Source organism: Micromonospora alfalfae (assembly GCF_022230925.1).
Lineage (GTDB): Bacteria > Actinomycetota > Actinomycetes > Mycobacteriales > Micromonosporaceae > Micromonospora > Micromonospora alfalfae.
The window spans coordinates 1-57,031 of sequence record NZ_JAKKFH010000032.1 but is presented as its reverse complement, the minus strand read 5'-3'; the positions used below and the strand labels follow the sequence as shown (position 1 = coordinate 57,031).

General features: G+C 69.8%; 49 protein-coding genes, 4 tRNA genes and 1 pseudogene (1 of these 54 cut by a window edge). 29 read left to right on the top strand and 25 right to left on the bottom strand.

Annotation, left to right across the window (positions count from 1 at the left end):
• A protein-coding gene (locus tag MED01_RS24810) for a glycoside hydrolase family 15 protein (RefSeq protein WP_238671079.1) crosses the window boundary here: on the bottom strand, window positions 1–1,645 show its 5' portion. 185 nt of this gene lie to the left of the window's left edge; the window shows 1,645 of its 1,830 coding nt (coding positions 1–1,645); the start codon lies at window positions 1,643–1,645; its stop codon lies beyond the left edge, outside the window.
• A 168-nt stretch (window positions 1,646–1,813) separates the two neighbouring features.
• On the opposite strand from MED01_RS24810, the gene MED01_RS24805 reads away from it, so the two are divergent.
• Window positions 1,814–2,239 carry a VOC family protein gene (locus tag MED01_RS24805; RefSeq protein WP_238670952.1) on the top strand — a complete coding sequence of 142 codons (426 nt, stop codon included), beginning with the start codon at window positions 1,814–1,816 and terminating at the stop codon, window positions 2,237–2,239.
• 42 nt (window positions 2,240–2,281) lie between these two features.
• On the opposite strand, the gene MED01_RS24800 is transcribed toward MED01_RS24805, so the two are convergent.
• Both MED01_RS24800 and MED01_RS24795 read right to left on the bottom strand, forming a co-directional pair.
• Entirely contained in the window at window positions 2,282–3,496 is a 1,215-nt protein-coding gene (locus MED01_RS24800) for an FUSC family protein (protein ID WP_238670951.1), read from the bottom strand.
• A 65-nt stretch (window positions 3,497–3,561) separates the two neighbouring features.
• Window positions 3,562–3,858, bottom strand: a complete 297-nt coding sequence (locus MED01_RS24795; RefSeq protein ID WP_238670950.1) for a DUF6582 domain-containing protein — start codon at window positions 3,856–3,858, stop codon at window positions 3,562–3,564.
• 144 nt (window positions 3,859–4,002) lie between these two features.
• Here MED01_RS24795 and MED01_RS24790 point away from each other — a divergent pair, with 144 nt between their 5' ends.
• Window positions 4,003–4,314: an amphi-Trp domain-containing protein gene (locus tag MED01_RS24790; protein WP_238670949.1), complete on the top strand. Its 312-nt coding sequence runs from the start codon at window positions 4,003–4,005 to the stop codon at window positions 4,312–4,314.
• Window positions 4,315–4,482: 168 nt separating this feature from the next.
• Here MED01_RS24790 and MED01_RS24785 read toward each other — a convergent pair whose 3' ends face one another.
• Window positions 4,483–7,185 (bottom strand): RICIN domain-containing protein, encoded by a 2,703-nt coding sequence (locus MED01_RS24785; protein WP_238670948.1) that lies wholly within the window; start codon window positions 7,183–7,185, stop codon window positions 4,483–4,485.
• A 996-nt stretch (window positions 7,186–8,181) separates the two neighbouring features.
• On the opposite strand from MED01_RS24785, the gene MED01_RS24780 reads away from it, so the two are divergent.
• The 3 genes from MED01_RS24780 to MED01_RS35860 are packed head-to-tail and all read left to right on the top strand — an operon-like array spanning window position 8,182 to window position 11,644.
• On the top strand, window positions 8,182–8,784 hold the full coding sequence (locus tag MED01_RS24780; RefSeq protein ID WP_238670947.1) for a DUF4956 domain-containing protein: 603 nt from the start codon (window positions 8,182–8,184) through the stop codon (window positions 8,782–8,784).
• On the top strand, window positions 8,781–9,602 hold the full coding sequence (locus MED01_RS24775) for a polyphosphate polymerase domain-containing protein (protein ID WP_238670946.1): 822 nt from the start codon (window positions 8,781–8,783) through the stop codon (window positions 9,600–9,602). Before MED01_RS24780 ends, MED01_RS24775 begins: the two co-directional genes overlap by 4 nt.
• Window positions 9,599–11,644: a CotH kinase family protein gene (locus MED01_RS35860; protein ID WP_372493717.1), complete on the top strand. Its 2,046-nt coding sequence runs from the start codon at window positions 9,599–9,601 to the stop codon at window positions 11,642–11,644. The genes MED01_RS24775 and MED01_RS35860 overlap by 4 nt, the downstream gene beginning before the upstream one ends.
• Before the next feature lie 51 nt (window positions 11,645–11,695).
• Here the strand turns inward: MED01_RS35860 and MED01_RS24760 are convergent, their stop codons facing one another.
• Window positions 11,696–14,680, bottom strand: coding sequence for a glycoside hydrolase family 3 protein (locus MED01_RS24760; protein WP_238670945.1), 2,985 nt, complete (start codon window positions 14,678–14,680; stop codon window positions 11,696–11,698).
• A gap of 195 nt (window positions 14,681–14,875) precedes the next feature.
• Window positions 14,876–15,130, bottom strand: a complete 255-nt coding sequence (locus tag MED01_RS24755; protein WP_238670944.1) for a S24/S26 family peptidase — start codon at window positions 15,128–15,130, stop codon at window positions 14,876–14,878.
• Between the two features lie 110 nt (window positions 15,131–15,240).
• Here MED01_RS24755 and MED01_RS24750 point away from each other — a divergent pair, with 110 nt between their 5' ends.
• Together MED01_RS24750 and MED01_RS24745 are read left to right on the top strand one after the other, a co-directional pair.
• Complete coding sequence (locus tag MED01_RS24750) at window positions 15,241–18,093, top strand: ABC transporter permease (protein ID WP_238670943.1); 2,853 nt, start codon at window positions 15,241–15,243, stop codon at window positions 18,091–18,093.
• A gap of 20 nt (window positions 18,094–18,113) precedes the next feature.
• Window positions 18,114–18,830, top strand: coding sequence for an ABC transporter ATP-binding protein (locus tag MED01_RS24745; RefSeq protein ID WP_238670942.1), 717 nt, complete (start codon window positions 18,114–18,116; stop codon window positions 18,828–18,830).
• A gap of 205 nt (window positions 18,831–19,035) precedes the next feature.
• On the opposite strand, the gene MED01_RS24740 is transcribed toward MED01_RS24745, so the two are convergent.
• A complete protein-coding gene (locus tag MED01_RS24740; protein WP_238670941.1) occupies window positions 19,036–19,974 on the bottom strand; it encodes an oxidoreductase in 939 nt (312 codons plus the stop codon).
• A gap of 95 nt (window positions 19,975–20,069) precedes the next feature.
• Between MED01_RS24740 and MED01_RS24735 the strand changes: the two genes are divergently transcribed.
• The 7 genes from MED01_RS24735 to MED01_RS24705 all read left to right on the top strand — a co-directional run bounded on the left by MED01_RS24735 (window position 20,070) and on the right by MED01_RS24705 (window position 27,369).
• Window positions 20,070–20,705: a TetR family transcriptional regulator gene (locus MED01_RS24735; protein ID WP_238670940.1), complete on the top strand. Its 636-nt coding sequence runs from the start codon at window positions 20,070–20,072 to the stop codon at window positions 20,703–20,705.
• Between the two features lie 65 nt (window positions 20,706–20,770).
• Window positions 20,771–23,893: a hypothetical protein gene (locus tag MED01_RS24730; protein ID WP_238670939.1), complete on the top strand. Its 3,123-nt coding sequence runs from the start codon at window positions 20,771–20,773 to the stop codon at window positions 23,891–23,893.
• Window positions 23,894–24,156: 263 nt separating this feature from the next.
• Window positions 24,157–25,656 (top strand): SulP family inorganic anion transporter, encoded by a 1,500-nt coding sequence (locus MED01_RS24725; protein ID WP_238670938.1) that lies wholly within the window; start codon window positions 24,157–24,159, stop codon window positions 25,654–25,656.
• The gene (locus MED01_RS24720; RefSeq protein WP_372493711.1) at window positions 25,656–26,108 is read left to right on the top strand and encodes a MerR family transcriptional regulator; all 453 of its coding nucleotides are present in this window, start codon (window positions 25,656–25,658) and stop codon (window positions 26,106–26,108) included. Before MED01_RS24725 ends, MED01_RS24720 begins: the two co-directional genes overlap by 1 nt.
• A gap of 103 nt (window positions 26,109–26,211) precedes the next feature.
• Window positions 26,212–26,544, top strand: coding sequence for a hypothetical protein (locus tag MED01_RS24715; protein WP_238670937.1), 333 nt, complete (start codon window positions 26,212–26,214; stop codon window positions 26,542–26,544).
• On the top strand, window positions 26,541–26,990 hold the full coding sequence (locus tag MED01_RS24710) for a MerR family transcriptional regulator (protein ID WP_238670936.1): 450 nt from the start codon (window positions 26,541–26,543) through the stop codon (window positions 26,988–26,990). Before MED01_RS24715 ends, MED01_RS24710 begins: the two co-directional genes overlap by 4 nt.
• A gap of 34 nt (window positions 26,991–27,024) precedes the next feature.
• A complete protein-coding gene (locus tag MED01_RS24705; protein ID WP_238670935.1) occupies window positions 27,025–27,369 on the top strand; it encodes a YnfA family protein in 345 nt (114 codons plus the stop codon).
• A gap of 3 nt (window positions 27,370–27,372) precedes the next feature.
• Here MED01_RS24705 and MED01_RS24700 read toward each other — a convergent pair.
• The 3 genes and pseudogenes from MED01_RS24700 to MED01_RS24690 form a co-directional block, all read right to left on the bottom strand.
• A pseudogene (locus tag MED01_RS24700) lies at window positions 27,373–27,528 on the bottom strand (kinase); the annotation flags it as partial.
• Window positions 27,529–27,543: 15 nt separating this feature from the next.
• Complete coding sequence (locus tag MED01_RS24695) at window positions 27,544–28,002, bottom strand: pentapeptide repeat-containing protein (RefSeq protein WP_308193550.1); 459 nt, start codon at window positions 28,000–28,002, stop codon at window positions 27,544–27,546.
• Between the two features lie 20 nt (window positions 28,003–28,022).
• Window positions 28,023–28,098: transfer RNA gene (locus MED01_RS24690), tRNA-Lys, on the bottom strand.
• A 315-nt stretch (window positions 28,099–28,413) separates the two neighbouring features.
• Here MED01_RS24690 and MED01_RS24685 point away from each other — a divergent pair.
• On the top strand, window positions 28,414–30,120 hold the full coding sequence (locus tag MED01_RS24685) for a Na+/H+ antiporter (protein ID WP_238670933.1): 1,707 nt from the start codon (window positions 28,414–28,416) through the stop codon (window positions 30,118–30,120).
• Window positions 30,121–30,186: 66 nt separating this feature from the next.
• Here the strand turns inward: MED01_RS24685 and MED01_RS24680 are convergent, their stop codons facing one another.
• The gene (locus MED01_RS24680) at window positions 30,187–32,847 is read right to left on the bottom strand and encodes a DUF4132 domain-containing protein (RefSeq protein WP_238670932.1); all 2,661 of its coding nucleotides are present in this window, start codon (window positions 32,845–32,847) and stop codon (window positions 30,187–30,189) included.
• Complete coding sequence (locus tag MED01_RS24675) at window positions 32,847–33,155, bottom strand: hypothetical protein (protein ID WP_238670931.1); 309 nt, start codon at window positions 33,153–33,155, stop codon at window positions 32,847–32,849. Before MED01_RS24675 ends, MED01_RS24680 begins: the two co-directional genes overlap by 1 nt.
• A 109-nt stretch (window positions 33,156–33,264) precedes the next feature.
• On the opposite strand from MED01_RS24675, the gene MED01_RS24670 reads away from it, so the two are divergent.
• Entirely contained in the window at window positions 33,265–33,735 is a 471-nt protein-coding gene (locus MED01_RS24670) for a TspO/MBR family protein (RefSeq protein WP_238670930.1), read from the top strand.
• Window positions 33,736–33,846: 111 nt separating this feature from the next.
• On the opposite strand, the gene MED01_RS24665 is transcribed toward MED01_RS24670, so the two are convergent.
• Window positions 33,847–33,922: transfer RNA gene (locus MED01_RS24665), tRNA-Lys, on the bottom strand.
• Window positions 33,923–34,109: 187 nt separating this feature from the next.
• Between MED01_RS24665 and MED01_RS24660 the strand changes: the two genes are divergently transcribed.
• Together MED01_RS24660 and MED01_RS24655 are read left to right on the top strand one after the other, a co-directional pair.
• Entirely contained in the window at window positions 34,110–35,372 is a 1,263-nt protein-coding gene (locus tag MED01_RS24660) for a L,D-transpeptidase (protein WP_238670929.1), read from the top strand.
• Between the two features lie 249 nt (window positions 35,373–35,621).
• The gene (locus MED01_RS24655) at window positions 35,622–36,914 is read left to right on the top strand and encodes a L,D-transpeptidase (RefSeq protein ID WP_238670928.1); all 1,293 of its coding nucleotides are present in this window, start codon (window positions 35,622–35,624) and stop codon (window positions 36,912–36,914) included.
• Between the two features lie 112 nt (window positions 36,915–37,026).
• Here the strand turns inward: MED01_RS24655 and MED01_RS24650 are convergent.
• Window positions 37,027–37,099: transfer RNA gene (locus MED01_RS24650), tRNA-His, on the bottom strand.
• A 104-nt stretch (window positions 37,100–37,203) separates the two neighbouring features.
• Window positions 37,204–37,794, bottom strand: coding sequence for an oligoribonuclease (gene orn, locus MED01_RS24645; protein WP_308193549.1), 591 nt, complete (start codon window positions 37,792–37,794; stop codon window positions 37,204–37,206).
• Between the two features lie 72 nt (window positions 37,795–37,866).
• On the opposite strand from orn, the gene MED01_RS24640 reads away from it, so the two are divergent.
• Entirely contained in the window at window positions 37,867–39,150 is a 1,284-nt protein-coding gene (locus MED01_RS24640) for a glycosyltransferase 87 family protein (RefSeq protein WP_238670927.1), read from the top strand.
• 120 nt (window positions 39,151–39,270) lie between these two features.
• Here MED01_RS24640 and MED01_RS36365 read toward each other — a convergent pair whose 3' ends face one another.
• The 3 genes from MED01_RS36365 to MED01_RS24625 form a co-directional block, all read right to left on the bottom strand.
• Window positions 39,271–40,290 (bottom strand): hypothetical protein, encoded by a 1,020-nt coding sequence (locus tag MED01_RS36365; protein ID WP_372493716.1) that lies wholly within the window; start codon window positions 40,288–40,290, stop codon window positions 39,271–39,273.
• A 149-nt stretch (window positions 40,291–40,439) separates the two neighbouring features.
• Window positions 40,440–41,174: a YcnI family copper-binding membrane protein gene (locus MED01_RS24630; RefSeq protein ID WP_238670926.1), complete on the bottom strand. Its 735-nt coding sequence runs from the start codon at window positions 41,172–41,174 to the stop codon at window positions 40,440–40,442.
• A gap of 17 nt (window positions 41,175–41,191) precedes the next feature.
• Entirely contained in the window at window positions 41,192–42,859 is a 1,668-nt protein-coding gene (locus MED01_RS24625; RefSeq protein ID WP_238671076.1) for a copper resistance CopC/CopD family protein, read from the bottom strand.
• 172 nt (window positions 42,860–43,031) lie between these two features.
• On the opposite strand from MED01_RS24625, the gene MED01_RS24620 reads away from it, so the two are divergent.
• Genes MED01_RS24620 through MED01_RS24605 form a run of 4 tightly spaced genes read left to right on the top strand, consistent with a single transcriptional unit; the run spans window position 43,032 to window position 45,976 of the window.
• The gene (locus MED01_RS24620) at window positions 43,032–43,622 is read left to right on the top strand and encodes a sigma-70 family RNA polymerase sigma factor (protein WP_238670925.1); all 591 of its coding nucleotides are present in this window, start codon (window positions 43,032–43,034) and stop codon (window positions 43,620–43,622) included.
• A gap of 32 nt (window positions 43,623–43,654) precedes the next feature.
• Entirely contained in the window at window positions 43,655–44,179 is a 525-nt protein-coding gene (locus tag MED01_RS24615; RefSeq protein WP_238670924.1) for a MauE/DoxX family redox-associated membrane protein, read from the top strand.
• A complete protein-coding gene (locus MED01_RS24610; RefSeq protein WP_238670923.1) occupies window positions 44,172–44,888 on the top strand; it encodes a DsbA family protein in 717 nt (238 codons plus the stop codon). The genes MED01_RS24615 and MED01_RS24610 overlap by 8 nt, the downstream gene beginning before the upstream one ends.
• Window positions 44,885–45,976, top strand: a complete 1,092-nt coding sequence (locus MED01_RS24605; RefSeq protein ID WP_238670922.1) for a hypothetical protein — start codon at window positions 44,885–44,887, stop codon at window positions 45,974–45,976. Before MED01_RS24610 ends, MED01_RS24605 begins: the two co-directional genes overlap by 4 nt.
• Window positions 45,977–46,227: 251 nt before the next feature.
• Here MED01_RS24605 and MED01_RS24600 read toward each other — a convergent pair whose 3' ends face one another.
• The 4 genes from MED01_RS24600 to MED01_RS24585 are packed head-to-tail and all read right to left on the bottom strand — an operon-like array spanning window position 46,228 to window position 48,907.
• Window positions 46,228–46,986, bottom strand: coding sequence for an energy-coupling factor ABC transporter ATP-binding protein (locus tag MED01_RS24600; protein ID WP_238670921.1), 759 nt, complete (start codon window positions 46,984–46,986; stop codon window positions 46,228–46,230).
• Window positions 46,983–47,753 (bottom strand): cobalt ECF transporter T component CbiQ, encoded by a 771-nt coding sequence (cbiQ, locus tag MED01_RS24595; protein WP_238670920.1) that lies wholly within the window; start codon window positions 47,751–47,753, stop codon window positions 46,983–46,985. The genes MED01_RS24600 and cbiQ overlap by 4 nt, the downstream gene beginning before the upstream one ends.
• A gap of 15 nt (window positions 47,754–47,768) precedes the next feature.
• Window positions 47,769–48,194, bottom strand: a complete 426-nt coding sequence (locus MED01_RS24590) for a PDGLE domain-containing protein (RefSeq protein WP_238670919.1) — start codon at window positions 48,192–48,194, stop codon at window positions 47,769–47,771.
• A complete protein-coding gene (locus MED01_RS24585; protein ID WP_112582195.1) occupies window positions 48,191–48,907 on the bottom strand; it encodes an energy-coupling factor ABC transporter permease in 717 nt (238 codons plus the stop codon). Before MED01_RS24585 ends, MED01_RS24590 begins: the two co-directional genes overlap by 4 nt.
• Window positions 48,908–49,081: 174 nt before the next feature.
• On the opposite strand from MED01_RS24585, the gene bcp reads away from it, so the two are divergent.
• From bcp to MED01_RS24565, 4 genes are all read left to right on the top strand, one after another.
• Entirely contained in the window at window positions 49,082–49,558 is a 477-nt protein-coding gene (gene bcp, locus MED01_RS24580) for a thioredoxin-dependent thiol peroxidase (protein ID WP_124855233.1), read from the top strand.
• 30 nt (window positions 49,559–49,588) lie between these two features.
• The gene (locus MED01_RS24575) at window positions 49,589–50,509 is read left to right on the top strand and encodes an HNH endonuclease signature motif containing protein (protein ID WP_238670918.1); all 921 of its coding nucleotides are present in this window, start codon (window positions 49,589–49,591) and stop codon (window positions 50,507–50,509) included.
• Window positions 50,495–50,577: transfer RNA gene (locus MED01_RS24570), tRNA-Leu, on the top strand. The genes MED01_RS24575 and MED01_RS24570 overlap by 15 nt, the downstream gene beginning before the upstream one ends.
• A 90-nt stretch (window positions 50,578–50,667) precedes the next feature.
• Window positions 50,668–51,195, top strand: coding sequence for a GNAT family N-acetyltransferase (locus tag MED01_RS24565; RefSeq protein WP_238670917.1), 528 nt, complete (start codon window positions 50,668–50,670; stop codon window positions 51,193–51,195).
• Between the two features lie 4 nt (window positions 51,196–51,199).
• Here the strand turns inward: MED01_RS24565 and MED01_RS24560 are convergent, their stop codons facing one another.
• The 3 genes from MED01_RS24560 to MED01_RS24550 form a co-directional block, all read right to left on the bottom strand.
• Window positions 51,200–52,189 (bottom strand): expansin EXLX1 family cellulose-binding protein, encoded by a 990-nt coding sequence (locus MED01_RS24560; protein WP_238670916.1) that lies wholly within the window; start codon window positions 52,187–52,189, stop codon window positions 51,200–51,202.
• 110 nt (window positions 52,190–52,299) lie between these two features.
• Window positions 52,300–53,118, bottom strand: coding sequence for an MOSC domain-containing protein (locus MED01_RS24555; protein ID WP_238670915.1), 819 nt, complete (start codon window positions 53,116–53,118; stop codon window positions 52,300–52,302).
• Between the two features lie 4 nt (window positions 53,119–53,122).
• Entirely contained in the window at window positions 53,123–53,956 is an 834-nt protein-coding gene (locus MED01_RS24550) for an O-methyltransferase (RefSeq protein WP_238670914.1), read from the bottom strand.
• 238 nt (window positions 53,957–54,194) lie between these two features.
• Between MED01_RS24550 and MED01_RS24545 the strand changes: the two genes are divergently transcribed.
• Window positions 54,195–55,268: an LCP family protein gene (locus tag MED01_RS24545; protein WP_372493710.1), complete on the top strand. Its 1,074-nt coding sequence runs from the start codon at window positions 54,195–54,197 to the stop codon at window positions 55,266–55,268.
• A gap of 87 nt (window positions 55,269–55,355) precedes the next feature.
• Window positions 55,356–57,031: sugar transferase (locus tag MED01_RS24540; RefSeq protein WP_238670913.1), on the top strand; the 1,676-nt coding region annotated here is incomplete at its 3' end.

Here is a 57,031-nt window from a genome sequence, read left to right as displayed (position 1 = left end):
CGGCCAGGGCGAGCGCCTGCACGTACCAGAAGGTGCACATGTTGAAGGTGCCCTCGGTGCCGGCGAGACCGTCCGGCGAGGCGTTCGGGTCGTAGCGGTAGACCAGGCTGTCGGAGACCAGGCCGGTGTCCATCGCCCGCAGTGTCGACTCCCACATCGGGTCGGTCGGCGAGATGAAGTTCAGCCCCGGCATCGCCAGCAGCGACGCGTCCAGGATGTCGGACCCGTAGTGCTGCACGAACGCGCGACGTTCCTGGTTGAACCCACGAGTCATCACCTGCTCGTAGATGGCGTCACGTTCGGCGGACCAGCGGGCGATGTCGCCGGGCCGGCCCCGGCGTCGCGCGATGCGGATGGCCCGGTCCAGCGCGACCCAGGACAACACCCGACCGTAGGTGAAGTCCTGCCGGCCGGAACGGGTCTCCCAGATGCCGTCCTCGGGCTGGTCCCAGTGCGCACAGAGCCAGTCCATCAGCCCAGCCGTCTTGCGCCACCCCTCGTACGGCGCGACCAGCCCGTTGCGGTCCGCGAGCTCCAAGGAGACGAGCGCCTCGCCGTAGATGTCGAGCTGGAGTTGGCCCGCGGCACCGTTGCCGATCCGCACCGGCGCGGAGCCGCGGTAACCCTCCAGGTGACCCAGCACCTCCTCGGGAAGGTCCGGTGAGCCGTCGATGCGGTACATGATCTGCAAGGGGAGGTTGCCGTCCCGTGCCTCGCGGATGCGCGCGTCGAGCCAGAGCAGATACTTCTGGGCCTCGTCGGTGAAGCCCAGGCGCAGCAGAGCGTGCACGGAGAAGGACGCGTCCCGGATCCAGGTGTAGCGGTAGTCCCAGTTCCGCTGCCCGCCGATCTGCTCGGGCAGCCCCGCGGTGGGCGCGGCGACCAGGGCACCGGTCGGTGCGTACGTCATCAGCTTGAGGGTCATCGCCGACCGCTCGACCACCTCCCGCCAGCGGCCCTTGTACCGGGAACCGCCCACCCACCGCCGCCAGTAGTCGCGGGTCTCGGCGAGCAGTTCGCACGCCTCGTCGGTGCTGAGTGCTCGGGGCGCGTGCGGGCAGGCCGTCTCCAGGACCACTCCGCCGATGTCGCCGGCGTGCAGGGTGAACGACGCGGACACGCCGTTGGCGTCGCGGCGGACGTCCCTCGTGCCGAACTGGCGCAGCGAGTTCTTGAAGGCGGCGAGGGTGAGGGTCATCGTCTGGCTGCGGAAGACGTCGCCTTCGGGGTGCACCTCCAGTTCGTACGGATCGCGTCCGTAGTTGAACCGTGGGTGGCAGTGGAAGCGGAACTGCATGCTTCCCCGGACCATCCGGACCAGCCGGATCAACCGGTGCCGGTCGGTGGCCTCCGCACCGGTGACGGGCATGAAGTCCAACAGCTCACCGACACCGTCGGCGCTGTGGAAGCGGGTGATCAGGATCGGTGTGCCGGGCAGGTAGAGCTGCTTGCTCGTGTAGTCGACGCCGTCGGGCGAGAGCTGGAAGTGGCCGCCGTTGCGGCGGTCCAGCAGCGCGCCGAAGAAGCTCGGCGAGTCGAAGCGGGGCGCGCAGAACCAGTCGACAGTACCGTCCGTGCTGATCAGTGCCGCGGTCTGTAGATCACCGATCAGACCGTGGTTCTCGACTGCCGGGTAGCTGTCCACGCTGTCCCCCGCCACTCTCGTACTGGCAATGGCGGCGACTACCCGGGAGCCGACGAAAGATGCGGTCCGCGGCTCGACACGGTCGAGGCCCACCGCTCATTGCGGAAGCAAAGCTTCCGCAATCGTCGATAGCGTCGACACCAACGACATCGACGAGGGGACAACCTGATGAGCCTGCGAGGATTTGCCACACTCAACATCTGGGCGGACGACGTGGCAGCGGCCACCGCCTGGTACGCGGACTTTCTCGGCGTCGAGGCGTACTTCATGCGCCCCGGCCCCGACGGACGCCCGGCATACACCGAGTTCCGCATAGGGGACTACCAGGCCGAACTCGGCATCATCGACAGCAGGTACGCACCGGGCGGCGCGACGACCGGGCCCGGCGGCGTGGTCATGCACTGGTGCGTCGACGACCTCGACGCGACGGTCGAGCGGCTGCTGGCGATGGGTGCCACGGAGTACCAGCCGAAAACTCCACACGGGGACGAGGGCTTCATCACCGCGGCGGTGGTCGATCCGTTCGGCAACGTGTTGGGAGTCATGAAGAACCCGCACTACCTGGACGTGCTCGCCTCGCTGAAGGCGACCTGACGTGCGTGCTGGTTCGGCAGGGTGCGGGCGGGAGAGCCCGGATCAGTCCCACTCGTCCCCGTCCACCGTCCGACGCACCAGCGTCACCGCTGTGTCCATGTCCAACCCGCTGGCAACCAGGAGGTCGTGCGCGACAGTGCGGAACTCACCAGCGGCGATCATGCCGGAGTAGCCCAACCGGTGGGTGTACGGGCGGGTGGGGTCCGCCGCGGTCTCCCCCTGCGCCCTGTCAACCAGGTCGACGGCGGTCAGGATCTGCCGCCGCGCTTCGTCCGGCTCGGCCCGCGTGCGGATCGCGCACCGCAAGGTCTGCACGCTGGAGGCCAGCAGGTCGATGGCCGCCGGAAACTCCTCCGGAATCGGCTCGTCGTCCCGCAGTGCCTTGGCGAGCCGCCTGGCGACGGACCGGCAGCCGTGCAGGGCGCGCTCCTGGTTTCGGACGGCGTTGGTGTAGAAGGCCAGGGACCCGCGGTCATGCCAACGTAGTGGCGCCAGTCGCACCACTTCCTGGGCGGCGTCGAGCCCGTCGTGAAGCGCGGCCAAGCCCGGCCCCAGTTCCCGCAGTGTGCGCAGACACCGCTGGACCGCAGCAGAGTCTCGACGGCAGAGCGCCGCGGCCAGAGCGTGGAGGGAGTCGACAGCCGGGTCGAGGACGGGTTCGGCCAGACGCCGCACCGTCCGCTGCGGATGGATCGGCACCAGCAACAGGCCGACCGCCAGCCCGGCCAGCCCGCCGACCGCTGCGTCGACGAAACGGGGCACGGACAGGTCACGCACTGGTGGTTCCAGGGTGGCGATGAGCACCGCGGTGCCGCCGGCCTGGGTGAGCAGCGCACCACCGCCCTTGAGCAGCACCGCGACGATGATCGCCAGTACGACGACCACGCCGGTCTGCCAGGCGCCAATGCCGAACAGCGGCATGAGCGTGTCACCGACGGCGAGCCCGAGAACGACCCCGACCAGCAGTTCGATGGTGCGCCGCAGGCGTGAACCCATCGAGGCGGCCACGATGCCGACCGCTGTCGTGGGCGCGAGCACCGGCGCGGGATTGTCCAGGAACTGGTACCCGACGAACCAGGCGAGCGACGCCGCAACGCCAGCCTGCACGATGAGCAGCCCGTAGAGACGCAACCGCCAGGCGCGGGCGCGCAACCCCTGCCGCACCCGCTCGGGCAGGCCGGCCCAGGCCCGGTCGACCCGTGACACCCGGCGCGGGGGCGGGTCGTGGTCAGCTGCCGGCTCCTGCTTGGCGGGCATCCGCGCCGCTTACCCGGCGGAGGCGAACCTATCCGGCGAGCGAGCCGGAGCCCGAGGGTGTCCGGTCAGTGGGCGGGGTTCGGCGTGTGCGGAAGTTTGCCGAGCTGGCGCCAGTTCGTCTCGGCGACGTCGACACCGTAGTGCTTGGCGGCGGCGAGGATGTTCTGGAAGGCCAGGTCCCGGTCCTTGTCGGTGACGCCCTGCACCTGATCGAAGCGGGCGATGGCGTTGCGGACGTGGCTGGCATCGGTCATCGGTTCCTTGCGTTTGCCGGGGAACGCGAAGACGCTCTCCGGCAGCTCGCGCTTGTCCTTGTCCGACAGGCCACCGTGCTTCTCGTGGGGCTTCCAGGTTGATGTCATCGTCCGGCATTACCCGCACGCTGTCCGGCAGCACCTCCGAAGCCGACTTTTTCCGAACCACCGCGGACCGCAAGATCCATATCATGCCGACACGGCGGGGTGGAGCCGAAGCCCTGCACACCCCGTCCTTTGTGGAGTGCGAGCATGGCCGACATGGATATCTATGAGGACTCCCGTACGGTGTCACGCTCCGACCTGGCCGCCTGGCTGCGCCAACTGGCGAACCAGTTGGAGGCTGACGGGCGACTCTTCTACGGCGCGGCGGGTGCGGTGACGGTCGCCGACACGGTGCGGTGCGAGCTGGAGATCGAACGGGAGAGCGAGACGGAGGTGTCCGTCGAGATCGAGTTCTCGTGGACCGAGCCCGCGCGCGTCAAGGAGGCGGACGGGGAGGAGCCCTCGAAGGACGACGAGGCCACCGAACCGACCGACGCCGCGCCGCCCGCCGCCTCCTAGCGAGGTCGGGAAGCCGGTCGAGAGCACCGGATTCGGTCTACCACCGCTCGCTCGCCAAGAGCTCGAACGGCCGGATGCCGATGCCAACGGCCTACGCATGATCTCCGGCGACGCCCAGAAACAGCCGGGGCCAGGCCCGTGTCGGCCTGGCCCCGGGGTCTGCTCGGGTCAGCTACGCAACGTCCACTGCTGGTTCGTGCCGCCGTTGCAGGACCAGAGGATGAGCTTTGTGCCGTTGGCGGTGGCGGCGCCATTGGCGTCGAGACAGAGCCCGGACTGGGCGTTCGTCACGGTGCCGTTGGCATTGATGTTCCACTGTTGGTTGAGCCCGCCGTGGCAGTCCCAGATGATGACCGCGGTGCCGTTGGCAGTGCCGGCCCCGGACGCGTCCAGGCACTTGTTGCCGTAGACGGTCAACTGCTTGCTGGCGGTCTGGGTCCACCGCTGGTTGGTGCCGCTGGAGCAGTCCCAGAGCTGGGTCTGGGTGCCGTTCGTGGTCGAGGAGTTGGGCACCTCGGCACAGCGACCGGACTGGGCACCCACGAGTTGTCCGTTACCCGTACCGCTGCCACCGCCCTGCTGCTGCCTGACGATCGAGGTCGACTCGGCCGACCGGTTGCCCTGTGCGTCGACGACGTAGAGCCGGTACTCGCCCTGGGTGGCCGGCACGGCGATGGAGAGGGCGGTGCCGGTCGCCCTGGTCATCGTCGCCCCGGCGGTGAAGGTGGTGGTGCCGTACGGCGCCAACCAGACCGACTTGGTGGCGTCGCCGATGCTCCGGATCGGGATCGACGCCGTGGCACTGGTGACGAAGGTGCTGGCCGACAGTGCATAGTTCGGCGCGGAGAAACTGCTCGCCGGAATGATGTCGCGGTACGCGTCCTCAAGGCCGGAATTCGCGGCGATGCCGTACGCCGTCGCCGGCCAGACATAGTCGGAGGAGACAAGGATGTCGGCGACAGTGCTGTTCGGCAGGTTCTTGTTGGAGACCTTGTTGATCGGGCCGTAGATCTGCGTGATGCTCAGATCGTGCTTCCGCCCGAAGTCGTCGGAGTTGATCATCCAGGTGACGTTCTTGTCGATACTCAGAACGTTGTCGCGGAAGGTGATGAACGCCGAGCCCTCGTCCGGGTGCAGTCCGTACTTGTGGCCCGACGGGACGCCCTGGAGATAGTTGTTGGTGATCGTGGTGCCGGGCTGACTGCCGAGCGTGTAGATCGGAGCCGTGTCGCTGAGGCGCTGCACCGTGTCGATGATGTGGTTGTAGCTGATGGTGTTGTTTCTCGCCGTCGTGGTCGGGCGGTTGGGCACGATCGAGCCCGACGATCCGTCGAAGTTCCACCAGCCCCAGCCGAGCGTGATGCCCGACCACGGGGTCTTCTCGATCCGGTTGCGCTGGATGGTGAGGGTGTCGGCGAAGTACGCGGAGATGGGGCTGTGCCCGTTGAACAGGACCGCGCTGTCGTAGAGGTAGTTGTTCTTGATGTCGATGTTCTTCGGTAGACCCTCGACCGACGCGGAGTACTTCTCGCGGTTGGTCGACGTGCCGTCCCCGATGTAGACGTGCTGGGGATGACCGACGGTGATGGCGGACCCGGCGATGTCGTTCGTGTGGTTTCCGATCAACTGGGTGCTCTGCACATCATTGATCATGTTGATTCCGTCGGCGCCGGTGTGCTGGATCCGGTTACGTTGCAGGAGGACCCCGTCGGCGTTCTGGATCTGAATGATGCCGGGCGTCACGTCCACATTCCGGTAGTAGTAGACGTGGAAGTTGCCCTTCGCGTACACCTGGGCGCCGAGGTTGCCCTGCTGCGCCTGCTTGAAGGACGAGCCGGCGACGTTGAACAGGTTCCAGTCGGAGTGCTGGACCGTCAGTCCGGAGAACGTGATGTTGCGCGCGTGGCTGCTGGTCGAGGTGCCGGCCACCCGGAGCAACGTGGTGACGTTGTTCGGCGCGTAGACCGTCGCGGTCGACATGTTCTCGGCGCTGGCCTTGTAGTAGTAGACCGTCTTGGTGCCCTTGTCGAAATAGAACTCACCGGGCGCGTCCAGGAACTCGTACGCGTTCATGAGTTTGTGGGTGCCGCCGACCTGGGCGTTGCCGTTGAACGCGCCCTGCGCGATGGCCGCGCCCGGTTGCTGGAAGAGGGCGACCCGGTTCGCGCCGTCGGAACTCGTGGTCACCTGGCGGACTCCCACGATGGCAGTGGTCCAGGTCGTACCCGTCTCGATCTCGATGTCGTCCTGGTTGCGCGGAACGGCGGGGAAGTCGTTCAGGCTGTATTTCGCACCGTCACACTGCGACCCCGACTCCCAGGCCCACGAGGCCTGGTTGGCAGTGATGTTGTACGTGCCGTAGCAGCCGGCCGAGCTGATCGTCTTCGACGCCATGTACGCGCGCTTGTCGTTGACGTACAGCGCCCGCAACTTGTTGGCGCGGTCCAGCGGCGCCTTCCAGATGTTGCCGCTGTGCTGGCTCCATCCGGTCACCTGGACGCCACCGTCAAGGACCGGCTTCTCATTGGGGTAGGCCGCGTAACTGACCCGGAATCCGTTGGTGCCGGAGTCGCTCGTCCCGAATTCGATAGTGCTGCTCACCGGGTAGGTTCCACCGCGGAGAAAGACGTTGACGTCGCCGGTCATGTTCGTGGTTACCGTACGAACGATGTCCCGGGCACGTTGCAGAGTCCGGAATGGCGACTGCAGGGTGCCCGGATTGGCGTCGTTACCGTCCGGGGCGACATAGTAGGTCGCCTGGACCGCGGCCGAGGCCGGTAGTTGGTTTGTCAGCACTGCCGGCAGTGTGGCGGCGACAAGCGCCGCCACCGCCAGCACTGACATTCGAGCGGTGGATATGGCTGACTTCACGTCTGTTCCTCTCACTGGTCGTCGATGTGGTGCCCAAAGTGCGTATCGAGCGACGAGTACGGAACAGCGACGCCACTAAAGGCCGGCGGGGACTTTCCGTCGCCCCGACCGCACTCTTTGTTAACCGCCCCGAAATTCTTACTGGGAGCGTAGGTCACACGTCTGACCAATGCAACCGGCAATTGGAGGGCGTCTATGCAGAAATGCCATCGGATCGGGCAGATCAGCCATGCCGCCCGCACCCCCCTGCTTGCGTCGTCCGACGAATCCGCAGCGACGACACGGGGCTCGTCGTCGCTGCCCGCGACCACTCGCACGCACCTCGACGCGCCAGGGCACGCCGGCGGTCCGGCCGCCCTTTGGAGCTGAATCGTCTACGACATCACCGACAGCCGGCCCTCGAACCGTCCCGCGACATGCCCCCACGCGGGCCCCCGCGCCACCACCGCCAGGCAGTTCGCCCACGCGACACCGCGCCACCACCGCCAGGCAGTTCGCCCACGCGATACCGCACCACCACCGCCAGGCAGTTCGTCCGCGCGGTTCGTCGCGGCGCCACCGCCACAGACCCCTGCCTGATTCGTTTGCGGCATCAGCTCCATAGGCACCGAAGCAGCCATCGAACCCCGCCCACAACTGGCGGTCGCGAGAGGCTCAGCGGCCACCCCAGGGCCGGACCGACGACCGTCCCACCCAGGAGCGGACGCCGTGAAGCCCGAAAGACTCCGAAAGTTTCGGCGGCTCAGCGAGCCGAGGTCGCGTCCCGGGCATGCCCACGTCAGGCGCACCGCACACCCGCCAGCCGGCCCAGGAGCCCGCACGTGTGCACAGATCACACATTGACTTGCGTTGATGTTCTGCTTACAGTCACCACCGATATACCGAAAGTTTACCGAAAAGTAGCCCGGGGGTCCGGCCACCTTCCGCAGGTCGCCACGCAGCGACGGCGGCCTGGCGTCGGTCCGCTCCGGCGGTGAACCAGGAGGAACCCCAGCGATGTCGCAGCTCGTCCTGTTCGCGATCGACATCTGCGCGGTGGCGCTGCTCGTCTTCGGGCTCTACTTCCCCCGGCACCGCCGACGCGACCTGGTCGTCGCCTACCTGGGGGTCAACGTGGGCGTCCTCGCGGTGGCGAGCGCGCTGAGCGCCAGCGACGTGGGCGCCGGACTCGGGCTGGGCCTGGCGCTGTTCGGAGTGCTCTCCATCATCCGACTCCGCTCGACGGAGCTCGACCAGCACGAGGTCGCGTACTACTTCTCCGCTCTCGCGCTGGGGATTCTCGGCGCACTCAGCACCACGTCGGTCTGGCTCAGCGGAGGCCTGATGGCACTCATCGTCGCTGTGATGTTCGTCGGCGATCACCGACGGCTGCTCCGGCACTACCGGCACCAGATCATGGTGCTCGACTCCGCGGTCACCGATCACGTCGCTCTCGTCGCCCAGCTGGAGCAACTGCTCAACGCCCGGGTGCACAACGCCATCGTCCAGCGGCTCGACATGGTCAACGAGACCACAGTCGTCGACGTCCGATACTCGGTCGCCCGGCGCAGCACGGCGGCCGGCACCAGCAGGTCGGCACGGGCCGGGGCGCTCCGATGAGCGCGCCACAGCTGGCGACGCTGACGCCGATCGCACTCGCCGAGGTGATCGACCGGGCGGCGCTGCAGTGCAGGGTGGACCGCAAGTACGTCATCGCGGTGGACGAGTTGCCGCACCTGCTGGACCACCTCACCCCGTACGCCCGGGTGCTGGACATCGATGGTGAACGCAGTTTTCGGTATGAGTCCGTGTACTTCGACACGCCCTGCCTGGCCAGCTACCACTGCGCCGCGTACCGGCGGCGCAGGCGCTTCAAGGTACGGACCCGGACCTACCTCGACTCCGCCCAGTGCTGGCTGGAAGTGAAGATCAGCGGAGCACGCGGACAGGTCACCAAACACCGACTGCCGTATCTCGCCGAGGACCGCCGCACCGTCCGGTCCGGTCGCGGGTTCGTGAACGAGGTGCTGGACCGGGAGTCGATCCTGTCCAATCTCACCGGCAGTCCGCTCGAACCGGTGCTGGTCACCAGCTACCGTCGCTCCACTCTGCTGCTGCCCGCAACCGCGAGCCGGGTCACCATCGACACCGGGCTCACCTGGCAGGACGGTGACCGCACACTGCGACTGCCCGGCATCGCCGTGGTCGAGACCAAGACCAGCTCGGCCCCCTCGCTGGTCGACCGCGCGCTGTGGCAACGCGGGACCCGACCCGTACGCATCTCGAAGTACGCCACCGGCCTCGCGGCTCTCCGCCTGGACCTTCCAGACGTGCCGTGGCGACGGACGCTACGCCGCCACTTCCGCGCCGACCCGTCCTCGGCACTCCTGGAGTTGACAGTTCCCACCCGATCAGAACAGGAGGCATCGTGCTCATGACCACCCGCACCACAGGTCTTCCGGTGGCGGCCCTTCGTGCCGCCGGGATCGCCGCCACCGCCGTGTTCGTCGCAGGCCTGCTCGTGGTGTCTTCGCCGCCGGCCGGCGCCGAACTCCTCGCCGGCACCCCGGCCACCGATGCCGCCGCGGCGGACGACCTGGTCGGGGACATCATCTTCTCGGTGCCCAGCGGCACCTTCCAAGGCGAGGTGGCGGTGACGCTGAGCAGCACGGTCAGCGGCGCCCAGATCCGCTACACCACAAACGGGCAACCGCCCACCGCCCAGTCGTCGCTCTATTCGGGCTCGGCGCTGCGCTTCACCCGCACCACCCAGTTGCGGGCACAGGCGTTCGTCGGCCAGACACCGACGGGTGCGCCCGGCACCGCCATGTACGCCGCCCAGAACGTCACCACCGCCCACGACCTGCCGGTGGTGCTGATCGACTCCTACGGCGCCGGCCGGCCCGACCGTGAGTACTTCGACGCCACCACAATGATCTTCGAACCGACGGGCGGCGGCACCACATCGTTGGCGGCCGCCCCGACGCTCAGCACCCGAGCGGGATTCCGGCTGCGCGGCAACTCGTCGGCGACATTCGAGAAGACGCCGTTCCGAGTCGAGTTCTGGGACAACGAGGACGACGACGCCGACCACCCGGTGCTGGGTATGCCCGCCGACTCCGACTGGGTGTTGCGCGGCCCGTTCCCCGACAAGGCGCTGATCCGCGAGGCGCTCGTCTACGACCTCGGACGCGAGATGGGGCTGCCGGCTCCGCGCTACCGGTTCGCCGAGTTCTACCTCAACACGGACGCCGGCCCGGTGGGCGCCAGCGACTACATGGGCGTCTACATGTTCATGGAGACGATCAAGAACTCCAAGGATCGTCTCGACCTCAAGCAGTTGGACTCCGACGATGTGACACTGCCGAAGATCCAGGGCGGGTACATCTGGAAGTTCGAGTGGATGGCGGCCGAGGAGCCAACGTTGCCGTGCACCGGGCCGGCGGCCACCTGTTGGAACTACCTTGAGGTCGCCGACCCGTCGCCCCTGCAACCGCAGCAACGGGACTGGTTGCGCGGTCACCTCCAGGAGTTCAACGACGTGCTGCACTCGTCGAACTTCGCCGACCCGACCACCGGATACCGCAAGTACATCGACGTCGACTCGTTCATCGACCTCATGATCGTCAACGAGCTGAGCCGGGAGATGGACGCCTACGTCCGCAGCTCGCACTTCTACAAGGACCGGGACAGCAAGATCTTCGCGGGTCCGCTGTGGGACTTCGACCTCAGCTTCGGCGTCGGTGGGTTCTTCGGCAACGACCAGGTGTCGGGCTGGCAGCACCAGCAGACCCGGCAACCGTTGCCCAACGACTGGTTCGCCCAGTTGCTGCGCGACCCCGCGTTCGTCAACCAGGCCCGAGCGCGCTGGCAGACGCTGCGACGGGGCCTGCTCTCCGACGTCGCGCTCCAGACCCGGATCAACGCTCTCGCGACCCCGCTGACCAACGCGGCCCAGCGCAACTTCCAACGCTGGCCCAACCTGACGTCGCCGACCGTCAGCTTCTTCCGCACCCCGACCTCGCCCACCTGGCAGGGGCAGGTCCAGGTCATGCGGGACTGGATGCTGCGGCGCGCCGCCTGGTTGGATTCCACCGCCGGCTGGGGCGGGTCCGTCACCACGCCGCCTCCCACGACCCCACCACCCACCACGCCACCGACCACCACCCCGCCGCCGGCGGCCGGCTGCACCGCGACGTACGCGGTGACCAGCCAGTGGACCGGCGGCTTCCAGGGCGAGGTACGGGTCACCGCGGGAACCTCGGCGATCAGCAACTGGACCGTGACGTGGACCTTCGCCGGTGGCCAGAGCATCGCCCAGGCCTGGAACGCGACAGTCACCAGCCAGGGCTCGACGGTCACCGCCCGCAACGTCGCCTACAACGGGGCACTCGGTGCCGGCGCCAGCACCGCGTTCGGGTTCCTCGGCTCGTCCACAGGCACGCCCAGCACACCGACGTTGACCTGCACGGCGAGTTGACCAGCCACAGGCCCGGGGCCGGGTCGACGATCGACCCGGCCCCGGCCTCGGTCACCTGATGGAAAACTCGGCCAGCCGCAGCGGGGAGTCGAACACCAGGTACACGTCGTGGGTGCCGACGGCCCGGGTCAACTCGGTGCTGGTGCTGACGTAGCGGTAGTCGTCGCCGGTGCTGGGCACCGTGGCCGTGCCGAGCAGCCGGCCGGTGGGCGACCCCGTCCGGATCTGGATCGTGCCGGCACCCGCACCGGCCTTGGCGACCTTCGCGCTGAAGGTGCCCGCGCCGGCACGCAGCGCGGAACCGTCGAAGGAGATCCACTGACCGGCGGCGGTGGCACCGACCGCCGTACCGCTGGGTTTCGTCTCGTCGACGAGCCGGACCCCCGCGTACCTGTCGAAGTTCTCTGCCCTGGTGGGCCGGGACAGGTCGCGGGCCGGGATGGTCTCACCGCGGACCCGGACGGCGGCGCGGGCCCGGATGTCCTCGACGGACGCCCCGACCATCAGGTCGTGGACCGACGACTCGACCACCCACCTGCTGCGGGTGACGTCCCAGTGCGCCAGGTCCGCGGCGGGCAGGCGCAGGGTCACCGTACGGGTCTGCCCGGGCGCGAGTTTCACCTGTTGGAACGCCTTGAGCTGGCGGATCGGGGTGGTGTCCCGCGAGGTGCGCTGGTGGGTGTAGAGCTGGACGACCTCGGTCCCGGCCCGGCTGCCGACGTTCGTCACGTCGACACTGGCCGTGATGGTGCCGTCGGCGGCTACCGACTGCGCACCGGTACGCAGTTGGCCGTACCGGAAGCGGGTGTACGACAGCCCGTGGCCGAACGGGTAGAGCGGCTTCGCGCGGCTGTACAGGTAGGTCTGCCCGGACGAGATGATGTCGTACTCCAGCAGGTCCGGCGGTAGTTGCGAGTCCGAGCGGTACCAGGTCTGGGTGAGCCGGCCGGACGGGTTGCGGTCGCCGAAGAGGACGTCGGCGACGGCGTGACCGGTCTCCGCTCCCGCGTGGGTGGTCCAGACGATGGCGGGTACGTGCTCCTGCTCCCATCGGATGGTGACCGGGTAGCTGGTCTGGAGCACGAGCACGGTCCGCGGGTTGGCAGCGGCGACGGCCTTGACCAGCGCCTCCTGGCCGGCACTCAGCGCCGTCGAGGTCCGGTCGTGCGCCTCGCGGCCGTTGATGAACGGGTTGCTGCCGACCACCAGCACGGCGGTGTCGGCAGCCTTGGCCGCCGCAACTGCCCTGTCGATTCCGCTGCTGATCAACTCACGACTGAAGTGGGTCGCGGCGGCCGGGGTCGATGCGCCGAGCTTGAGGGCACCGTCGTCACCGATCGTCACGTACGTGTCGGCACCGAACCAGCTCTCCTTGGTCTCGTAGCCGACGTAGCGCAGCACCACAGTTCCGTCGGCCTGCGGCTCCAGCTTGAACTGCTGCTGGACGTACCAGCCGTTCGGTTGTTCGTCACGGGTGACGAACGGCCCCCAGTTGTAGCCGAGGTAGCGGCCGTTGGCGGCGTTGCGCAGCGTCACCACGTCCTGTCCCCAGTCGACAACGTCGAACTGGGCGACGAGCGCCGGGGTCGCGCCGGTCCCGAGGACCGGGTTGGCGTCGGTGGTGCCGGTGGCCGAGACGTACCGGCCGGTCGCCGTGTCCTTCAGGGCGATCCGGTCCGCCCCGTCGAGCCCGTTCACACTGGCCGAGCTGCCCAGCCGTTCGCGGATGCCGTCCAGCGCCGTCACCTGGTAGGGCAGGTCTGCGCCGTACCAGTCGGAGTAGAGGGTGTCGGCCAGCGGGCCGAGCACCGCCACCTTGCGGGTCCGGGCCGGGTTCAGCGGTAGCGCCTGCCGCTCGTTCTTCAGCAGCACCATCGCCTCACCGGCGGCCTGCCGGGCCAGTCGCTGGTGTTGGGGGCTGTTGATGACGTCAGGGGTGATGCCGCCGTACCGGCCGCCGCCCGGGTCGAACTCACCCAGCCGGAACCGGATGCTCAGGATGTCCCGGATCCGGGCGTCGATGTCCGCCTCGGTGAGCAGGCCGGTGGCGAGGGCCTGCTTGATGGCGGTGATGGTGGGCTGGGCGTTCGTGTCGTCGGTGATGAAGCTGCTGAGTCCGGCCTTGATGATCGCCGCGTTCGCCTCGGCCTGGGTGGGGTAGTACTGCTGCGAGTTCACCAGGTTGTTCGGCGCCCAGGCGTCGGTGACGTTCATCAGGGTCTGGTCGGTCCAGCCGCGGACAACAGTGTCCAGGTCCGGGTCGACTGTGGCCGGACGACCGTTCACCAGGTTGTACGCGGCCATCATCCCGGTCGCCGCGTCGGCGGCGATGGCCGGTTTGAAGGCGGCGCGGTCGTACTCGTTGAGCACCCGAGGCGGCACGTTCGAGGAGGTCACGTCCCGACGGACCTCGTTGTTGTAGGCCAGGTAGTGCTTGAGCGTCGGCGCGCTCTTCAGGTGGTTCGGGTCACCGCCGGTCATTCCCGACCCGTAGGCGGTGGAGATGGCCCCGGTGAGCAGCGGATCCTCGGAGTAGCCCTCCTCGTTGCGGCCCCACCGGGGGTCGCGCAGCAGGTTGACCACCGGCGCCCAGAGGTTGAGCCCCCAGACCCGGGGGTTCTGCGCGTGGTAGCCGCGCGCCTCGTCGCCGACGGCCGAACCGACCTGCCGGATCAGCTCGGTGTTCCAGGTGCTGGCCATGCCCACCGGCTGGGGGAAGGTTGTGCCGCGGGCCTTGACCACAGCGCCGTTGTTGTCGATGTCGGTGGACCAGGCCACCCCGTGCAGCGCCTCGGTGCCGGTCTTGAACAGGCCGATGCCCAACCGGGGAACGGCCGGCTGGTACTGGTGCAGCCAGGAGATCTTCTCGTCCAGGGTGAGGCGGCCGAGCAGGTCGTCGACCCGGGCCTGCACGGGTAGGTCGGGATCTCGGAACGGGTAGGTGGGCTCGGCGAGCGCGGTGCCGGGGACGGCCGGTAGGGCGAGCAGGGCGAGCGCGAGCGCGGTGATTCCGCGCCGAAGGCGCCAGTTCCGCATGCGGTTCTCCTCATGTCGTACGGCAGACGCCCAGCGGGCGCCGAGCGACAGACGCCCAGCGGGCGCCCAGACCGACGTGACCAGGCCCGACACCCGGCTGACGGGCCTGTACGACGAATCGTCGAAGCGCTTCGACGACCCCGCCGCGTCACCACGGCCATGATTGTTGTGATCCGCGCAACTATAGATGCGCACCTATGGCTCGGCAATACCGGCCGGCACCCGCCGCACCCCACCGCCGACGGCCGGGGCGACCGCCCCCGGAATACCGTCGCCCGGCAGCGCGGCGAGACGCTTGACGAGCCAGGCGGACGCACCAGAGCCAGCGGCGGTCCGGCGCCCACCCTCCTGATGGTGCGCGACGACGATGCCGCCGGTCCGGAATCGCCACGTTCGGCGGACCAGGACGCGGTCGCCGTGCGCGAGGCTGGGCACCATACTGTGCCCCACAACCGTAGGCTGCTGCTGATCATCGTCGATTCGCCGCCGCCGAGCGGGCCTCACCGTCCGGTCGGCGGCAGCATGCTGGAAGGCCACACGATGGGGGGCATGGTGCGTCGATGCTGGGGATAGCCGCGTCGCAATGGCGCGTACGGCTGCGCCGGTCGCTGGCCCTGCTCTCGATGATCGCCGTCGCGGTAGCCGGGTTCACCCTGCTCACCGGGGCCGCGGTGACGTCCCGGCTGGATGCGGTGGGCGCGGTCAGCGCCAACTACCGCCCGGTCTACGACCTTCTGGTCCGCCCGAAGGACGCGGTGCTACCGCTGGAGCAGGAACGCAATCTGGTCCAGTCGGGCCAGTTGGCGGGTATGCGTGGCGGCATCACCCACGATCAGTGGCGCGAGATCCAGGCGGTGCGTGGGGTGTCGGTGGCGGCACCGGTCGCGATGGTCGGGTACGTGATGCGCACGGTGCCCGTGACCGTCGACCTGTCGGACCACCTTGACCCGACCGCCGAGCGTCAGGTGTTGCGGGTCCAGCCGACCTGGGTGACGGACGCCGGGCTGAGCCAGATCCCGGACGGGCCGGCGTTTCTCTACGCGACGCGCAACCGGCTCGACGTGGTGCCCAACAGCGAGCTAAAGAGCGGCGGGGGCCTGCCACCACCGGAGGAGGTCGACGCCGACGGCCAGCGGGTCAAGATCTGCCCAGCGTCGGCGGCCATCGCCACGGACGACTGGCTCGCACCAACGGACCTGCGCGCCCGATCGTCGTTGACGTGCGTCGGTGGCATGGGTTCAACGGATCGCGAGGGAAAGGCGACGCGGCCGACCGTCACGTTGGCGTGGACGGTGCCGCTCCTGATGGCCGCGGTCGACCCTGAGTCGGAGGCCGCGCTGGCCGGACTGGACCAGGCCGTCACCTCGGGCCGATACTTCACCTCAGCCGAAGCGCCGACGTCGCGGCGACTGGACGGAATGCCGTACCCCTACTCGGTGCTCCCGATCCTCATCGCGGACCGACCTCAGGTCGACAGGACGCTCGACGTCACCGTGCAGCGCCTGAACCCGGACGCGACCGAACTGGTCCGGACGTCCGCCGACGACCAGCGGCTACGCGCGGCTCTCGGCGACGAGTCCGGCACCCCGATCGCCCAGAAGTCGACGCCGGTGGCGGAGCCGTACCAGGACATGGTCAACCGGATGCTCCACCCGGGAGACCTGGGCGTCGAATACGACTTGGCGACGGCGAACACCATGTGGCTCCACCAGTTCTGGACCGTCGGGCCGGCGAAGACGACGCGCGACGGGGACGGTCTGCGTGCCCAACCGGATCCGTACGACCTGAAGGTCTGGGGCCAGGGGGCCGACGACGGCGGGTCGTCCCGGCACGTACCGATGGAGTTCGCGGACACCAGCGTCCGCAGTGGCGTGGCCGCCCACCGGAACCTGGCCCACGGGTACGAGCCGCAGCCCGGGGACGTGAGCATGCCTGACGCTGCGCTGGGCGCGGTGGGCACCTTCGACCCCGCCAAGGTTTCGCTGGGCAGCGCGCTGTCGGCGGTGCCCATGGACACGTACTTCAACCCGGGCGCCGAGGGCGCCGACGAAGCGTCACGGCAGGCGCTGGGCGGCCGACGCCTGGCCCCGAATTCGAACGTCACCGGCCTGCTCAGCCAACCACCGCTGATGCTGACCACGATGGCGGCCCTGCCGGCCATCTTCGACTCCGGCGCGTACAGCACGGAGCCCAGCTACCCGGAATACCAACTCAACACCACCGCACCGATCAGCGTGGTACGCGTCCGGCTGGCCGGAGACGTCGGCATCGACCCGGTCTCCCGGGAGCGGGTCCGTGTGATCGCCGAGGAGATTGCGCAACGCACCGACCTGCAGGTCGACATCACCCTGGGGTCCTCCCCCACCGCGATGACTGTGCACTACCCGGCGGGCAACTACGGCCGGCCCGACCTCGCCGTGGCCGAGCCCTGGGTGCAGAAGGGCGTCGCGTCCGTGCTTGTCCGCGCGGCCGACCGCAAGAGCGTGCTGCTGTCCGTGCTGGTGCTCGCGGTGTGCGCGCTGGCGGTGCTCAATGCCAACACCGCCGCCATCCGCGCCAGACGCACCGAGTTCGGCATCCTCACCTGCCTCGGATGGGGCCGACGACATCTTCTCCAGCTGATGTTCATCGAGATCGTCGGCATCGGTCTCGCCGCGGGCCTCGCGGGCAGCGGGCTGGCGCTCGGGATCGCGCTCGGTCTCGGGCTGAACATCGCGTGGAGCCACACGCTGCTCGCCGTACCCTCAGCAGTGGCCCTCGCCCTGCTCGCCGGCGGCTGGCCGGCCTGGCGGGCGGCCCGCCCGGACCCCGGCGAGATCATCCGACCCGCCGTCTCGGGTCTCGCCCTCCGCCGGCAGGCGCCGCGCGGGCTGGCTACCCTCGCCCTGGCCAACCTTGCCCGCACTCCCGGTCGGACCAGCCTCGGCGCGCTGAGTCTGATGATCGGGGTGGCCGCCCTGACCATGTTGTTGGCGATCACGTTCGCGTTCCGTGGGGCGATCACCGGCACCCTGCTCGGTGATGCCGTCACCCTCCAGGCCCGCACCGTCGATCACATCGCCGTCGCGGTCACGATCGTGCTCGGCATCGTGTCGGTCGCCGACGTGCTCTATCTCAACATCTCCGAGCGCGCCGCCGAGTTCGCCCTGTTCGGTGCCGTCGGCTGGACCGACGCGATGCTGAACCGGCTGGTCGTGATCGAGGCCGTCGGCATGGGCGCCATCGGTGGCACGCTCGGTGCCGCTGCCGGCCTTGGCGCGGCAGCGGTCTTCGCCGGGGGCGTCACCGCTCCGATCCTCTGGTGTTCTGGAGCCGCCCTGGTGTTCGGCGTCGCCGTCTCCGCCCTGTCGGTGGTGGTGCCGATCGCCGTGCTCCGCCGACTGCCCACCGCCCACCTGCTCGCCGAGGGGTGAGCGGCAAAGGAGTAGGTCCGATGAAACGGACGTCAGCTGCGGCGTCGAGCACGCTCACCGTGCCGCTTGTGTGTCTCACGCGGGTACGGAAGTCGTTCCCGCTGCCCGACGGAGCACCGCTGGTCGCGGTCAACGACGTCAGCCTCGCGATCGCCGCCGGCACCGCGATCGCGTTGACCGGGCCGAGCGGCTCGGGCAAGTCGACGCTCCTGCACCTGATCGGCGCCATCGAACAGAGCGACGGTGGCACGATCGACGTCGGCGGCCAGGAGGTGACCGGCTTGTCCGGCCGGGCATTGGCGGCCTACCGGCGACGGGTCGGCTTCGTGTTCCAACGGTTCCACCTGCTGCCCACGCTCACCGCCCTGGACAACGTCATGGCGCCGCTGATTCCGTTCCGCACCGATTTCGACAAGGTCGCTCGTGCGCGTGAGCTGCTGGCGATGGTGGGGCTCGCCGACCGGGCCGCCGCCCTGCCGTCGCGGCTCTCCGGCGGGCAGCAGCAACGGGTCGCCATCGCCCGTGCGTTGATCAATCAACCTGCCCTGTTGCTGGCAGACGAACCCACCGGCAATCTCGACAGTCAGAACGGCACCGCGATCGTCGACCTGTTGCTGCGGCTGCGCGACGAGCGGGGTACGACCCTCATCATGGCCACCCACGACACCGGCATCGCCGCACGTTGCGACCGGGCCGTCCAGATGCGGGACGGGTGCCTCACCAGCCTGGACCGGTGAGGCGCGGGCCACCCCTCATTCACCAGCGGTGGAGCACATTCACCGCCAGCGCGGCCACCACGGTCACGAAGAACACGACCCAACCCACCAGCTGTCGGGAACGGTGACAGTGACGTAAGCAGCGAACACTCTTCCTCCGTTGTGGTCGTTCGCCGCATGGACGATCCAGCACGGTGGATGTGAAGAGTGCCGGGTGGTGCCGCGATCAGCTCGCTGGCCGCAGCGACCCGAACCGCACGCCGGTGGCCTGTTCGGACATCTCCCACACACGGCGGCCGTGCTCCGGGTCGATCGCCGCCGCGGACAGCTCTCCCGGCGCGGGGTGGCCGCGCAGCTCGGCTGGCCCACCGGGAGCGATGAGCCGTCCCGGTTGCGCCCCGGGGTCGGTGGCGGCGAACAGCTGCGGCCAGACACCCCGCTCGACCGGCTGGGCGAGAAGCGGGTTGCCGATCCGGCCCAGCAACAGCCGCCAGATCGGCGTGCTCGCGCTGCTCTGCAGGTTCGTCGCGGTGTACCCGGGATGGGCGAGGAAGCTGCGCAGTGGGCTGACCGCAGCGTCGAGCCGCCGATGCAGCTCGTAGCCGAAGATCGCGTTGGCCAGCTTGGACGTGTTGTAGAAACCCATCGGGGAGTAGCCCCGCTCGCCGGTCGGGTCGTCGAAGCGCACCTTCGCCTGGCGGTGGTTGACCGAGGTGACAGTGACCACCCGCGGATCCCGGCCGGCCAGCAGGAGGTCGAGCAGGAGGCCGGTGAGCGCGAAGTGCCCGAGGTGGTTCGTGGCGAACTGCATCTCGTGACCCTGCGGGCTGAGGGTGCGCGGCAGGGCCATCACCCCGGCGTTGTTGATCAGCACGTCCACCCGACGGTGGTCGGCGTGCATCCCGTCGGCGAAGGTCCGCACCGAGTCGAGGTCGGCGAGGTCGATCCGTCGGACGTCCAGGTCGACGCCGGGTCGGGCTGCGGCGATGTCGGCCGCCACCCGGCGACCTCTCTCCTCGTCGCGGACGGCCAGCACGACGCGCGCATCGCGAGCGGCGAGCGCCCGAGTCGTGACCAGGCCGAGGCCCGCTGTGGCACCGGTGACGACGAAGGTACGGCCACTCAGGTCGGGGATCTGTTCAGTGGACCAGCCATTGACAGTCATGCGACCTACTGTGCTATCGGTGACACTCAGTGTCAACCAGTGCGCGTGATGCCAACAAGGGCATGGTGTGGCACCGAATGACGTAGCATCGACGGATGAGATCCCGTGCCGACAACAGCCTGGCCGAACGCAAACGCCAGCTCGTTGCCGACGAGCTGCGCGACGCCGCCCTGATGCTGCTCGCCACAAAGGGTTTCGACGCGGTGACCGTCGACGACATCGTGGCGGCGGCCGGCATGTCGCGACGCACCTTCTTCCGCTACTTCGCGTCCAAAGAGGATGTGGTCGTCCGGTTCCTGGCCGACACCAGCGCGGACATCATCACCGAACTCGCCGCCCGGCCGCCCGCCGAGCCACCGTCGGTCGCGCTGCGCCACGCTCTCTGGGTGCCGCTCGCCGCCTGCAACGACCACCCGGAGCACTCCGAGCGAGCGCGGGTCGTCGTCCGTCTGATCCTTGACACAGCCGCCCTGCACGCCCGCTGGCTGGAACGCCAGATCGAGTGGCGAGCCGAGCTGGCCGCCGAGTTGGCCAACCGCCGTCGCGTCGACCCGCACACCGACCCCTACCCACGGATGGCCGCCGGGATGGCACTGCTGGCACTCGACACGGTGCTTCAGCGGTGGCAGCCGGGCGACGACGAGCAGCACCTGGCCGAGCTGATGGACCAGGCGTTCGCCGTCGTGGCACCGGCCCTCGACGCGCCCGCCGCGTCACAGGCCGCCGGCTGATCGGCACCCTGCGCGAGTCAGCGCGGTTTCAGCGCCCTTTCCGGCCAGCTCAATACGTTCGCGGCATGACACTCAAACGTTCCACGCGCACCAGGCGCGGGACTGCCGTGCTGGCGATGATCGCGGTCACCGCGACAAGCGTGCTCCTCGGTGAGCCCGCGTCGGCCGATCCCGTCCCCGTCCCCATCTCTCAGGCGGCTCTCACCGACCGGGCCTTCGGCCAGGTCGCCGAGATCCATCTCCAGGGCGCCGCTCGGATCACTACCGTCGTCCTGTCCGCCGAGTTCGTCCAGTGGCACCGGCTGCACCCGAACGCCACCGCCGAACAGGCACAGGCCCAGCTCACCGCACGCCAGCAGCTACTCGACGGCTCGTTGACCACGTTCGACCTCCTGCTGCCCGAACAGGACCTGCTGCTCAAGTCCGTCGACATCCTGCTCGGCGCGCCCGGCGGCGACACCCGGACCTCGCCGGAGATCACCGGCCTGGTCGAGGCCGTGATCGGCAGGACGGTCGAGCCGTGGGACACCCGCGAGGAACTCGCCTCCGGCGCGCTGCGGACCGCCCAGTGGCTGCGCGGCCGTGATGACGCCTTCGCCGCTGTGTGGTCCGCGGTCCGACAGGCAGGGGCCGCGAGCGCGCCGGTCGCCGCCGCCTGGAACGCCGTCCTCGGTGAGCCGGTCGGGGTGGACATCACCAGCACCTACGAGGAGTTCCAGCAGGATCCCGGGCTTTCGCATGTCGACCTCGACGCGATCCTTGCGCTGCGGGACGACCCGGCGGCGTACGTCGCGGCGGCCAAGCAGCAACTGGCCTCCCTGCACGCGCAGCTGCTCGGCCTGAGCCTGGAGATCCGCCTCGAAATCGGCGAGAACGACCAGAAGTGCCCGCCGGAAGGGCCGCCGAGCGCCGCGTGCACAGCGGCGGCGAAGAAGGCCGCGGAAGACAGGGACAAGGCCCGGCAGCAGACGATCTCCGACGTCAAGGCCGGGGTGGGCATGGTCTCCACCATCATCGGGTTCGCCGACCCCGCCGCCGGCAAGAAGTCCAAGGTGATCGGGGAGGCGGTCCTCACCACGATCAGCGCGATCTCCAAGTACGCGGCGGCGATCAGCGGCCGTGGCCTCGCAGGCTCGATCTTCAGCACCGCGACGTTGGCGATGACCGGCAACATCTTCGGTGCGGTGATGTCGGTCGTCGGGCTCTTCGGCAGCAGCGGACCGTCGCTTGACACGCAGATCCTTGCCCAGGTCAAAGCGTTGCGCGACGAGGTGCGGGCCCTCGGCGACGAGATGCGCTCCAGCTTCGCGCGGGTCGAGGCCCAGATCAACACGGTGTACGCGAACATGATGGCCCAGTTCGACAAACTGAACGCCGCGATCGCCGGCAACACCGCGCAGATCACCCTCGTGCAGCAGCAGGTAGCCCAGCTCGGCCTGCGCCTGGAGGACATCGCCGCCACAGTGCTCGCCGCGATCGGCGACGCCACCCTGCACGACGCCCGCGCCGACATCAACAGGTACATCGGGTACCGGGAGAACTTCGGTCAACCGATCCCGACGTACAACGAGTTCGTCGGCCCGGAGAACGAGTTCCACCTGACCTCGACGCAGCTGGCCAGCGGAGCCGCCTTCGTCGTGCCGAAGACCGACGCCGACAACCCGGCGCTAGACCCGACCACGGTGCTGAACAGCTTCGGCGAAGCCCGGTCGATCAACTACCTGGCCCGGGTCGCCAACGGGCGTGACCCGTCGATGGCCGAGCCGTCGACGCCGGTCGGCAACCCGGCGGTGTGGAACCTCGGCGCGCAGTCGTACGCCATGTTGATGCTGCAGAACCCGACCTACGCCGCCCAGGTCAGCGCCGGCCGCGCCGCGCAGATCGAGGCGGAGGGCACCCGCATCGCCGACCTCGCGGCCAGCTTCGGTCGACCGGCCGACGGCAACGCCAACGGCCTGATCACCGGGCTGGTCACCGAGTACGTCGCCGCCACCAATGAGCTGTCGACGGCGCTGGCCGCTCTCCGGACCAACGAGGTCCAGGTCCGCTACGAGCCGGACGCCAACGGCGTACAGGTGAAGACGCCCAAGAACTACGACCTGTTCTGGGACACCGACAAGCCGCTCGCCGCGGCGCCGGCGAAGGCCGACGAGGCGACGGTGCCCTCCTGCGAGAGCAGCAGGCAGATCGACCGGCCCAGCAACGTTCGCTACGACCTGATGTCGAACATGGTGCGGGCACTCCAGTACGCGTACACACCGCGCCACGACGAGCCGCCGGCCGGTGTACGGGAGTTGCCCGAGGTCGGCCACTGCTACACGCCGAGCTGGGTGCACACCCGGACGACGGGCAACGGGAGCGGAGTGATCCGCTCATACGGCAAGCTGCGGTTGCAGATCCACAGCCGGTTCCGGCTGAACTCGTCAGCGGCCTGGCAGAACTCGCGTACCGCCGACTACACCTGGCCGGACGAGCAGGTCTACCAGGTCTACTGCGAGTTCTTCAGCTGTAGCAGCCAGACGACGCCCGAGCAGGGTCTGACCCAGAAGTGGCCGTCCGGCAGGTACGCCTTCGCGAGCGGCGCGACAGCAGTGAACAACACGGCACTGGACACCACGCTGACGCCGACCCTGCGCGGTTTCCTCCAGGCCCGGCAGAAGTCCATGTACGACCGGGTACGGGACCAGAGCACCCAGGTCAGCGGGCCGGTGCCCACCGCCCTGAAGAAAGTCAACACGGCGGCGCGGCTGCTCCAGGCGTACACCCGGTTGGGTCTGCCCAACGCCCTCGACTCGGACGACGTGTTGTCCGCGAACCTGTTCGGGCAGTACCAGATCCCGGTGAACATGCCGACGGACGCCAAGATCGGTAATGCCTATGCCAAGGCGAGCGGGAACTACGCCCAATGCGGCCCCACGCCATGCTCGCCCGACCCCAGCCGCCCACTGCGCGACCAGGCCAGCCTCAAGGTGCCCTGCGAGCCCGCTGTCGACTCGTCCAACCTGCCCGGTGACCCACTGGGCGACTGCCTGATCACCAGCGCGCGATCCCGCGCCAACACGCTCATGCGGCGGTACGAGGTGTGGGCGGACCAGATGACCGCCGGCCTGCACCGCGAACGGGTGCCGTGGATGAACGACACCCTTCTGGGCCTGCGCATCGCCACACGCCTGACCCACGCCAACTGACCGGAGCATTGCCGGCGTCTGCGGACGCCGGCAACGCCTTGTGTCGGGTTCAGTGGCGATCCAGTGATGATCACCACGTTCGATGAACTCTCCAGTTACGGAAGGGTAGCTTCGCTGTCGGCGCTCAAGGCGAGGCCGCATCGCTCCCCCCGGTGACCGTGACGTGTCCGGGCGATGCCGCCCTGACGCCGATCTACCGACTGTCGCTGATCGGCGGGTAGCTGCCGAGCGCGTCCCCGGGACGCCCGAGTGGAAATGGCTGTATGTCTTCTGTGCTGTCCGCGGTCAACCGGCCGCGTCTGTCCCGTCCGTCCTGGTTGTCGCCGAAGGTGTTCCGCACCGAGGTCCTCGCCGGTCTGGTCGTCGCCCTGGCGTTGATCCCGGAGGCGATCTCGTTCTCGATCCTCGCCGGTGTCGACCCCCGCGTGGGGCTGTTCGCCTCGTTCACGATGGCAGTCACCATCGCGATCTGCGGAGGGCGTCCGGCGATGATCTCCGCCGCGACCGGAGCCATCGCCCTCGTCGTCGGGCCGCTGGCGAAGGAACACGGTCTGGACTACCTGATCGCGGCGGTGATTCTCGGCGGCGCGATCCAGATCCTGCTCGCCGTGCTCGGCGTGGCGAAGCTGATGCGGTTCATCCCGCGCAGCGTCATGGTGGGTTTCGTCAACGCCCTGGCCATCCTCATCTTCGCCGCCCAGGTCCCGCACCTGCTCGGAGTGCCGTGGCTGGTCTACCCGCTCGTCGCCGTCGCCCTGGCGATCATGGTGGGGCTCCCCCGGCTCACCCGCGCCATCCCGGCGCCGCTGGTCGCCATAGTGGTCCTGACCCTGGTCACCGTCTTCGCCAGCGTGGCGGTGCCGACCGTCGGCGACGAGGGCGCCCTGCCGGACAGTCTGCCCACCCTCGGCCTGCCGCAGATTCCCTGGACCATGAACACCCTCACCCTCGTCGCTCCCTATGCCCTGGGGATCGCGCTGGTCGGGCTGATGGAGTCGCTGATGACCGCCAAGCTCGTCGACGACATCACCGACACCCCCTCCAGCAAGACGCGCGAGTCCTGGGGCCAGGGCGTGGCCAACATCGTCACCGGTTTCTTCGGCGGCATGGGTGGCTGCGCCATGATCGGACAGACGATGATCAACGTGAAGGCGTCCGGCGCTCGTACCCGGCTGTCGACGTTCCTGGCCGGTGTGTTCCTGCTGGTCCTGGTCGTCGCGCTCGGCGACGTGGTGGCGGTGATTCCGATGGCCGCCCTGGTCGCCGTGATGATCATCGTGTCGGTGTCGACGTTCGACTGGCACTCCGTCGCCCCGGCCACGCTGAAGCGGATGCCGTACGGCGAGACCATCGTCATGGTCGCCACAGTCGCCACCACCCTGGCCACCCACAACCTCGCCATCGGCGTCGTGGTCGGTGTCCTCACCGCCATGGTGATCTTCGCCCGGCGGGTGGCCCACCTGGTCGAGGTCACCAGCGTTCTGGACCCGGACGGCACGACACGGATCTACTCGGTGCGCGGCGAGTTGTTCTTCGCCTCCAGCAACGACCTGGTGGGCCAGTTCGACTACGCGAACGACCCCGAGACGGTGGTCATCGACATGACCCACGCCCACGTCTGGGACGCCTCATCCGTCGCCGCCCTCGACGCCATCACGCACAAGTACGCCACCCGCGGCAAGACCGTCGAGATCATCGAACTGAACAAGCCCAGCGCCCGCATCCACGACACCCTCGCCGGTCAGCTCGGCGTTGGCCACTGATGGCCACCACCAGCCGGGAGACCGGGCCGGAGCAGCACGGCTCCGGCTCGGCCACCGGCCGCCTCATGCAGATCGGCGAGGCCGCCGAACGGGTCGGGCTGAGCATCCGCACCATCCGCCACTACGAGGAAGCCGGCCTGATCGTCCCCTCCGCCCGCAGCGAGGGTGGCTTCCGCCTCTACACCGAGCCCGACCTCGACCGCCTCGCCGTCGTCAAACGCATGAAACCCCTCGGCTTCACCCTCGACGAGATGCGGGACCTCCTCACCGTCCTCGACGCCCTCGACACCGCCACCGGCGCCGACCGCGCCGCCCTGCTCGACCGGCTCGCCATGTTCCACACCGCCGCCACCACCCGCGTCACCGCCCTCCACGACCAACTCGCCATGGCCGAAGGCTTCGCCGACACGCTCCGCGCCGAACTCGACCACCACAAAGGCCCGACTGTCTGAACGCCCCCGGCATCGGTGGCCCCGATCTGTGCCGACCGGTCGGCACGCTTGCTGAGCGTCCGGCTTGCATCCGGTACTCAGGTACAGGCTTACCGTCGTTGGTATGACCACTGACTCCCAGGCGTGGGTGCCCGAGTCGTGCACCTTGCCGAGCGGGCAACGGCCCCTGCGGCTGGCCGAATTCGACAACCTGTTCGCCACCGCCCTGCTGGGGCAGCAGCGGCTGTCCCCCACCGAGCTGCTGTGGCATCTCGACCCGAGCGCCGAGGCGACCGCACGGGACCTCATCGCCCGGGAAAGCTCCTGCTGCTCGTTCTTCTCCTTCACCCTCGGCGTCGACACCGGCACGCTGTGCCTCGACGTGCAGGTGCCGGCCGCGCACGTCGACGTCCTCGACGCGCTCGCGCTGCGAGCCGCCGCCGGGCCGACGGCGTGAGCGGATTGCGCAGCGGCCAGGTCGCCGCCGCAGCCGGGGTGAACCCGCAGACGCTGCGCTACTACGAACGCCGCGGTCTCCTCGCCGAACCAGACCGAAGCCTGGGTGGACACCGCCTCTACCCAGCCGAAACGGTCACCGTACTCAGAGTGATCAAAGCGGCGCAACGGCTCGGGTTCACCCTCGACGAGGTCGCCGAGCTTCTCGACGCGGGCCGGCACCGTCACGGACGCCACCCCGACGCCGGCCTGCGGGCCCGCGCCCAGGCGAAGCTGACCGAGGTCGAGGTGAAGATCGCTGACCTACAGGTCATCGCCGGCACACTGCGCGCCGCGGTGAAGGCCGGCTGCGACGACCTCGTCGAGTGCGCCGACCAGCCGTACTGCCCCATCCCCTTCGCCACCATCGCCCCGCCAGGCGCCTGTTCGACCGGGTCACCGGCATGATCGGGGTCCGCTGGCGGATCGGTACGGTCCACCCATGACCGTCGTCCGCTCGATCCTGCTGTTCATCGTCGCCGCCCTGTTCGAGATCGGCGGGGCGTGGCTGATCTGGCAGGGCTGGCGCGAGCACCGCGGCCTGTGGTGGATCGCCGCCGGAGCCATCGCCCTCGGCGCGTACGGATTCGTCGCCACCTTCCAGCCCGACCCGAACTTCGGGCGCATCCTCGCCGCCTACGGCGGAGTGTTCGTCGCTGGATCCCTCGCCTGGGGCATCATCGTCGACAAGTTCCGGCCCGACCGGTGGGACATCATCGGCGCCGGCATCTGCCTGATCGGTGTCGCCCTGATCATGTACGCGCCGCGTTCGGCGGGCGGCTCCTGACAGTAGGTGAAGGCGTCGGCGAAAGTCGTGCTCGACCAGGGCGCAGCCCCGGCCGTGCCGGCGTCGTAGCTCGCGGGCGATGCTGCTCTTGCCGGAGCCGGAGTTGCCCCGGATGCAGACGAGGATCGTGTCCGGGCTGCCAGCGGGTTCAGCGAGCACAATGCCTCCTCGGCTTCAGTCGTTTCGCACTGTGAGGCCGAGGGCGGCGACGGTCAGCTGGGTGAGGTCAGGAAGTTGGCCCTCGCCGAGGGTGACGCCGCGCAAGTTGTCCAGCGGCGTCTTGAGGCCCTTCAGCCGGCTGCCCCGCAGGTCGGTGCCGTCGAGGTGGCAGGAGTCCAGTTCCAGTCCGGCGAGGTCACATGACCGCAGCGCGATGCGCGGTAGTCGGCAGGAGGACCACGCGCCGTTGGTGAGAGTGCAGTCGGTGAAGGCGACCGAGCCGGCGGCGGTGACGCGGTGGAAGGTGGCGTAGTCGAAGCGGCAGCCGTCGAACAGGACGTCCTTGAGGCGCACGTCGGTGAGCCTGGCGCCGGTGAACCGGGAGCCGGTGATCGCGCAGCGTTCAATGGTGACCGACCGAGCGACGACCCAGCACCCGCGTACGCGAAAAGGCCCCGACCCAGTGTGATCCACCAGGTCAGGGCCTTTTTCGTTGGTGCGCCGCCAGGGACTCGAACCCCGAACCCGCGGATTAAGAGTCCGCTGCTCTGCCAGTTGAGCTAGCGGCGCTCGTCGGCAACGGGACGAGACGTTAGCACGGTCCCGGGACACGCCGTCGCCGTGCGGGTCGGGGGTGGTCGGAATGATCCGCGCCCGGCGAGACTTCTCGTCCCGCAGCCGCAGCAACAGGCCGAACGGGCCTGGGGACCGGTCCCGGCCGTGACGTTGACGTACCGGTAGTCGTCGCCGGTGCTGGGCACGGTGGCCGTGTCCAGCAGTCGACCAGGTCCGGTTGATCAAGCGGGTACGCTCGTTACTGCTGCATGCTGCGCTGACCGGCACCAACGGCGCCGAGCTGCCGGCTCGGCCGCGCGCTCGCAGTGGATGGAACCTCGCGCCGCTCCAGGGGGAAGTAACCAGGTGAGCACCCATTCGATGTTGTTGTTCGTGCTCGCCGCTGTAGCGGTCATCGTCGTCGTGCGGTGGGTGGCGGCCCGCACCGGTCTGCCGGCCGCAGCGCTTCTGCCACTCATCGGCATCGCGTACGCGCTGCTCCCCGGCCCCAACATCGGCCTTGATCCCGACTTCGTGCTCATGATCGTGCTGCCGCCGTTGCTCTACAGCGCCGCGCTGGACTCCTCGCTGTTGGACATCCGCCGGAACCTCCGCATCGTGGTCAGCCTGTCCGTGCTGCTGGTGCTCCTCACCGGGGTACTGGTCGGCATCGGGTTCCACCTGTTCGTCGCCGGGGCGACGCTCGCTGCCGGGATCGCTGTCGGCGCCGCCATCGCGCCGCCCGACCCGGTGGCAGCCCTCGCTGTGGGCCGCCGAGTGAACCTGCCACCGAAGATGGTCACGATCATTCAGGGCGAAGGGCTGCTCAACGACGCCACCGCGCTGACGATGCTCAGCGTCGCGGTGGCCGCCGCGGTGGGTGGTGAGTTCTCGTTCCCGTCCGCCGTTGCCCAGTTCGTGCTGGCGGCGGTCGGCGGGGTCGCCGTGGGAGCGGCAGTGGCCTGGCTGGTACGTCTGGCCCGACCGTTCACCGCGGACCCGCTGTTGTCGAATGCCATCTCACTCGCTACACCGTTCGTGGCCTACCTGTTGGGCGAGGAACTGCACGTCTCCGGGGTGCTCGCCGTGGTGATCGCCGGGCTGATCGTCGGTCATAAGACGCCGCAGCTCACCTCGGGTGCCGCCCGGCTGCAGACCAGCGCGGTATGGCGGCTGGTCGACTTCCTCCTCGAAGGCTTCGTCTTCCTGCTGATCGGCCAGCAGCTTCCCGAGGTCGTCAAGGGCCTGCGTCAGTACGACACGTCGACCATCGTCACCGCTGTCGCGGTATCGGTCGGCGTGGTGCTCCTGCTGCGCCCCGCGTGGCTGGTGCTGACCCAGTCCCTCCCCCGGTCGCTGCACACCCGGCTGGGCGGAATCTCCGAGCAGGACGACCCCGGGACCGCCCGGCAGATCGAGCGCGCTGACCGCAACGCCCGCCGACTCACCTCCCGCGAAGTGGTGGCGCTGAGCTGGTCCGGCACCCGTGGCGTGATCAGCCTGGCCGCGATCTTCACCCTGCCGCTGACCACCGACAGCGGCGCACCCTTTCCCGACCGTGACCTCCTGCTGCTCTGCACCTTCGTGGTCGTCCTGGTGACACTCGTCGGGCAGGGCCTGACGTTCGCGCCGCTCGTGCGGATGCTGGGCCTGCGCGCCAACGAAGCCGACCAGGCCCGCGTACGCAACGAGGCCCGCTCGGCAGCGGTCGAGGCCGCCCTGGCCCGGCTCGACGAGGTTGCCGCCGCGGAGCCGGACAGCGCGGCGGCCGTCAACAAGACCCGTACGCAACTGCTGGCCCGACTGGCTCGCTACCGCGGGCGGCTGGACCATCTGGAGCAGAGCGGCTCATCCGAGATACAGACCTCACCGGCGTACGAGGCTGCGCTTCGTGTCCGGCGGACGGCCATCGACGCGCAGCGCGAGGAACTCGTGCGGTGGCGCGACTCCGGCCGGTTGCCGGATGAGGAACTCCGCGTCCTGGAACGTGAACTCGATCACGAAGAGCTGCTACTCCCGAAGCGGGCCACCAGCTGAACTGCCACTACCGCGCACTGCCCTTGGGCCGCTCAGGGCACACCCCGCCAAAGCAGCGGCACGTTGTCACGGTGCCAACTGGTGCAGGATCACCGGATCCTTGATCTTTTTGTCGGCGGCCAACAACAACGCCTTGCTGATGATTTCGCCGAGCCGGCTGTCGCCCTCGAAGGGCAGGAACATCTCCGGCTCCTTCGCCTTCGCCGAGTCGGGAATGATGCACAGGTACCGGTCGTCCGGGGCGATCAGGATGTTGCCCGAGCCGCAGTGGATGCGATACGTGTGCAGGTCACCCCGTACTTCGAGGAACCGGTCGGTGAACGTGCACCTGTTGGCGATCGCCAGCCGGGGAATCAGCTCGGCCAGCACCTCCCGACGAGTCCTGGCGGTCGGGGTGAGGTCGCCGAAGCTGCTCTGCGACCAGTAGTCGCGGTACCGGCCCTGGGGGCCACCGTCGTACCAGTTCGGGTCGTTGCCCACCCCGGCAGCGGCCACGAACAAATCGACGTCGCGCATCACCTCGCTCAACACGACAGCCGGAACCTCCTCCAGCGGCACCGGCGTGCGCTCCCCCCGGAGGAACACCAGTTGGTCGGTCCCCATCGTGTCGAACATCAGATCTTCGACCCGATCCTCGATCCCGGCGATGTGCAGCACGGCGCGCAGCTCCCAGTCCGGAAGGGCCAGCCAGGGGTCCGGGGAGCTGGTGCCGTCGTTGCGGTGTCGAACGTGCGACCAGCCGCGCCGGGACAGCAGCGCGTTGAGACGGTGCTGGCGCACGATGTGCGCGGCGAAGCGATTGGAGTACGTGCCGGTGGCGCGCTCCGCGTCGGTAAGCAGGTACTGCTCGCGGTGCGCCTGCTTGAACGGCTGGGTGATCATGTGCCGGGCCAGGAAGTCCCGCCAAGCCAGGACGGCAGCCGGATCGTCGACCGGGTGCCACAGCCGTACCGTCGCGTCGCCGGCGGGTTCGAACACCGTGTCGTCCACGGTGCGCAGGGCCTCGCCGCCCCAGCAGCAGGCGACGCCGTCGACGGTCCAGATCAGCCGTCGGGCGAGGGTCCGGGCCAGCGGGTGGTCCAGGAACCGCTCCCGCCACTGCTCGACGGTCCACGCGCGGTCGCGCCGCAGCAGCCCTTCCAGGCGGTCGCGGGTCCCGATCAGCGTGGCACCGATGTCCGCGACGGTGGCCTTCAGCTCCTTCAACTCCTCGCCGTGGTCCTTGCGCGCCTGCGCCGGAGGAGCCTTGACCACCTTGCCGTCGGAGTTGCGCCACACCACGACGGCATCGACGCTGCGTACCTCGACCTCGTACGAGCTGTCACCCAGCTTGTCCGCGAGCGGCAGCCCGAAGCCGGGCAGGGCCATCTCCTCGACGTCCTCACGGCCGACGCCGAGCGCCTCGGCGTGCTTGGTCAGGCCCTTCTCGACGATGCGTAGGGTGCTCTTGTAGGTGAGCCGCGACGCCAGCCGGGCCAGTTGCGCGAGGGCGGCGGGGTGATCGGTGTCGACGAGCACCGCGACCGCGACGTTCGCCAGCTTCGGGCTCGACGGACCGTGGCCGGGAACCTTGCGGGCGGCCCGTTCCGCGATGTGGCCGAGGCTGCGCAGGGTCTCCTCCGACGGCGGGCACATCGCTCGCGCCCAGAGCAGGCCCCACAGCACCCCGACGTTGTGGCGGTCGGCCAGCCGCGGCGGAAAATCCTCGATGTGACCGGGGCAGCACGTGGTCATGCGCAGCGGCAGACTGCGCGGCAGGCCCACCAGCGGAAGCCAGTCGTCGAGCCGATCGGTGAACTCGTCGACGCCGACCGCGTCGAGCAGAACCCGGGTGCTCTTCTGCCAGGCGGCCGTCGGCCGCGCCTTGTCCGCGCCGAGCAGGCAATGGGCAAGCAACGCCTGCCACTCGGATCGGCGCTCCTCCGGCATCGCGTCGATGTCCGCGACGGCCCGGTCAGCCCACTGCTCGCCGACGTTGACGATGGGCCACATCGCCTCGCCCTCGGGGCCCATGTCGGAATATCCGCGCTCGATCCGCGTCCGCCGCCAGGTCGCCAGGGCCGCCGGGTGCGAACGCCCGGCGAGGTACTCGGCTTGTAACGACTCCCGGGTGAAGCTCACGAGTGACGCGCTCCACCGATCGAATCCCAGCCACGCCTGACCGCCCAGCCGTTCCAGCCACCCGGATCCAGTCAGCCCGCCGGCCGAGCGCACAGCGCGGATCAGCCCGTTCAGCCCGTGGCTGTCCTGTCCCGGCACGGTCAATGCGTCGAACACCACCTGCCGCGCCCGCACCGGCTGGACGGTCAAAAGCTGCGTCGCCCGCTCCCAAACCTCGCCCCGGGCGACGTCCCACGGCGTGTCCTGGCTGGAGGGCAACCTCGGCAGACCATCGATCACTGCCATCGCCGCGGCGGCCCGGCGGTCGTCATCCGCCCCGTCACCATCCAGCACCGCGACGGCGGCGCCAAGCTCCTCGGCCCGCCGCGTGGCATCCGGCAGCAGTTCGATCTGCGGGGGCGCCAGCTCGTACGGCCCGGCCGGGTCATTGAGCGCGGCGAGCAGCGCCGGCCCGGTGCCGTCCGGCGCCCAGCCGCACACCATGCTCACCCGATCGACGAAGTCCCGCTGATCAGTTTCGTTGAGAGCGTTCTGCCTGCGCTCGCACCGCCCCCTGAAGGTGGTGACCACGTCGCGCAGCGCCTGCTCCGGGTCGAACGTGTCCATCAGCCACCGACCAGAGGGACGAGCTTGAGGAACGTGATCCGGGACCCCGCATGCAGGTGGACCTTGTCGTCCAGGGCCGTCACCTGCCGGTCGTCGACCAGCACCACGAAGCCGTTGCGGCCGAACGCCTCGAGCGTCGCCCGGGTCCGCTCCTCCGGATCGACCTGCCCGCCGGACTCCGCGACCTCCAGAAAGACCCGCCGTCGAATCAGCTCGCCGAGACGTACCTCTTCCTCGAAGATCTCCATGGTCCACCCAGGACCTCTCGGCGCTCCGGTCACTTCATCGGCGATCGTGATCATCGGCATGGCGCAGAGGCTAACTGAGCACTCCGACAGCGTTCCGCTCTCGTTCCACCGCCCGCCGGCCGGTGAACGGAGCGCGATTGATCCGTCGCAAGCCGGGTAGCTGAACGGCATGCGACTACCAACCCTGGCCAGGACCGCGGCAGCGGTCACCGTGACAGCCGCCGCCGGGGCGACGGTCACCGACGCCTCCTCACGCTGGTACCAACGGCTACGCAAGCCGACCTGGCAACCCCCGCCCGTGGCGTTCCCGCTGGCATGGACGCCGCTGTACGCCCTGATCGCGGTGGCCGGCGCCCGCGTGCTGGACCGCACCAGCGGAACCGACCGCGCCGCGTTCACCCGTGCCTACGGGCTCAACCTGGCCCTCAACTTCGGTTGGAGCGCGCTGTTCTTCAAGGCTCACAGACCCACCGTCGCGCTGGCCGAGATCGCCGCGCTCAACGCCTCCAACTTCATGCTGCTCCGTCGCGCCGCACGGACCGACCGTGTCGCGGCCGTCGCACTGGCCCCGTACGCCGCGTGGACGCTCTTCGCCACCGTCCTCAACGGCGCCATCGTCCACCTCAACGCCAACCGTTGAGCGAGAAGATCATCGTCGTACCGCCGTGTGTGTCCGCCAGTTACCGGACGTACCGAAGACACAAAAAAGGCCCCGACCCGGTGTGAACCACCAGGTCAGGACCTTGATCGTTGGTGCGCCGCCAGGGACTCGAACCCCGAACCCGCGGATTAAGAGTCCGCTGCTCTGCCAGTTGAGCTAGCGGCGCTCGTCGGCAACGGAGAGAACATTAGCACCCCCGGAAGGCGCGCTCCAATTCGGTTACCCGGGTCCCCCCTTCGGTCGAGCTTTGCCGGCAAAAAGCCCCAAACCGGCCACCGCCGTCAAGATCGGGGCGTGGGTTGGGGCGGTGATGCGGCACGATGTCCGCCAGGTACGCGAGAACAGAGGTGGGCATGGCACGGTTCACGCGAGCCGGGGCGGTGGTGGGCGCCCTGACTCTGGCGGCGTCGCTGGCACTGACCGGATGCGGCGGCGGCGAGAAGAAGCCGGAATTCGTTGGCGGGGCGTCCTCGGACGTGAGCGCCACCCCTGGCTCGGCCGCACCTTCGACACCGAGCACGCCGAGCGGGCCAGCGCTCACGCTGAGCCCGGCGAACGGCACGAAGAACAGGCCGGTGAGTACGGAGATCAGCGCGAAGCTCCCGGACGGCGGGAAGGTGTCCGCGGTCACCCTGACGGCGGACGGCGGCGGCTCGATCGAGGGCAAGCTGCGTACCGATGGTTCGTCCTGGGTGCCGTCAGCTCCGCTGAAGTGGGGCACCCGCTACACGGCCACTGTGACGGCGAGCGCGTCGGACGGCACGAGCAGCCAGGGCACCAGCAGCTTCACCACGATGGCCAAGCCGAAGTCGACTATCGGTTCGGGCCTGTATCTCTTCGACGACAAGAGCTACGGGGTGGCCATGCCGGTGGTCACCGAGTTCCACCCGGGTATCCCGAAGAAGGACCGGGCGGCGGTGCAGAAGCGGATGTTCGTCCAGACCGACCCGCCGCAGCCGGGCGCGTGGCACTGGGTGAGCAATGGCACGCAGGCCTACTACCGGGCTCCGAAGTACTGGAAGCCGGGCACCACGATCACCGTGCGGATCGCGCTGGCGGGGATGCCGCTGAGCAACGGCAAGTACGGCGACATCGACCGCAAGGCCACCGCCAAGATCGGCCGATCGTTCGAGATGAAGGTCGACAACGCCAACAAGAAGATGACTGTGTACGAGAACGGCGCCGCGGTGCGCACCATTCCGGTGAGCCTGGGCAAGAAGAGCACACCGTCGTCGAGCGGCACGTTGGTGGTGATGGAGAAGAAGGAAGCCACCGTCTTCGACACCCGCGACGACCCGGATCCGGCCAACCGCTACGTGACCGACATCCAGTTCGCCCAGCGGCTCACCTGGGGTGGCGAGTACATCCACGCCGCGCCCTGGTCGGAGCACGTGCAGGGGCGGCAGAACGTCTCGCACGGCTGCGTGAACGTGTCGATGGCGAACGCCAGGTGGTTGTTCGACAAGACCCGGATCGGTGACCCGATCACGATCAAGGGAACCGAGCGCAGGATCGCGGCCGGTAACGGTTGGACGGCGTGGAGCCTGAGCTGGTCGGAGTTCGTCAAGGGCAGCGCGTTGCCGGTGCCCAGTGGTGGGGCCGGCCCGGCGGTCTGAGCCGTCGGCCTCGTTGCGCCGGCTCGGCCGTTGGCCGGGCCGGCGTACCCTTGCACTCCCGCCGCTCGATGACTGCGCGGCGACCCCCACGCTCCCGGCACGGAGACGAACCAGGCTCACGAAACGCCGGATAGTAGCAGGATTCGGGCACTATTGATGGCGTGTTTCGGTTCACCCTCGGCAACCGGGGCCGGCTCTGGCGCGTCAGTAAGAGACGATGGGGCAGCGACCACAACTGTGAGGGAATGCATGCGAGCTAGCCAGGACCAGCTGATCAGGCCCGGTGGGCGACGCCGCGTGTTCGCGGCGGGGCTTCTCGCCGTGGCGTTGGCCTTCACCTCGGCCTGCACCGACGGCGACGGCGGCAAGCCGTCCTCGTGGCACGGCGGCGGGGAGAACCCGGCACCGAAGGCCGCCGCGACGATCAGCGAGCCGGCGGCCGACGCCAAGGACGTGCCGGCGTCCACCGGCATCACCTTCACCACGAAGGACGCCGTGGAGACCGCTGTCGAGCTGAAGGACGCCGCCGGCAAGGCGGTCGAGGGCGCCCTCGCCAAGGACGGCAAGTCGTGGCTGCCGACCGGCGCGCTGGCCTACGGCACGAGCTACACGGCCACAGTGACCGCCAAGGGCGACGACGGACGCCCGGCCACCGCGACGAGCACCTTCACCACAATGGCCAAGCCCGGCAATCAGGTACGGGTGAGCAGCTTCCTCGGCGACAACCAGGTCGTCGGGGTGGGCATGCCGCTGATCGTGAAGTTCAGCCGGGCCATCCCGGAGGACTACCGCGACGACGTGCAGCGCCGGATGACAGTCACCTCGACCCCAGCGCAGGAGGGGATCTGGCACTGGGTCAGCCCCACCGAGATCCGGTACCGGCCGAAGGAGTTCTGGAAGCCGAACACCAAGGTCTCCTACCGGGTGCAGGCCGGCGGCCTGCCGATGGGTGCGGACTGGTACGGCCGCGCCGACCTCTCGGTGGACGTCAAGATCGGCGCCGCGGTGGTCATGACCGTGGACAACAAGACCAAGCGGATGACGGTGACCCGCAACGGCTCCGTGATCAAGACCATCCCGGTGAGCCTGGGCAAGAAGAGCACCCCGTCGTCCAGCGGCACCATGGTCGTGATCGAGAAGCTGCGCAAGACGGTCTTCGACACGTTCGAGGAGCTGGGCCCCGATGAGGGCTACCGCACCAAGATCGACTTTGCGCAGCGCCTCACCTGGGGCGGGGAGTTCATCCACGCGGCGCCCTGGTCCGAGGGGCAGCAGGGCACCACGAACGTGTCGCACGGCTGCGTGAACGTGTCGATGGCCAACGGCGACTGGCTCTTCAAGAACACCCAGATCGGCGACCCGATCACGGTCAAGGGCACCGAGCGCAAGCTCCAGAACGGCAACGGCTGGACCGACTGGAACATGAGCTGGGACGAGTACGTCAAGGGCAGCGCCCTTCCGTACGAGCCTCCGGCCGACCCGGACGCCACCACCCCGACCCCGGACGGGACTGTCACCCCGTCCCCCACGCCGACCGCCTGAGCAAGCCGACGAAAGCCCCCTCTTCGGAGGGGGCTTTCGCGTGGTCCCCCACTTCGCCCGACAACGACTCAGGCCCCCTCCGAAGAGGGGGCCTGAGCAGTGAAACCAACTGGGTGACTGAGGGGAATTGAACCCCCGACAACCGGGACCACAACCCGGTGCTCTGCCAACTGAGCTACAGCCACCATGCCGCCGTCGCCCGGTCGATCGCTCCGGGCGGGGTGCGGACCAATAATAGCCACACCACGGCCGGGCACGTCCAGCGGGTTGCCGGTCAGCGCGGCAGGGGTCAGAGTTCGGCGGCGATGGCCTTGGCGGTCTCGACGTCCGGGCCGGGCAGCGGAACGAAGACGGTGCGCCGGTAGTACTCCAGCTCCCGGATGCTCTCCCGGATGTCGGCCAGCGCCCGGTGCGCGAGACCCTTCTGCGGCTGGCCGAAGTACACCCGGGGGTACCAGCGGCGGCAGAGTTCCTTGATCGACGACACGTCGATCATCCGGTAGTGCAGGTGGGCGTCGAGGCGGGGCATGTCCCGGGCGATGAAGCCCCGGTCGGTGGCGATCGAGTTGCCGCACAGCGGCGCCGTACGCGGATCCTTGACGAAGGTGCGGACGTACTCCAGGACCAGGTCTTCGGCCTCGGCGAGGGTGACCACCGAACGACGGACCTCCTCGGTGAGGCCGGACCTGGCGTGCATGGTCTGCACGACCTCCGGCATCCCCTCCAACGCCGCCTCGTCGGCGTGGATGACCACGTCGACACCGTCACCCAGCACGTTGAGGTCGGGATCGGTGACCAGTGCCGCAACCTCGATCAGTTTGTCCCTGCCGAGGTCCAACCCAGTCATCTCACAGTCGATCCAGACGAGGAGATCAGCCACCGGGACAGCCTACGCGCAGCCCACGCCTCGCGGCTGCGCGCTCTCGGCGGACCGGCCCGCTAGGGTTTCGGGGTGCCAGCAGAACCCGTCGCACCGCCCGCCGTCACCGAAGACGATCCCGGCGGCCGTACGGTCCGTCGTCTGGTCGCGGTGGTGGCCCTCAGCGCCGTGCTGCCAGCGCTGTATCTGCCCGGCCTCGTGCACAACTTCTTCGACCTCAAGATCTACATGTCCGCGATGGACTGGTGGCGCGTCGGCCACCCGCTCTACGACTACGTCCAACCCGACCGGGTGCAGGGCGAGTTGTACTTCACCTACCCACCCTTCAGCGCGTTACTGCTGTGGCCGTTCGGTCTGCTGCGGCTCGGCGCCACCGTGGCGATCTTCACGGCGCTCACAGTGCTGGCCGTGGTGCTGACCACCCGGTGGCTGGTGACCCCGGTGATCGCCCGACACCACCTGCCCCGAACGTTCACCCTGATCTCCGCCGTACTGCTGGTGCTGGCGGTGGAGAGCATCCGCGAAACGATCACCTTCGGCCAGATCAACATGCTGCTGGTCGTGCTGATCCTGGCCGACCTGCTGTTCGCGGTGCCGCAGGCGCGACGCTGGGCCGGGGTGGGCGTGGGGCTGGCGACGGCGCTCAAGCTCTTTCCCGGCATCTTCATCGTGTATCTGCTGGCCACCCGGCGGTGGCGGGCCGCGGCGGTGGCGAGCGCGACAGCGGCGGCGGCGACAGTGCTCGCGGCGGCGATCGCCCCACGTGACTCATGGCGGTTCTGGACACACGAGCTGTGGACCACCGAGCGGGTGGGACGCACCGACATCGTCGGCAACCAGTCGCTGTTCGGCCTGCTCAGCCGGTTCACCGAGCCGGAGAAGCCGGGCCGGCTGCTCTGGCTGCTGCTGGTCGCCGTGGTCGCCGGCTACGGGCTGTGGCGGGCCGCCCGCGCGGCGCGGGCCGGTGACCCGTTGACCGGGCTGACGTTGACCGGGTTGGTCGGTTCCCTGGCGAGCCCGATCACCTGGACCCACCACATCTACTGGTTCGTGCCGGCGGTGGTGCTGCTCGCCGACGCGGCGTTGAGCGCGGACCGCCCGGACGAGGCACGCCGGCGTCGCTGGCTGGCCGGGCTCGCGCTGGGCATCACCGCCGTGACCATCTACGGCGTGGTGACGTTCCAGGCCTGGGGGGCGGGACCGGTCCGCACTCATGACCCGGTGGACTTCGTCGTGCAGAACACCTACGTGCTGCTCAGCCTGCTGCTGCTGGCGGTGTTGCCGGTGCGCTCGGGACCCAGTGCGGAAAATCGCACCAATTGGACAGACCTCCCGAGTAGCCACGTTCAACGCTAATCTGTCCTCATCTACCTCAAGCGTCGCTCGGGTAGCACCGATCCCCCGGTGAGGGTGGCCCTCCGCGTCGGCAGCGCGGAGGGCCACTCGCTGTCTCACCCACCGCCACCGGCTGGGCTGTCACCCGACCGGGCCGCCACGGGCCGGGTCGTCGCCCGGTGCGGCCGCCACCGGCCGGGTCGTGGGCTCCTCCACGTCGGCCGGCGGCCAGGCGAGGCTCAGCGTCACCTCCGGCGGGCGGGGCAACCGGACCGGTTCGTCCAGGTCCGCGAGGGTGGCTGCGCGGGCCCCGCCGATCGCCGACCGGGCGGGTTCCAGGGCCCCGGCGCCGACCGGGGCGAGTTGTCGCGCCGGCGACGGCGGGTTCGGATCGGGTCGGCGGGGGCCCAGGCCACTCAGCGAGGTGACCCCGAGCCGCCCGGCGAGCACCGGCACCTGATCCGGCTCGACCACGAAGATCACCTCGCGTGGCCGTAGCGGCCGCAGGAGGAGCAGCGCCGCGCACACCACCAGCAGCACGCCGACGGTCAGCAGACCCCAGGTGGCCGGGCCGGTCCACCCGACCCGCAACTCGGCGTGCAGGTCCAGGGCCAGGTCGCCCTCGCCGTCGGGGCGCATCACCACCAGGCTCATGGGTTCGCCGGCGAGGTCGTCCGCGCTCCACTCCAGCGAGCCGATCCCCTCGCGTACCCAGAAGGGCCGGCCCAGCGGCGTGACCGGCCCGTCGGCCGGTGCGACACCCGGGGTGTCGGCGGCCGGACCGGCCGGATCGAGCCGGACCGGCAGCGGACCCCGGGCCAGCGCCACCCGACGGACCGTGGCGTGCGGCACCGCCTCCAGCCAACCGCGCACCTCGGCGGTGGGCGCCAGTCCGACGAAGGCCGGCCCGCCCGTGGTGCGGGCGTCCAGGCGCAGCCGGGTCTGCTCGGTACGCGCGAAGGGCGCCTCCTGCCGCAGCAACCGGTCGAGGTCGGTGACGACGATCGCGTGACCAGGGGTGCGGACCGTTTCGAAACGGGCGGCGAAGGACCCGTCCGGGTCGGTGTGTCGGGTCACCAGCCACAGCCCGCCACCGGCGAACAGCGCCGGAATTCCCACTACCAACAGCAGCACTCCGGCGATCACCCGCACGAACCGCATCCGCACCGTCCCCCCTCCGTAGCCAAACACCCGGCCGACCTTACCGACGTACACCGTCTGATCAGGGGATATCCACGGCACGGCCGACATCGACTCCGAAAAGCACGCTGGCCCGCCGGAAGATCCGGCGGGCCAGCGGGTGAACAGGGTCAGGCCTTGGCGACCGGCTCCCGACGGGTACGCGTGAACGCGAGCCCGCCCAGCACCAGGCCGGCCAAACCGGCGACGAGACCGGCCACACCGAGGCCGACAGCGAGCCCGTTGCCGTCGTCGTCGTCATCGTCGTCGGGCGAGGCGACGGCTGCGGCCGGCGACGCCGAACCCGACGGCGCCGCCGCGGCGGCCAGGGTGAGCACCGGGGCCGGGTGCTCCGGCTCCTCGGCACCCGGCGCCGGTTCGTCGATCCACCGCGAGATGTTGCCGTCCGAGTAGGTCTGCAGGACCTTGAAGACCATCGAGTCGACCTGCGGCAGCGGCCCCAGCGAGACAGGGAACTCCTGGAACTGACCCGGCTTCACCCCCGCGTCACCGGAGGCCGTCCAGGTGATCTTGGAGACCGCCTCGGTGAGCTGACTGCCATGCACCTCGATCGGCGGGTCCACCTTGCGCTTCTCCGTGGCGACAGTCCAGCCGGGCACCGGCATCGTCGACACCGAGCCGACCGGGGCGTTCTCCGGCAGCACCACCTCCAGCTTGGTGGTCGACGCGCTGTCGCTCTCGTTGGGCACCCGGAACGCCACCCGGGCGTAGCCACCCTGGGTCGCCTCCTTCGGGTTCACCGTGACGTGCGCGGACGCCGGTCCGGCAAAGCCGAGCACAGCGGTGGCGGCGGCGGTGAACGCCAGGGCGGCTGCGGCGGTTGCGGTACGCCGGAATCGGGTCATGGGTTTCGCGAACCTCTCTAACGGATGGGCACGGTGGCGGTCACCGTGGCCTGGTCGATGTCGGTCGTTCGGGCGGTGATCTTCAGCTGCCACTCGCCGGGGGTCGGCAGGCTGATGTCGCCGTAGGCGTGACTGTCGGTCAACCGGAGCAACGGCACCTCGATCGGCTCGATCCCGGCCGAGGGCAGCGCGACTGTCGCCTTCCACTCCGCGACCAGCAGTGGCTGGTTGGCCTTGTCGTACGCGTACAGGTGCACCGAGTTGTTGCCCCGCTCGGCCGGGCTCACCTCGACCTCGACGGTCAGCAGCGGGCTGGACAGCCTGGTGCTGAAGAAGCCGGCCTCGGCGCCGGCGGACGGGCCGGCCGCGGCGGTGCGGGCGGGCGTGGTCTGCACGAGCGTGGCGGACACGGCCAGCACCACCACTGTGACGGCCAACTCCACCAGGACCGCCCGGCGCACCGGTGCCGGGCGTTGCGCCGCGACGCGGCTGCGCACCAACTTCCGGGAGTACGCGGCAACAGCGATGACCAGCGCGAACAACCCGATCTTGGCGAGCAGCAAGCGCCCGTACGTGGTGTCGAAGAGCGCCTGCGGGGTGGCCACCTCGATCAGCGCCTGGACGGTGCCGGCCAGCAGCAGCGCCGAGACGGCGAGCGCCGCCCAGCGCGACCAGATCGGCAGGATCGCGCCCAACTCCCGCTCGTCGGCCTGGCGCAGCAGGAAGACGGCGAGCATGAGCAGACCGCCCAGCCAGACCGCCATGCTGCCCAGGTGGACCGCGTCGACCACCACGGAGACCGCCGGCGCCGGGGAGGCCGCCGGGTGCCCGGCCAGCGGCCAGGTCAGCAGGGCGGCGCCACCGAGCACGGCCAGGATGATCGCGTCCGCGCGGCCGGCGGGCCGGGCCAGCAGCGGGCGGAGCAGGAAGACGGACGCCGCCAGCAGGCCGAGTCGGACCAGGTGGGCGGCGCCGAAGGCACTGCCGAACACGCTGCCGAACCCCTCGCCGGTGACGTCGAAGAGACCACCGCCGGCCGTGTAGGGCACCTGCAACCACAGGTCGGCGACTGTGGCGAAGGCAACCAGACCGAGGCCGGTCCAGGCCAGCCGGGTCGGCCCCCGCCGGGAGAGCCGTCGCGGCCAGAGCGCGGCGAGCACGAGCGCCGGCCCGACCAGCAGCACCAGGCCGGCGTAGCCGAGGAAGCGGGCCACCTTCACCGCCGTGCCCACCACCGGGTTGGCGCGGCTGTCAGTGCCGGAGTCGACGGGTGGGGTCGAGGGTGCGCCGACCGAGTAGGTGTACGCCCCGGAGACCGGATGGCTGTCGGCGGAGATCACCCGGAAGCTGACCAGGTAGGTGCCGCGGGCACCGGCCGGGTCCACCGGAATGGTCACCACACCGCCGTTGAACGACGGTTCACCCCGGTCGGCCCGGGAACCGTCCGGCGCGATGACGCGGATCTTGCCGGGCACCTTGCGGACCGACTCGCTGAACGTGAGGACCACCTCGGACGGCCCGCTCGGCACGATGGAGGCGGCGGCCGGGCTGCTGCTCTCCAGCACCGCGTGGGCGCTCGCGGAGGTGGCTGGCGCGATCAACAAGGCGACGACGGTGACCAGGAGGCCGGCGGCTGCGGCCAGCCTGGCGGCCCAGCGGCGGGGGGCGACAGTCATGCCGGCCATGGTCGCCGATGGGTGTCCCATTCGGCGACCCGAGGGGGGTGGGCGCGTCGGTTGTCGCACGTCATGAAGTGGTAGTCGGCCCGGATCGGGGAAAAGTTCCCGACGTGGCGCAGACCATCCACGGGCCGAACGACCCTGACGCGCCGCCGGCTGCCGCGTAACCTGATGTGTCGTGATCCCTGTCCCGCGTGACCCCGGTGCCGCCACTCCGGCAGAACCGGTCGACGAGGTCGCCCGGGACCCGGCAACCGGGTGGGCGCTGACCGCCCGCGACGGTGACCCCACCGCCCAGGCGGCGTTCGTCCGGCTGACCCAGGCCGACGTCTGGCGGTTCGCCGCCGCCCTGGTCGACCCGGACAGCGCCGACGACCTGACCCAGGAGACCTACCTTCGGGCGTTCCGTGCCCTCCCCGCCTTCGAGGGTCGCTCCAGCGTCCGCACCTGGCTGCTCGGCATCGCCCGCCGGGCCTGCGCCGACCACCTGCGCACTGTCGTCAGGCGTCGGCGCCTCGACGAGCGCCTGGCAGCGAACGCGTACACCGACCGACCGTACCCGGACCCGGCCGGTCAGCTCGGCGCCGCCGACCTGGTCCGCCGCCTCGGCCCCGACCGCCGCTCCGCGTTCGTGCTGACCCAACTGCTCGGCCTGTCGTACGCCGAGGCCGCCGCCGTCGAAGGCGTGCCCGTCGGCACCATCCGTTCCCGGGTCGCCCGGGCCCGGGACGACCTGGTCGAGGCGGTCGGCGACGCCCTGACCGGCTGAACGTGGAACTTCCGGCGCGGACGGGACGACAAATGAGCGTGACAGCACCTTCCACCCGGGGCGGCCGTTGGCCACTGGTCCGCCCGTGGCTCGGCATCGCGGCCCGGCTCGGCCTCGCCGCCGTCTGGTTGGTCGCCGGCGCGTCGAAGGTCAGCGATCTCGCCGCCTCCGGGCGGGCGGTCAACGCGTACCAGGTGATGCCGTACGACGTGGCGACGGTGATCGGCGCGGCCCTGCCCTTCGTCGAGCTGGCGTTGGGTGTGCTGCTGCTGCTCGGGCTGGCCACCAGGCTCGTCGCCGGGGTGTCCGCCGCGCTGCTGGTGGTCTTCATCGCGGGGATCGCCTCGGCCTGGACGCGTGGGCTGGCCATCGACTGCGGCTGCTTCGGCAGCGGCGGGCAGCTGGCGGCGGGGCAAGCACCCAGTTACCTCCCGGAGATCCTCCGGGACCTGGGATTCTTGGTTCTGGCCGGATTTCTGCTGATCTGGCCGCGTACGCCGGTATCGGTGGACGGGTGGCTTTCCGGCGAACCCGTTGTGGAGGACGAGGATGAGTAGTCGCAAGGGGCAGCGGGACGCCGCCCGGGTGGTCCGCGAGCAGTTGGCCCGCGAGCGGCGCCGCCGCCGCACGATCTGGGTCTCCGCCGCCGCAGTCGTCGTCCTGGTCATCGCCGGCGTCGTCGGGTGGGTCGTCTGGTCCAACCAGCGCTCCGACAGCTTCACCACGCCACCCGGCGCCAACGCGGACGGCACCGGCATCGTCACCGGCGGCGGGCCGGTCACGGTCGACGTCTACGAGGACTTCCTCTGCCCGGCCTGCAAGCAGTTCGAACAGACCAGCGGCTCGACGCTCGAACAGTTGGTGGCCGAGAACAAGGCGACAGTGGTCTACCACCCGGTCGCGTACCTCAACCGTTTCTCCACCACCCAGTACTCCACCCGCTCCTCGGCCGCCTCCGGCTGCGCCGCGGCGGACGGCAAGTACCACGAGTACGCCAAGGCGCTCTTCGCCCAACAGCCGCCGGAGGGCAGCGCCGGGCTCACCGACGACCAGCTCATCGACATCGGCACCAGCGTGGGCCTCGACCGGGGCTCCTTCGGCGGCTGCGTGAAGGACGAGACGTACCGGACCTGGACCGAACACGTCACCGACGACGCCAGCCGGAGCAACGTCACCGGCACCCCGACCGTGAAGGTCAACGGTCAACAGGTCGAGAACCCCACCCCGGACGCTCTCACCGCAGCAGTGGCGGCGGCCGGCAAGTGATCCGTACCCTGCTGGGCCGCGCCGGCCTGATCGCCGCCGCAGCCGGCCTGGTGACGGTGATCAGCGCGGCGCCCGCCGCCGCGCACGGCGCGGACGCACCGGACGGCACCGACTACCGCACCCGGACCACAGGGGTCGCACCGGCGCGGCCAGGGCTCGAGGTACGCGTCATCGAGGCGGGCGCCCGACTGGAACTGACCAACCGCACCGGCCGTGCCATCGAGGTCATCGGCTACTCCGGTGAGCCGTACCTACGCGTCGGCCCGGACGGGGTCTTCGAGAACAGCCACTCCCCCGCCACGTACCTGAACCGCACCATCGCCGGGGACACCGCGCTCCCGGCCGAGGCGGACCCGGCCGCCGCACCCTCCTGGAAACGGATCGACGACGGCACCACCGCGCGCTGGCACGACCAGCGCGCGCTGTGGCAGGAGTCGGCACCACCGGCCGCGGTACGCGCCGCACCGGATCGCGAGCACCGGGTCCGCGACTGGACCATCCCCCTGCGCGACGGCACCGACCCGGTGGCCATCGGCGGCACGCTGGACTGGGTGCCGCCGCCGGACGCGTACACCTGGTGGGCCGTGACCATCGTGGGGCTGCTCGCGGTGGGCGCGCTCGGCCTGTTCGCCGCCACCGCCCCGGCCGGCGCCCGCGCGTTGTCCGCGCTCGGCGTGTTGCTGATCGTCGGCGGCGTGCTGGCCGTCGGGTACCCGGTGGGACGGGAGTTGGACGCTGGCGCCCAGGGCGTGGGCGGCGTGCTGGTCGGGCTGCTCTCCGGGCAGATCTGGTCCCTGCTCACCGGCCTCGGCGCGATCGCCGCCGGTTGGTACGCGCTGAGCCGCCGCCCGGCCGCCGACTTCGTGACCGCGTTGGCCGGGGCCTGCCTGGCGCTCTTCGCCGGAGCGTCGAACGCCGCCGTGTTCGCCAACGCCATCGCCCCGGTGCCCTGGTCACCAGTGGCCGCCCGGGTGATGGTGGCGCTCTTCCTGATCACCGGCGCGGGCGCGACAGCCGCCGGCATCCTGCGCCTACACGCCACCTCCCGCACCACAACCGCAGCACCCGCCCGAACCCCCACCCCCTAACCGCCCCACCCCACCCCGCGCCGCCCCGCGCCCCGCCCCGCCCCGCGCCCCGCCCCGCCGCGCCGCGCCGCCCCGCCCCGCGCCGATCTTGCACTTTGGGTTGGCCATATGCGGCTTTCGCCCCGGAAGGCGGGGACAGAAAGTGCAAGATCGGCGCGGGCGCGGGCGCGGGCGAGGGCGAGGGCGAGGGCGCGGGCGCGGGCGCGGGCGAGGGTGGGGGTGGGGGTGGGGGTGGGCCGCTGGGGGTGGGTTTACGGCTGCGGGGTGAAGCCGTAGGGGAGTTCCAGGCGGTGCTTCGCCAGCAGCGGGGTGTCGTTGAGCAGGGTGCGGGTGGGGGCGTCGGCGACGATCCGGCCGTCGTCCAGGATCACCGAACGCTCGCACAACTCCGCCGCGTACGGCAGGTCGTGGGTGACCATCAGCAGGGTCACCGGGAGGCCGCGCAGGATCTCGGCGAGTTCCCGACGCGCCGCCGGGTCCAGGTTCGACGACGGCTCGTCGAGCACCAGGATCTCCGGGTGCATGGCGAGCACCGTGGCCACCGCCACCCGGCGGCGCTGCCCGAACGACAGGTGCTGCGGGGCCCGGTCCCGATGCTCACTCATCCCCACCGCGGCGAGCGCCTCGTCCACCCGGGCGGCCAACTCGGCCCCGCGCAGACCCAGGTTCGCCGGCCCGAACGCCACATCCTCCGCCACCGTGGGCAGGAACAACTGGTCGTCCGGGTCCTGGAAGACGATGCCCACCCGGCGGCGTACCTCGGCCAGGGTGGCCCGATCCGGGGTGACAGTCAGCCCACCGACGCTCACGCTGCCCTCGGTCGGGGTGAGGATGCCGTTGAGGTGCAGCACCAGGGTGGTCTTGCCGGCGCCGTTGGGCCCGAGCAGCGCCACCCGGTCGCCACGCGGCACGTTCAGGTCGACCCCCTGAAGGGCGACGTGCCCGTCCGGGTACGCGTAGCGAACGCCCCGAACGTCCAGCGAGACAGCGGTCTGCACGACACCGATCATGACAGCACGACGGCGGTGGCGGCGATGGAGGCCGCCAACACCGGCACCGTCGCCGCTACCAGCCACTGACCAGCGCTCGCCGCGCCCTCGCCCTGCCACACGGCGGGCATCCGCCCGGTGTAGCCCCGGGACAGCATCGCGAGATAGACCCGCTCGCCACGCTCGAAGGCGCGCAGGAACAACGCCCCGACCCCGGCGGCGAAGCCGCGCAACTGCCACAGGAAGCGCGGGTCGTCGCCCCGGGAGATCCGGGCCACCCGCATCCGCCGCGCCTCGCCGACCAGCACGTCGAGGTAGCGCAGCATGAACGTGGCGATCTGGGTGAGCACCTGCGGGCAGTGCAGCCGGTCCAGCCCCACGATCAGGTCCCGGGTGGTGGTGGTAGCGGCGAGCAGCAGCGAGGCGAGCACCCCCAGGGTGCCCTTGGCCAGGATGTTCCACGCGCCGTGCAGCCCGTCCTCGGACAACCGCAGACCCAGCACCTCGACCCGGTCGCCGCTGCCGAGGAACGGCAGTGCCACGGCGAACAGCACGAACGGCAGCTCGATCAGCGCCCGGCTGAGCAACCACCGTGGGCCCACCCGGGCCAGCGCCGCCACCGCCGCCACCAGCACGGCGTACGCGCCGAAGGCCCAGAACGCCTCGCGTGGGGTGGCCACCACGGCAAGGGTGAAGACCACCATCGCCACGATCTTGACCTCGGGCGGGAGCCGGTGCACCGGCGAATCCGACTCGCGGTACAGCACGTGCCCGTGACCGGCCCCCATCCGCGTACCCCTTGCTCAGCTGGCCGCGTCGGCGCGGCGACGAACGTCGCCGGACGTCACGGAGTCGCCCTCGGTGGGCGTCGCCGCGTCAGCATCGGTCGGGGCGCCACATCGACGCCGCAGCAGCCAGAACCCGCCGGCCCCGATCGCGAAGGTGACCAGCACCCCGAGCACCCCGGAGAGGCCGGTGGAGACGAAGCTGTTCCGCACGCCCCGGACGCCGTAGTCGGCGAGCGGGCTGTCGGCCAACTCGTGGTCACGGGCCTGCTGGGCCGGGCAGCTACCCCCGACGATGTTGTCGTCGGCGTCGACTGTGCAGCCCTTGAGCAGTGACGAGTCCAGCCCATCCGGGTGCGAGGAGGCGTAGTTGCTCACCACGCCGGCGAGCAGCAGGGCGACCAGCAGGCCGCCGGCCAGGAAGGCCCAGGAGCGGTTCTTCATCGGACACCTCCGGCGACCGGAACGGCGGGAGCGGCGGGCGCGCGCAGGGATCGCAGCGCGTACACCAGGTCGGGGCGTACCTTCGCGACGGTGAGCACAGTGGTCGCGGTGATCAGGCCCTCGCCGATGCCGATCAGCAGGTGGACGCCGGCCATCGTGCCGGCCAGGCCACCCAGGTTGTTGCCCAGGTCGGTGGTGCCACCCAGCCAGTACTCCAGGACGAAGCCCTGCGACGCCACCACCACGCTGAGCGTCGCGGCGACGAACGCGGTCACGGCCAGACCGGCCCGCGTGCGGGGCAGCACCCGCAGCAGCAGCGCGATCAGCGCGTACGCCGCGGCAGTGCCGAGCAACGCCATGTTCGTGATGTTGAGGCCGAGCATCGCCACGCCGCCGTCGCCGAAGATCAGCGCCTGCACGACCAGCACCACTGCCACGCAGAGCGCGCCGACCCACGGGCCGACCAGCATGGCGGCGAGCGCGCCCCCGAGCAGGTGACCACTGACACCGGCCGTGAAGATCGGGAAGTTGAGCATCTGGACGGCGAAGATGAACGCCGCCACCAGGCCGGCCATCGGGGCCAGCCGGTCGTCCAGGTCGCGCCGGCCGCGCAGAACGCAGGCGGTGAGCGCGGCAAGAGCGAGCGCAGCGAAGATCGCTGCCACGGGACCGTCGATGATCCCGTTCGAGATGTGCATCGCCAGTGTCTCCACGCGACCTCCCACGCGTCAGCGGGCCCGACCGGGCCGGCGTGGGTCAGCCTATTTCCCAACCGTCGTTGTTGCCAGACTCTGGCAACAACGCATGGGCTTGATCACTCCAGGTCAGGCCCGCCGACGCGTCCCGTCGGCGGCAGCGCTCGCCGCCACGGCGGTAGGGTCGGGACCATGACCTCGCCCGACCGCCTCTCCCCCGGTGACCCCGCGCCCGAGTTCACCCTCGCCACCGACACCGGCGACCAGCTCTCCCTCGCCGACCTGCGAGGTCGCAAGGTCGTCCTGTACGCCTACCCGGCCGCGATGACCCCCGGCTGCACCAAGCAGGCCTGCGACTTCCGCGACTCGCTCGCCTCACTCCAGGCCGCCGGCTACGAGGTCGTCGGCATCTCCCCGGACAAGCCGGAGAAGCTGGCGAAGTTCCGCGAGCGCGACGCCATCACCTTCCCGCTGGTGTCGGACCCGGACAAGGCCGTGCTGACCGCCTACGGCGCGTACGGCGAGAAGCAGCTCTACGGCAAGACCGTCACCGGCGTGATCCGCTCGACGTTCGTGATCGACGCCGACGGCAAGGTCGAGCGCGCGCTCTACAACGTCAAGGCCACCGGGCACGTCGCCAAGCTCCGCCGCGACCTCGGCCTGGACTGACCTGTCGGACCGTTTCGCTACGGTCCGTCAGTGGTTCGATACAAGTACACGCCCGAAGCGCTGGCCGCCGCTGCCGCCGCCGCACACAACATCACCGAGGTGATGCGGTTGCTCGGCGTTCGCGTCAGCGGTGGCTCGCACGCACACATCAGCCGACAGCTCAAGAGATTCGGCATCGACACGTCGCACTTCACCAGGCAGGCACACAACAAGGGGCGGGCTGGCGAACGGCGCACCACATCCGCGCAGCTCCTGGTCGTGCTGCCCGTTGGGTCCCGACGGACGCCCGGCGCGCGGTTGAAGTGGGCGCTGGGCACAATCGGCGTGCTGGAGGAGTGCGAGGGGTGCGGAATAGGGCCGGTGTGGCGGGGCGAGTCGCTCATTCTGCACGTCGACCACATCAACGGGGATTTCCTCGACAACCGGCCACCGAACCTGCGGATCCTCTGCCCGAACTGCCACAGCCAGACCGACACCTATGCCGGCCGTCGGAACCGAGCTGCTGATCTCATCGTCGCGACGCCGACCGATGGGAGGGAACGCGACGACGGCGCATCCAGCTCCGACCGCCGACCGGCCACTCGCCAGGAAGTCGTCGACCTGTTCGGTCAGGTCGATGCCCAGCAGGTGACGGCCACGCAGGCGGCACGGCAGTGGGGCTGGACCCCGGCGTATCTGCACAAGGTTCGGCGAAGACTGGAGCAGGACGGAGTGTTGAGACCACGTCCGAATCGCAGTTGGCGTTCGAGGGCTCACCGTGCGGCGGTGATAGAACAGGCGCTGAAGCACCCGGATGTCGGGCCGAAGCGGCTGTCCGGCATTCTTCGCGATCTGCCTGGCGGAGGATACAGAGTTGGTCACGGCACGATCTCGACCCTTCTCAAGGAGGCCGGGCTCAACACCGTCGCAGCCAGACACTCTAGACTCAGGGAGTTGGCGGGAGTGGCGTAATGGCAGCCGCGCAGGTCTTAGGAACCTGTATCCGGAAGGATGTGGGGGTTCGAATCCCCTCTCCCGCACAGACAATCAGGAACACGTGCTGAACGGCGGTTGTCGGGCGCGTCACTGTCGCGGGTCATGGGCCTGGTCGTCGGGTCAGGATGGCGAGCGTGAGTCTGCGCTTCGTCCTCGATCCTGACCTGACCCCGCAGCTGCGTGCCGAGATCGTCGACCTCTGGGTGGACGTCAGCAACGCCGGCGGGGCGGTCGGTTTCGTGCCACCGGTCACCGCCACCGACGTGCTCGTCACCGCCGATCCGACCTTCGCCGGCATCGCCGACGGACCGGACCGGCTGCTGGTCGGCTACTCCGGGGACCGGCTGGCGGCGATGCTGATCTTCAGTGACAACCGTTTTCCGCTCACTGCGCACTGGTGTGTGCTGAAGCGGGTGATGGTCCACCCGGACACCCAGGGCGCCGGCTACGGCTCGGCGCTGATGGTGGAGGCCGCCCGACTGGGCAGGGCGTTTGGCCACGAGGCGCTGCACGTCACGGTGCGTGACGGGCTGGGGTTGGACAAGTTCTACGGCCGCCTCGGGTACCGGGAGGTCGGCCGGCTGCCGGGCGCGTTGCGGGTCGCTCCCGATGACGACCGGGACGAGATTCTGATGTGGCTCGATCTGAGGGTGGCCGACTGAGCGGTCAGCCCTCGCACCACCGGGCGTTGGCCCGGGCCGAGCTGGTGGTCGGCGCGTCGGTGGCCGGGGCGCTCGTCCTCGCCACCTCGACCGAGCGACGAGTCGGCGTCGGCGTGACGGTGGGTCGGCTGCTCGGCGGTCGGGGCGACGCGGACGGGCGACGCGTGGCGGCCCCGCCACCGGGTGCGTACATCCGTACCGTGCTGTTCTGCACCTGGCCCGGCGCCATCCGGATGCCGCCGACGGTGACCCGGTTGCCGTACACGTCGGTGACCCGGACGTTGAACGGGCCCGGCCCGGCGCCGGAGGCGATCAGCCAGTAGTTGTAGTCCTGCCGGGCGGCCGACTGCCAGGGGTCGCTGTCACGCTGCCGGACCTCGACGGACCGCAGTGGGTTGCCGTGGTTGCCGACGCGGACGGCGAACCACCACTGCGACGCGCCTTCCTTGATCCGGAAGGTGAGTGGTCCGGGCAGCGGTGGGTTGACCACCGCGCGGTAGGTGACCGGAACGAGGCCCTGGACGGGGTCGGCGATCCGGGCGAACGCCTCGCGGGACAGGTCGAGGTGGCCGGGCTCGCACTCCGGGCACTGGTCCATGATGAGCACCCGGACGGTGCCCCTGGGGCCGACGACGTCGAGGAACCCACCGCAGGCGGCACCTGCGGAGTATTCCGTCGGACCGAGCGCGACGTAGAGCCGGTTGGCCGGGGCGGCCGGGTTCGAGCAGTTGCCGCCGGCACCCTTGGAGTCGTAGAAGGTGGCCTTGCCGGTGTGTGTGGCGTTGCCGGTGGGCGGCGCGGCGGCCAGCGTCCGACCGGCGGCGCAGGCCGGGGTGGAGCCGGAGCGCAGGGTGAGGGTGAGTCCGAGAGTCGCCGCGAGGATGGTGACGCCGGTGGCGACCAGCCAGGGCTTCGCGCCGGACGACGGCGCGGGCCGGTCCTCTGGAGGATGGTCCAGGTCGATGTTGATGTCGACAGCGCTTCCGTCCGTCACGACGGCGATGCTGCCGGACCCGATCGGTGCCGACAAGCGGGCTAAGCCAAAGCTAAGACAGCATCGACGGACGGTGACCGTGGGGTGCCGATTGCCGGTCGGCGGCTTGGTCAGGGCGCGATGACGATCGGGGCGTCCACCGCGAGGGGTCCGCTGTCGAGCGGCACCAGGTTGAGTCCGAAGAGGAGTTTCTGCCTGACGTTGCGGTGCCGCCCGAGGGTGCGCAGCGGTTCCTTGGTGCGTACCCCGGTCTCCTGGTCGGTGGTGGTCACCACGCAGCGGTCGCACGGTCCGGCGGCCTGGAACATCCGCTCGCCGATGCGCAGCCGCCGGCCCACCCAGTCGTCCTCGGCCCAGGCCGGCGCACCGTCGACGACCAGGTTGGGTCGGAACCGGGTCATCGGAACCGGTTCCTCCCCCGCTTCGGCCAGCCAGTCGTTGAGGGCCTCGAGGGAGGCGGCGTTCGTCAGCAGCACCGGGTAGGCGTCGGCGAAACTGACCTGGTCACCGGTGTCGTGTTCGCGGGTCCCGGCGGCCAGGTGGCGGGTCGGCTGGGCCAGCCAGACCAGTCGGACCGGTCGGCCGAGCAGGGCGCCGAGCCAGCCGTCGGCCGCCTGGCCGGCCGGCAGCGCGGGGACCGGGAAGGTGCGGCTGCGGAAGGTACGGACCGATACCGCTTCACCGGCGGTCGGCTCCGGCACGTCGAGGTCGGGTTGCCCGTCGGCGCGCAGCGACAGGCCCCCGGGGCGCACGGCGGCGCGCAGGTTGACGAGCCGGGCCGTGTCCCGCTGGGTGACGCCGACGCCGTCGGCGTCCACGACCATCCAGCGCCGGTCGCCGGCCAGGCCCCACTGGTGCACGAACGCGCCGTCGTGGTCGAGCCGGTGACAACCCTTGACGGGGTACGTGTGGATCGAGGTCAGCCGCACCCGGCTACCATGCCACGCCGATCCCGTCGCCCGGGTACCAGTGGTCGGCTGGGGTCTCCCGGTAGGCGAGGAACCGCCGGCCGGTGCGTTCGGCGTGCTCGGCGAGCACGTTGGTGCTGGTGACGTTGTCGGTGAGCAGGATCGCGCCGGGGGCGAGCTTGGGCTCCACGGCGTTGAACTCACGCTTCTCGTGGGCACGGCTGTGGTCGCTGTCGTGCAGGAACAGGTCGACCGGGCGGTCCAGCGCGCCGATCGAGGCGATCGAGTCGCCGATGACCAGGTCGACGACGTCCGACCATGGCGCGACCCGGGCGAGGTAGCCGGCCTCGGGGTTGATGTCCAGTGAGGTGACCCGGCCCGGGTGCCCCTCCTGGGCGTTGCGCAGCAGGGCGGACGCCAGGACGACGCTGCCGAGTCCCTTGTCGACACCGGTCTCGACGACGTGGGTGGGGCGGGTGGCACGGACGATGGCGTACCAGCCGATCCGTCGCGCGTAGCGGATCTCCTTGTCGGCGAGGCCGCGCCGGTCGGAGGCGGCGATCGCCGCCAGGAGGTGCTGGCGCAGGCCGTCGTCCGACTCGATCTCGCCGAGGTACGCCCGTACCTGCTTGATCGGGATGTCGCAGACCACGCTGACGAACCAGGCGAGGTGGTTGCGGCTCAACGAGGTGAGGTCGTACGTGTAGTTGTGGTGCTCGCGGGAGGTCAGCAGCCAACGCGCCGAGCGGCGCAGCACCTTGGCGTCGTGCCGCGCGACAGTGCGAAGCCGCTTGGGAAAGGCGGCAATCGGGGCGAGTGGGGTACGCGCGACGGCCCGTCGGAGCTTGATTCGATCCACGGGTGCCGTTGTAGCAGGGTTCGGGCGGCGGCGGGAGGTCATCGCGAAAGCCGATGACCACGTCGTTTCCGTCCTCCCGCCGGGGCGGCAGAATAGGGCCTGCAAAGCGCTTCCGGGCCGGCGTTACCGGCAGTCCGTCCGAACGCAGGGCCGGGTTCGTCGCACCGGTCGGCAGGCACGCGATACCCGAAAGGACGAGGGTGCACGACAGGGACGCGGAATCAGTAGCATCGCCGGCATGTCTGGTGCTCAGCGGTACACCGATGCCGACACCGAGTTCGTCGATCCACACGCAGTCGACCCGTACGAGGATGTCCCGGCCGGAGGCAAGAGGCGACGTCGTGGCCCTCGCTGGCGTCGCGTCCTCGTCATCTGCCTGGTAGTCGCAGCGATCCTGGGCGGCGGCAGCATGATCGGTGGCGCCCTCTATCTCCGCTCGGTCGAGAAGGACATCGACCGGGTGGATGCCTTCGCCGACGTTCCCGAGGAGGGACGTCCGCAGGCGGTGGCCAACGGCGCGATGAACATCCTGATCCTGGGGAGCGACTCCCGCGACCCGGAGAGCACGGGTGGCTCGCGCACCGACACCATCATCGTCGCGCACATCCCGAAGGACCGGGCCAGCGCGCAGCTCGTCTCGATCCCTCGGGACACCTGGGTGAACGTGCCGAAGGCCAAGAACGGCGGGCACGGCGGCCGCGATGCGAAGATCAACGCAGCGTACGCCTGGGGTGGCATTCCGCTGATGGTGCAAACAGTCGAATCGTTCACCACGGTGCGAATCGACCACGTCATGATTATCGACTTCGCTGGCTTCAAGGAAATCATCGACGCCCTGGACGGCGTCGACATCAACGCGGAGAAGTCGTTCACGTCGATCCACCCGCCGTTCCGGAAGTTCGAACAGGGAATGCAGCGGATGGACGGTGAGACGGCGCTGGACTACTCCCGCCAGCGCAAACAGTTCGCCGACGGCGACTTCGCCCGCATCCGTCACCAGCAGCAGGTCATCAAGGCCATCCTCGACAAGGCCGTGTCCGGCGGCATCGTCACCAATCCCGGGCGGCTCAACTCCTTCGTCAAGGCGACCTCGAGCGCCGTGTCGGTGGACGAGAACATGTCGCTCGTCAGCATGGCGACAGACCTGCGGAGCCTTCGCGGCCGTAACCTCACCTTCGTCACCAGCCCGACGAAGGGCACTGGCCGAGTGGGCAGCGAGAGCGTCGTCTTCGCGAACACCGAGAAGGCAAAGACCTTCTACGATGCCGTGCGCCGTGACTCCGTCACCGAGATCCTCGCCAGCGCCAAGTAACACCCGGGCCGGTGGCTGTTGCCGGCCGTCGCCTTGTCTCGATTTACGGGCCGGCCAGGTCAGCCGGCCCTCACGGGGAGGTCCATAATGTCCAATCAGCCCGCCATGTGGCATCGGCCGGTACCGGCCGATGACCGCGACGGCAACGCCACCGATGCCCAGGGCGACGGTGAGGGCGACGACGAGGGGAGCTTCGGCGGGAGTCGCCCTCCCGCCTACCAGTTCCCGGGCTACCAGCCGGCCAGCTACCAGCCTGCCGGTTTCCAGACTTCCGGTTACCAGCCTCCCGGTCACCAGACTTCGGGTCACCAGACTCCGGCCGTGCCGTCGCCCGCCGACCGGCGCTCGGCCCCGCCCGCGCCCGCGCCGGCGCCTGCGCCTGTAGAGCACGAGCCTCGCGCTGGCCTGGACACGACCGCCGTCCTGCCGTACGCCGGCTCACGCGCCTCCACCCGGACCCGGTGGCTGCGGGCCTGGATGATGACAGCGCCGGTCGACGTCCTGGCACTGCTGACGCCGCTGCTGGTCACTCAGCAGTACTGGCGCGGGACGCTGGCCATGACGGTCCTGACCGTGATCGTCTTCGCCAGCGGCGGCCTCTACCGGGCACGACGTCACGTGAGCTTCCTCGACGAGGTGCCGAGCCTCTGCGGGCGTCTGCTGGCCGCGGCGTCCGCTGTCGCCATCGTCGCGGCGATGCGTCACGAGTCCGCCGAGTACGTCTTCAGCTTCACCCGGGGGGTCGCCGCGTCGGCGGGGCTGGTCATCCTCGGGCGGGCTGTCACCCGCGAATTCGCCATCGTCGCCCGCAAGCGCCGGTGGGTCGAGCACAACACCATCATCGTCGGCAGCGGCCCCACCGCCGTGGAACTCGCCCGGCTCCTGCGCCGCTACCCCCAGTACGGCCTGCGCTTCGTGGGTTGTGTCGACACCCCGGACGGCCCGTCGGCGCTGCCGCTGATCGGGTCCCTCGACGACCTCGACAGCCTGGTACGGCTGCGCGAGTGCGACGTGGTGATCGTCGCGGACGCGAGCTGCTCCGAGACCTCACTCATGGAGATCCTGGCCCGGCCACGGACGGCAGAGTGCGACCTGTGGGCGGCCACCCCCCTCTGGGGGTCCCGTTCGCACGGCGACCACATCGGCGCGGTCCCGGTCGTCAGCATCGGCGACATCACCCTCTCCGGCCCACAGTCCGCGCTCAAGCGCGCGTCGGACATCGCGTTCGCCTCGGTGGCGCTGCTCCTGCTGAGCCCGGTGCTCCTCATCTGCGCTGTCGCCACGCTCATCGACGGCGGCCCCGGCATCTTCTTCTACCAGGAGCGAATCGGTCGGCACGGGAGACCTTTCAACATCATCAAGTTCCGGTCCATGCGCCCCGTCGACGAGCACGAGTCGCAGACCAACTGGTCCATCGCCAACGACCGGCGGGTTGGGCCGATCGGTCGGATCATGCGCAGGACCTCCCTCGACGAGCTTCCGCAGCTCTGGAACATCCTCCGCGGCGACATGAGCGTGGTCGGCCCCCGGCCCGAGCGTCCCTACTTCGTCGAGAAGTTCTCGGCCGAATACCCCCAGTACGCGATGCGCCACCGCGTCCCGGTCGGGCTCACCGGCCTGGCGCAGGTCAGCGGGTTGCGCGGCGACACCCCGATCTCCGACCGGGCCCGCTTCGACAACTTCTACATCGAGAACTGGTCCCTCTGGCTCGACGTCAAGGTGGTGCTCCGTACGGTGACCGAGGTGTTCCGCGCCGGCGGCCG

Excerpts from the sequence above, each read along its gene's own strand:
- MED01_RS24795 (WP_238670950.1), bottom strand. The coding sequence starts at position 3,858 with ATGACATCAACCTGGAAGCCCCACGAGAAGCACGGTGGCCTGTCGGAC.
- MED01_RS24600 (WP_238670921.1), bottom strand. The coding sequence starts at position 46,986 with ATGATCGGTGTCGTGCAGACCGCTGTCTCGCTGGACGTTCGGGGCGTT.
- MED01_RS24715 (WP_238670937.1), top strand. The coding sequence starts at position 26,212 with ATGACCACTGACTCCCAGGCGTGGGTGCCCGAGTCGTGCACCTTGCCG.
- MED01_RS24705 (WP_238670935.1), top strand. The coding sequence starts at position 27,025 with ATGACCGTCGTCCGCTCGATCCTGCTGTTCATCGTCGCCGCCCTGTTC.
- MED01_RS24805 (WP_238670952.1), top strand. The coding sequence starts at position 1,814 with ATGAGCCTGCGAGGATTTGCCACACTCAACATCTGGGCGGACGACGTG.
- MED01_RS24800 (WP_238670951.1), bottom strand. The coding sequence starts at position 3,496 with ATGCCCGCCAAGCAGGAGCCGGCAGCTGACCACGACCCGCCCCCGCGC.
- MED01_RS24750 (WP_238670943.1), top strand. The coding sequence starts at position 15,241 with ATGCTGGGGATAGCCGCGTCGCAATGGCGCGTACGGCTGCGCCGGTCG.
- MED01_RS24725 (WP_238670938.1), top strand. The coding sequence starts at position 24,157 with ATGTCTTCTGTGCTGTCCGCGGTCAACCGGCCGCGTCTGTCCCGTCCG.
- MED01_RS24670 (WP_238670930.1), top strand. The coding sequence starts at position 33,265 with ATGCGACTACCAACCCTGGCCAGGACCGCGGCAGCGGTCACCGTGACA.
- MED01_RS24735 (WP_238670940.1), top strand. The coding sequence starts at position 20,070 with ATGAGATCCCGTGCCGACAACAGCCTGGCCGAACGCAAACGCCAGCTC.
- MED01_RS24780 (WP_238670947.1), top strand. The coding sequence starts at position 8,182 with ATGTCGCAGCTCGTCCTGTTCGCGATCGACATCTGCGCGGTGGCGCTG.
- MED01_RS24745 (WP_238670942.1), top strand. The coding sequence starts at position 18,114 with ATGAAACGGACGTCAGCTGCGGCGTCGAGCACGCTCACCGTGCCGCTT.
- MED01_RS24660 (WP_238670929.1), top strand. The coding sequence starts at position 34,110 with ATGGCACGGTTCACGCGAGCCGGGGCGGTGGTGGGCGCCCTGACTCTG.
- MED01_RS24775 (WP_238670946.1), top strand. The coding sequence starts at position 8,781 with ATGAGCGCGCCACAGCTGGCGACGCTGACGCCGATCGCACTCGCCGAG.
- MED01_RS24590 (WP_238670919.1), bottom strand. The coding sequence starts at position 48,194 with ATGAAGAACCGCTCCTGGGCCTTCCTGGCCGGCGGCCTGCTGGTCGCC.
- bcp (WP_124855233.1), top strand. The coding sequence starts at position 49,082 with ATGACCTCGCCCGACCGCCTCTCCCCCGGTGACCCCGCGCCCGAGTTC.
- MED01_RS24625 (WP_238671076.1), bottom strand. The coding sequence starts at position 42,859 with ATGGCCGGCATGACTGTCGCCCCCCGCCGCTGGGCCGCCAGGCTGGCC.
- MED01_RS24545 (WP_372493710.1), top strand. The coding sequence starts at position 54,195 with ATGTCTGGTGCTCAGCGGTACACCGATGCCGACACCGAGTTCGTCGAT.
- MED01_RS24610 (WP_238670923.1), top strand. The coding sequence starts at position 44,172 with ATGAGTAGTCGCAAGGGGCAGCGGGACGCCGCCCGGGTGGTCCGCGAG.
- MED01_RS24720 (WP_372493711.1), top strand. The coding sequence starts at position 25,656 with ATGGCCACCACCAGCCGGGAGACCGGGCCGGAGCAGCACGGCTCCGGC.
- MED01_RS24760 (WP_238670945.1), bottom strand. The coding sequence starts at position 14,680 with ATGCGGAACTGGCGCCTTCGGCGCGGAATCACCGCGCTCGCGCTCGCC.
- MED01_RS24680 (WP_238670932.1), bottom strand. The coding sequence starts at position 32,847 with ATGGACACGTTCGACCCGGAGCAGGCGCTGCGCGACGTGGTCACCACC.
- MED01_RS24675 (WP_238670931.1), bottom strand. The coding sequence starts at position 33,155 with ATGCCGATGATCACGATCGCCGATGAAGTGACCGGAGCGCCGAGAGGT.
- MED01_RS24655 (WP_238670928.1), top strand. The coding sequence starts at position 35,622 with ATGCGAGCTAGCCAGGACCAGCTGATCAGGCCCGGTGGGCGACGCCGC.
- MED01_RS24685 (WP_238670933.1), top strand. The coding sequence starts at position 28,414 with ATGGAACCTCGCGCCGCTCCAGGGGGAAGTAACCAGGTGAGCACCCAT.
- MED01_RS24790 (WP_238670949.1), top strand. The coding sequence starts at position 4,003 with ATGGCCGACATGGATATCTATGAGGACTCCCGTACGGTGTCACGCTCC.
- cbiQ (WP_238670920.1), bottom strand. The coding sequence starts at position 47,753 with ATGGGGGCCGGTCACGGGCACGTGCTGTACCGCGAGTCGGATTCGCCG.
- MED01_RS35860 (WP_372493717.1), top strand. The coding sequence starts at position 9,599 with ATGACCACCCGCACCACAGGTCTTCCGGTGGCGGCCCTTCGTGCCGCC.
- MED01_RS36365 (WP_372493716.1), bottom strand. The coding sequence starts at position 40,290 with ATGCGGTTCGTGCGGGTGATCGCCGGAGTGCTGCTGTTGGTAGTGGGA.
- MED01_RS24630 (WP_238670926.1), bottom strand. The coding sequence starts at position 41,174 with ATGACCCGATTCCGGCGTACCGCAACCGCCGCAGCCGCCCTGGCGTTC.
- MED01_RS24615 (WP_238670924.1), top strand. The coding sequence starts at position 43,655 with ATGAGCGTGACAGCACCTTCCACCCGGGGCGGCCGTTGGCCACTGGTC.
- MED01_RS24740 (WP_238670941.1), bottom strand. The coding sequence starts at position 19,974 with ATGACTGTCAATGGCTGGTCCACTGAACAGATCCCCGACCTGAGTGGC.
- MED01_RS24730 (WP_238670939.1), top strand. The coding sequence starts at position 20,771 with ATGACACTCAAACGTTCCACGCGCACCAGGCGCGGGACTGCCGTGCTG.